Source organism: Lichenibacterium dinghuense (genome assembly GCF_021730615.1).
In the GTDB taxonomy this organism is placed as follows: Bacteria; Pseudomonadota; Alphaproteobacteria; order Rhizobiales; family Beijerinckiaceae; genus Lichenihabitans; species Lichenihabitans dinghuensis.
The window spans coordinates 2,367,501-2,423,504 of sequence record NZ_JAJLMN010000001.1 but is presented as its reverse complement, the minus strand read 5'-3'; the positions used below and the strand labels follow the sequence as shown (position 1 = coordinate 2,423,504).

Annotated in this window: 52 protein-coding genes (1 of these 52 cut by a window edge); 34 read left to right on the top strand and 18 right to left on the bottom strand. The window is 72.8% G+C overall.

The annotated features are described in order from the left end of the window. Both L7N97_RS11750 and L7N97_RS11745 read left to right on the top strand, forming a co-directional pair. A protein-coding gene (locus tag L7N97_RS11750) for a GMC family oxidoreductase (RefSeq protein ID WP_237478454.1) crosses the window boundary here: on the top strand, positions 1-912 show its 3' portion. Its footprint begins 663 nt before the window's first position; the window shows 912 of its 1,575 coding nt (coding positions 664-1,575); its start codon lies beyond the left edge, outside the window; its stop codon occupies positions 910-912. 11 nt (positions 913-923) lie between these two features. Continuing rightward, positions 924-1,289: a hypothetical protein gene (locus L7N97_RS11745; RefSeq protein WP_237478453.1), complete on the top strand. Its 366-nt coding sequence runs from the start codon at positions 924-926 to the stop codon at positions 1,287-1,289. Between the two features lie 61 nt (positions 1,290-1,350). On the opposite strand, the gene L7N97_RS11740 is transcribed toward L7N97_RS11745, so the two are convergent. From L7N97_RS11740 to L7N97_RS11690, 11 genes are all read right to left on the bottom strand, one after another. After that, a complete protein-coding gene (locus L7N97_RS11740; RefSeq protein ID WP_237478452.1) occupies positions 1,351-1,866 on the bottom strand; it encodes a transposase in 516 nt (171 codons plus the stop codon). A gap of 189 nt (positions 1,867-2,055) precedes the next feature. Next, positions 2,056-2,949 carry a ParB/RepB/Spo0J family partition protein gene (locus tag L7N97_RS11735; protein WP_237482200.1) on the bottom strand — a complete coding sequence of 298 codons (894 nt, stop codon included), beginning with the start codon at positions 2,947-2,949 and terminating at the stop codon, positions 2,056-2,058. A gap of 14 nt (positions 2,950-2,963) precedes the next feature. Next, positions 2,964-3,767 carry a ParA family protein gene (locus L7N97_RS11730; RefSeq protein WP_237478451.1) on the bottom strand — a complete coding sequence of 268 codons (804 nt, stop codon included), beginning with the start codon at positions 3,765-3,767 and terminating at the stop codon, positions 2,964-2,966. Beyond that, positions 3,760-4,419, bottom strand: coding sequence for a 16S rRNA (guanine(527)-N(7))-methyltransferase RsmG (gene rsmG / locus L7N97_RS11725; RefSeq protein ID WP_237478450.1), 660 nt, complete (start codon positions 4,417-4,419; stop codon positions 3,760-3,762). Before rsmG ends, L7N97_RS11730 begins: the two co-directional genes overlap by 8 nt. Positions 4,420-4,494: 75 nt before the next feature. Then, complete coding sequence (gene mnmG / locus L7N97_RS11720; protein WP_237478449.1) at positions 4,495-6,363, bottom strand: tRNA uridine-5-carboxymethylaminomethyl(34) synthesis enzyme MnmG; 1,869 nt, start codon at positions 6,361-6,363, stop codon at positions 4,495-4,497. Between the two features lie 300 nt (positions 6,364-6,663). Next, complete coding sequence (mnmE, locus tag L7N97_RS11715) at positions 6,664-7,962, bottom strand: tRNA uridine-5-carboxymethylaminomethyl(34) synthesis GTPase MnmE (protein WP_237478448.1); 1,299 nt, start codon at positions 7,960-7,962, stop codon at positions 6,664-6,666. 167 nt (positions 7,963-8,129) lie between these two features. Continuing rightward, positions 8,130-9,398: a transcription termination factor Rho gene (gene rho / locus L7N97_RS11710; protein ID WP_237478447.1), complete on the bottom strand. Its 1,269-nt coding sequence runs from the start codon at positions 9,396-9,398 to the stop codon at positions 8,130-8,132. Positions 9,399-9,545: 147 nt separating this feature from the next. After that, positions 9,546-10,790, bottom strand: coding sequence for a DUF4167 domain-containing protein (locus L7N97_RS11705; protein ID WP_237482197.1), 1,245 nt, complete (start codon positions 10,788-10,790; stop codon positions 9,546-9,548). A 445-nt stretch (positions 10,791-11,235) separates the two neighbouring features. Then, positions 11,236-12,465: a dual-specificity RNA methyltransferase RlmN gene (gene rlmN / locus L7N97_RS11700; protein ID WP_255721650.1), complete on the bottom strand. Its 1,230-nt coding sequence runs from the start codon at positions 12,463-12,465 to the stop codon at positions 11,236-11,238. A 131-nt stretch (positions 12,466-12,596) separates the two neighbouring features. Then, positions 12,597-13,112, bottom strand: a complete 516-nt coding sequence (locus L7N97_RS11695; protein WP_237478446.1) for a peroxiredoxin — start codon at positions 13,110-13,112, stop codon at positions 12,597-12,599. Positions 13,113-13,145: 33 nt separating this feature from the next. Then, positions 13,146-14,012 carry a protein-disulfide reductase DsbD domain-containing protein gene (locus L7N97_RS11690; protein WP_237478445.1) on the bottom strand — a complete coding sequence of 289 codons (867 nt, stop codon included), beginning with the start codon at positions 14,010-14,012 and terminating at the stop codon, positions 13,146-13,148. A 73-nt stretch (positions 14,013-14,085) separates the two neighbouring features. On the opposite strand from L7N97_RS11690, the gene L7N97_RS11685 reads away from it, so the two are divergent. Further along, a complete protein-coding gene (locus L7N97_RS11685; protein WP_237478444.1) occupies positions 14,086-14,697 on the top strand; it encodes a YqgE/AlgH family protein in 612 nt (203 codons plus the stop codon). 140 nt (positions 14,698-14,837) lie between these two features. Further along, positions 14,838-15,713, top strand: a complete 876-nt coding sequence (locus L7N97_RS11680; protein ID WP_237478443.1) for an SDR family oxidoreductase — start codon at positions 14,838-14,840, stop codon at positions 15,711-15,713. A gap of 3 nt (positions 15,714-15,716) precedes the next feature. Here L7N97_RS11680 and L7N97_RS11675 read toward each other — a convergent pair whose 3' ends face one another. Beyond that, entirely contained in the window at positions 15,717-16,460 is a 744-nt protein-coding gene (locus L7N97_RS11675) for a 16S rRNA (uracil(1498)-N(3))-methyltransferase (RefSeq protein WP_237478442.1), read from the bottom strand. A gap of 172 nt (positions 16,461-16,632) precedes the next feature. On the opposite strand from L7N97_RS11675, the gene L7N97_RS11670 reads away from it, so the two are divergent. The 5 genes from L7N97_RS11670 (at position 16,633) to pcaC (ending at position 20,906) form a co-directional block, all read left to right on the top strand. Beyond that, positions 16,633-17,106: a hypothetical protein gene (locus L7N97_RS11670; RefSeq protein ID WP_237478441.1), complete on the top strand. Its 474-nt coding sequence runs from the start codon at positions 16,633-16,635 to the stop codon at positions 17,104-17,106. Further along, complete coding sequence (gene ubiA, locus L7N97_RS11665; RefSeq protein ID WP_428980985.1) at positions 17,103-18,044, top strand: 4-hydroxybenzoate octaprenyltransferase; 942 nt, start codon at positions 17,103-17,105, stop codon at positions 18,042-18,044. Before L7N97_RS11670 ends, ubiA begins: the two co-directional genes overlap by 4 nt. 277 nt (positions 18,045-18,321) lie before the next feature. Further along, positions 18,322-19,515 carry a 4-hydroxybenzoate 3-monooxygenase gene (gene pobA, locus L7N97_RS11660; protein ID WP_237478440.1) on the top strand — a complete coding sequence of 398 codons (1,194 nt, stop codon included), beginning with the start codon at positions 18,322-18,324 and terminating at the stop codon, positions 19,513-19,515. Positions 19,516-19,705: 190 nt separating this feature from the next. After that, positions 19,706-20,506, top strand: a complete 801-nt coding sequence (gene pcaD, locus L7N97_RS11655) for a 3-oxoadipate enol-lactonase (protein ID WP_237478439.1) — start codon at positions 19,706-19,708, stop codon at positions 20,504-20,506. Further along, positions 20,499-20,906, top strand: coding sequence for a 4-carboxymuconolactone decarboxylase (gene pcaC / locus L7N97_RS11650; RefSeq protein WP_237478438.1), 408 nt, complete (start codon positions 20,499-20,501; stop codon positions 20,904-20,906). The genes pcaD and pcaC overlap by 8 nt, the downstream gene beginning before the upstream one ends. A gap of 193 nt (positions 20,907-21,099) precedes the next feature. Here pcaC and L7N97_RS11645 read toward each other — a convergent pair whose 3' ends face one another. After that, positions 21,100-22,983, bottom strand: a complete 1,884-nt coding sequence (locus tag L7N97_RS11645) for a bifunctional sugar phosphate isomerase/epimerase/4-hydroxyphenylpyruvate dioxygenase family protein (RefSeq protein ID WP_237478437.1) — start codon at positions 22,981-22,983, stop codon at positions 21,100-21,102. Positions 22,984-23,143: 160 nt separating this feature from the next. Between L7N97_RS11645 and L7N97_RS11640 the strand changes: the two genes are divergently transcribed. From L7N97_RS11640 to L7N97_RS11590, 11 genes are all read left to right on the top strand, one after another. Next, positions 23,144-24,067: a LysR substrate-binding domain-containing protein gene (locus tag L7N97_RS11640; protein WP_237478436.1), complete on the top strand. Its 924-nt coding sequence runs from the start codon at positions 23,144-23,146 to the stop codon at positions 24,065-24,067. Between the two features lie 88 nt (positions 24,068-24,155). Beyond that, complete coding sequence (locus L7N97_RS11635; protein ID WP_237478435.1) at positions 24,156-25,067, top strand: shikimate dehydrogenase; 912 nt, start codon at positions 24,156-24,158, stop codon at positions 25,065-25,067. Positions 25,068-25,159: 92 nt separating this feature from the next. Next, complete coding sequence (locus L7N97_RS11630) at positions 25,160-26,539, top strand: MFS transporter (RefSeq protein ID WP_237478434.1); 1,380 nt, start codon at positions 25,160-25,162, stop codon at positions 26,537-26,539. A 26-nt stretch (positions 26,540-26,565) separates the two neighbouring features. Continuing rightward, positions 26,566-27,294 (top strand): protocatechuate 3,4-dioxygenase subunit beta, encoded by a 729-nt coding sequence (pcaH, locus tag L7N97_RS11625; protein ID WP_237478433.1) that lies wholly within the window; start codon positions 26,566-26,568, stop codon positions 27,292-27,294. Beyond that, complete coding sequence (gene pcaG, locus L7N97_RS11620) at positions 27,294-27,926, top strand: protocatechuate 3,4-dioxygenase subunit alpha (protein WP_237478432.1); 633 nt, start codon at positions 27,294-27,296, stop codon at positions 27,924-27,926. Before pcaH ends, pcaG begins: the two co-directional genes overlap by 1 nt. A gap of 192 nt (positions 27,927-28,118) precedes the next feature. Beyond that, positions 28,119-29,159, top strand: a complete 1,041-nt coding sequence (locus L7N97_RS11615) for a 3-carboxy-cis,cis-muconate cycloisomerase (protein ID WP_237478431.1) — start codon at positions 28,119-28,121, stop codon at positions 29,157-29,159. A gap of 9 nt (positions 29,160-29,168) precedes the next feature. Further along, positions 29,169-29,999, top strand: a complete 831-nt coding sequence (locus L7N97_RS11610) for a 3-oxoadipate:acetyl-CoA acetyltransferase (protein WP_237478430.1) — start codon at positions 29,169-29,171, stop codon at positions 29,997-29,999. Between the two features lie 60 nt (positions 30,000-30,059). Beyond that, positions 30,060-31,130: a GSU2403 family nucleotidyltransferase fold protein gene (locus tag L7N97_RS11605; RefSeq protein ID WP_237478429.1), complete on the top strand. Its 1,071-nt coding sequence runs from the start codon at positions 30,060-30,062 to the stop codon at positions 31,128-31,130. 435 nt (positions 31,131-31,565) lie between these two features. After that, positions 31,566-31,901, top strand: a complete 336-nt coding sequence (locus L7N97_RS11600; protein WP_237482189.1) for an SWIB/MDM2 domain-containing protein — start codon at positions 31,566-31,568, stop codon at positions 31,899-31,901. Between the two features lie 175 nt (positions 31,902-32,076). After that, the gene (locus tag L7N97_RS11595; RefSeq protein ID WP_237478428.1) at positions 32,077-33,258 is read left to right on the top strand and encodes a CaiB/BaiF CoA transferase family protein; all 1,182 of its coding nucleotides are present in this window, start codon (positions 32,077-32,079) and stop codon (positions 33,256-33,258) included. Next, a complete protein-coding gene (locus L7N97_RS11590; RefSeq protein ID WP_237478427.1) occupies positions 33,255-34,949 on the top strand; it encodes a thiamine pyrophosphate-binding protein in 1,695 nt (564 codons plus the stop codon). The genes L7N97_RS11595 and L7N97_RS11590 overlap by 4 nt, the downstream gene beginning before the upstream one ends. Here the strand turns inward: L7N97_RS11590 and L7N97_RS11585 are convergent. Continuing rightward, positions 34,943-35,590 carry a L,D-transpeptidase gene (locus tag L7N97_RS11585; RefSeq protein ID WP_237478426.1) on the bottom strand — a complete coding sequence of 216 codons (648 nt, stop codon included), beginning with the start codon at positions 35,588-35,590 and terminating at the stop codon, positions 34,943-34,945. The two genes, L7N97_RS11590 and L7N97_RS11585, sit on opposite strands and share 7 nt — an antisense overlap. Before the next feature lie 881 nt (positions 35,591-36,471). On the opposite strand from L7N97_RS11585, the gene L7N97_RS11580 reads away from it, so the two are divergent. Together L7N97_RS11580 and L7N97_RS11575 are read left to right on the top strand one after the other, a co-directional pair. Further along, a complete protein-coding gene (locus L7N97_RS11580; protein ID WP_237478425.1) occupies positions 36,472-37,461 on the top strand; it encodes an aldo/keto reductase in 990 nt (329 codons plus the stop codon). A gap of 38 nt (positions 37,462-37,499) precedes the next feature. After that, a complete protein-coding gene (locus L7N97_RS11575) occupies positions 37,500-38,354 on the top strand; it encodes an oxidoreductase (RefSeq protein ID WP_237478424.1) in 855 nt (284 codons plus the stop codon). Here L7N97_RS11575 and L7N97_RS11570 read toward each other — a convergent pair. Beyond that, entirely contained in the window at positions 38,351-38,830 is a 480-nt protein-coding gene (locus L7N97_RS11570) for a class I SAM-dependent methyltransferase (protein WP_237478423.1), read from the bottom strand. The genes L7N97_RS11575 and L7N97_RS11570 overlap by 4 nt on opposite strands. 129 nt (positions 38,831-38,959) lie before the next feature. Here L7N97_RS11570 and L7N97_RS11565 point away from each other — a divergent pair, with 129 nt between their 5' ends. The 6 genes from L7N97_RS11565 (at position 38,960) to L7N97_RS11540 (ending at position 45,142) form a co-directional block, all read left to right on the top strand. Then, positions 38,960-40,114, top strand: a complete 1,155-nt coding sequence (locus L7N97_RS11565; RefSeq protein WP_237478422.1) for an amidohydrolase — start codon at positions 38,960-38,962, stop codon at positions 40,112-40,114. Between the two features lie 75 nt (positions 40,115-40,189). Further along, the gene (mdcG, locus tag L7N97_RS11560; protein ID WP_237478421.1) at positions 40,190-40,885 is read left to right on the top strand and encodes a malonate decarboxylase holo-[acyl-carrier-protein] synthase; all 696 of its coding nucleotides are present in this window, start codon (positions 40,190-40,192) and stop codon (positions 40,883-40,885) included. Further along, positions 40,876-41,754 carry a triphosphoribosyl-dephospho-CoA synthase MdcB gene (gene mdcB, locus L7N97_RS11555; protein WP_237478420.1) on the top strand — a complete coding sequence of 293 codons (879 nt, stop codon included), beginning with the start codon at positions 40,876-40,878 and terminating at the stop codon, positions 41,752-41,754. The genes mdcG and mdcB overlap by 10 nt, the downstream gene beginning before the upstream one ends. A 52-nt stretch (positions 41,755-41,806) precedes the next feature. After that, entirely contained in the window at positions 41,807-44,203 is a 2,397-nt protein-coding gene (locus L7N97_RS11550; RefSeq protein WP_237478419.1) for a type IA DNA topoisomerase, read from the top strand. 303 nt (positions 44,204-44,506) lie between these two features. Further along, positions 44,507-44,764, top strand: coding sequence for a TOBE domain-containing protein (locus L7N97_RS11545; RefSeq protein ID WP_237478418.1), 258 nt, complete (start codon positions 44,507-44,509; stop codon positions 44,762-44,764). A 39-nt stretch (positions 44,765-44,803) separates the two neighbouring features. Next, positions 44,804-45,142, top strand: coding sequence for a hypothetical protein (locus tag L7N97_RS11540; protein ID WP_237478417.1), 339 nt, complete (start codon positions 44,804-44,806; stop codon positions 45,140-45,142). A 33-nt stretch (positions 45,143-45,175) separates the two neighbouring features. Here L7N97_RS11540 and L7N97_RS11535 read toward each other — a convergent pair whose 3' ends face one another. Further along, on the bottom strand, positions 45,176-45,964 hold the full coding sequence (locus tag L7N97_RS11535; protein ID WP_237478416.1) for an alpha/beta hydrolase: 789 nt from the start codon (positions 45,962-45,964) through the stop codon (positions 45,176-45,178). 56 nt (positions 45,965-46,020) lie between these two features. Here L7N97_RS11535 and L7N97_RS11530 point away from each other — a divergent pair, with 56 nt between their 5' ends. Continuing rightward, entirely contained in the window at positions 46,021-47,271 is a 1,251-nt protein-coding gene (locus L7N97_RS11530; RefSeq protein ID WP_237478415.1) for a glycosyltransferase family 4 protein, read from the top strand. A 102-nt stretch (positions 47,272-47,373) separates the two neighbouring features. Here the strand turns inward: L7N97_RS11530 and rpmE are convergent, their stop codons facing one another. Next, the gene (gene rpmE, locus L7N97_RS11525) at positions 47,374-47,604 is read right to left on the bottom strand and encodes a 50S ribosomal protein L31 (RefSeq protein ID WP_237478414.1); all 231 of its coding nucleotides are present in this window, start codon (positions 47,602-47,604) and stop codon (positions 47,374-47,376) included. Positions 47,605-47,766: 162 nt separating this feature from the next. Between rpmE and L7N97_RS11520 the strand changes: the two genes are divergently transcribed. After that, positions 47,767-49,578 carry an ABC transporter transmembrane domain-containing protein gene (locus L7N97_RS11520; protein WP_237478413.1) on the top strand — a complete coding sequence of 604 codons (1,812 nt, stop codon included), beginning with the start codon at positions 47,767-47,769 and terminating at the stop codon, positions 49,576-49,578. A 92-nt stretch (positions 49,579-49,670) separates the two neighbouring features. Next, positions 49,671-50,909, top strand: a complete 1,239-nt coding sequence (gene glgA, locus L7N97_RS11515; protein WP_237478412.1) for a glycogen synthase — start codon at positions 49,671-49,673, stop codon at positions 50,907-50,909. A gap of 307 nt (positions 50,910-51,216) precedes the next feature. Here glgA and L7N97_RS11510 read toward each other — a convergent pair whose 3' ends face one another. After that, on the bottom strand, positions 51,217-52,122 hold the full coding sequence (locus L7N97_RS11510) for a helix-turn-helix domain-containing protein (RefSeq protein WP_237478411.1): 906 nt from the start codon (positions 52,120-52,122) through the stop codon (positions 51,217-51,219). Positions 52,123-52,446: 324 nt separating this feature from the next. Between L7N97_RS11510 and L7N97_RS11505 the strand changes: the two genes are divergently transcribed. From L7N97_RS11505 to L7N97_RS11495, 3 genes are all read left to right on the top strand, one after another. After that, positions 52,447-53,964 (top strand): aspartate ammonia-lyase, encoded by a 1,518-nt coding sequence (locus tag L7N97_RS11505; protein WP_428980984.1) that lies wholly within the window; start codon positions 52,447-52,449, stop codon positions 53,962-53,964. 125 nt (positions 53,965-54,089) lie between these two features. Next, positions 54,090-55,730 (top strand): ABC1 kinase family protein, encoded by a 1,641-nt coding sequence (locus tag L7N97_RS11500; RefSeq protein WP_237478410.1) that lies wholly within the window; start codon positions 54,090-54,092, stop codon positions 55,728-55,730. Between the two features lie 114 nt (positions 55,731-55,844). Continuing rightward, entirely contained in the window at positions 55,845-56,003 is a 159-nt protein-coding gene (locus tag L7N97_RS11495; RefSeq protein WP_237478409.1) for a hypothetical protein, read from the top strand. The last annotated feature ends 1 nt before the right edge of the window (position 56,004 follow it).

The window sequence follows — 56,004 nt, the reverse complement described above, 5'->3', positions numbered from 1 at the left end:
GAGTCGACCGGCAACCTCGAGGTGCGCCCGGACAGTCAGGTGCTCAAGATCGAGCACGACCAGAGCGGCAAGGTGAACGCCGTCGTCTACGTGGATGGCGAGGGCCAGACCCAGCGCCAGAAGGCGCGCGTCGTGGCGGTGGCGGGCAACTCGATCGAGAGCCCGCGCCTGCTGCTGAACAGCGCCTCCACCATGTTCCCGGACGGGCTCGCCAACTCGTCCGGCCAGGTCGGCCGCAACTACATGCGGCACATGACCGGCACGATGTACGGCATCTTCGAGCGGCCGGTGCACATGTACCGCGGCACCACCATGGCCGGCATCATCCGCGACGAGGCGGTCCACAACCCGAAGCGCGGCTTCAACGGCGGCTACGAGATGGAGACGCTGTCGCTCGGCCTGCCCTTCATGGCCGCCTTCCTCAACCCCGGAGCCTGGGGCCGCACCTTCACCTCGTCCATGGAGGCCTATCCCCGGATGGCCGGCATGTGGCTGATCGGCGAGGACATGCCGCAGGAGACCAACCGCATCACCCTCGATCCCGTCGCCAAGGACAAGCACGGCATGCCCGTGGCCTCCGTCCACTACGACGACCACGCCAACGACATCGCGATGCGCAACCACGCCTACCAGCAGAGCGCGGCGATCTACCAGGCGGTGGGCGCCACCGTGACGCTGCCGACCCCGCCCTATCCGTCGACCCACAACATGGGCACGAACCGCATGAGCGAGAAGCCGCGCGACGGCGTGATCAACAAGTTCGGCCAGGCCCACGACGTCAAGAACCTGTTCGTGTCGGACGGCTCGCAGTTCACCTCGGGCGCGGCCTGCAATCCCACGCTGACGATCGTGGCGCTCGCCATCCGGCAGGCCGACCACATCGCCGGCCGCATGCAGAGCCGCGACATCTGAGGGAGGCGGGAATGCGCGCGATCATCCTCGGGGCGGCGCTGCCGCTCCTCCTCGCCGGTGCGGCCGCGGCCTGCCCCGACGCCCGTCAGGCCTCGGCGCCGATGGTCCTGGCCGACAATGCCGCGACCTCGACGCCGGCGCCCGCGAACGGCGACTCCGCCAAGAAGCCCGACACGGTGGCGTTCCCCAACAGCCCCAACGGCTCGCCGGCCGCGGGCGACAAGGGCCAGCCCGTCGTGACCGACAAGGCCGCCTGCACCGGCACCGGGCCGACCGCCACCTGCGGCGACAGCCCGAAGCCATCCAACGCCGCCGACACCAGCGACGTCGCCAAGACCACGCCGACCACCGTGGACGGCACGGCTCCGAAGAAGTGACGGCGAGCGGCGCTCGCGGACCCCTCCCGCCGTCACGGGCGGGGGCGGTCCGCGGCGTCGCTCACCGGAGCGCGAAGGCGGGGGTCGGCAGGGCGCGCGCGGGCCGGGCGCGGCGGACCACGTCGGCGAAGCTCGCGCAGGGCGCCTCCGCGATCCTGTCGCGGGGCAGGACGACGCCGGCGACCGGCGCCAGCGATGGGAACCAGCGTGCCCGAAGGCTCGCCGGCTCCTCGCGCAGGACCACGGCCCTGCCCCCCTCCAGCGCGCGCGCGACCTCCTCGCCGAACAGGCGGGACGGCACGACGCCGGCCTTGACGACGAAGATCCAGGGCGACCGCGCGCCCGCCACGCCGCGCGCGAGGGCGGCCCGGAAGTCGCTGTCCTGAACGACGCTGCAGCCGGCCTCGTCCGCGATCGCGGCGAGCGGAGCCGCGTCGCCCACCTGCAGCAGGGTCACGTCGCGCACGACGCCCTCGACGGTCGCCGGCACGAGCGCCGCCAGCGTTCGCATGAGGGCGCCGGCCCGAGCGGAGGCGTCCGCGGCAGCGGGGGACAGGACGACGATGGTGGATAACATGGGCCAGGGCTTATCACGGGGCTTGCGCGCCGCGAAACGCATCATGAGCCCCGCGCTGCCTCAATTATCGGCATGGGATCGAAGGGTCTCCGGCCCTTCGCGGGGTGCGGGGCGGAGCCCCGCCGGGGTTCGATCAGGGCTCCGCCCTCGAACCCGCCGGAGGGCCGAAGGCCCTTCGAGATCCCGGATCTAGCGCGCCAGTTGCCGGCACAGGCTTTCCAGCTCGTCGTGCGTCTCGTAGCGGATGCGGATCTCGCCCCCCGCCCCCCGCACGTCGATCTCGACGCCGAGGCCCAGCGCCGCGGCGATGCGCTTCGCCAAGGCCTTGGTGTCGTCGCCCTGCGCGGCGCGCTTCGGCGCGGGCTTGGGCTCCTCGGCCGGCGCCGGTGCCGGGCGCTGGTGCGCCTGCGCCAGCTTCTCGACCTCGCGCACGTTGAGTCCGCGCGCCACGACCTTGCGCGCCACCGGCTCGGGGTCGTCGAAGACCAGGAGCGCCCGCGCGTGGCCGGCCGACAGCGAGCCGTCCACCACCATCGCCTCGACGCTGCCCGGCAGCTTGAGCAGGCGGATCATGTTGGCGACGTGGCTGCGGCTCTTGCCGATGATGCGGGCGAGGTCCGCCTGCGAATAGCCGAACTCGCGCGCCAGCCGCTCGTAGCCGCGCGCCTCCTCGATCGGGTTGAGGTCGGCGCGCTGGACGTTCTCGATGATGGCGAGTTCGAGCGCGCCCTTGTCGTCGACCTCGACGACGACGATCGGCACCTCCTCGAGGCCGGCCGCGCCGGCGGCGCGCCAGCGGCGCTCGCCCGCGATGATTTCGTAGGCGCCCGCCCGCCCCGGCGCCGGCCGCACCACGATGGGCTGGATGATGCCCTTCTCGCGGATGGAGTTGGTGAGGTCCGTCAGGTCCTCGTCCGCGAAGGTGCGGCGCGGGTTGTTGGGGTTCGGGCGGACGTCGGCGTGGCGCACCCGCCGCCGGTCGCGCGCCTCGGGGGCGGGCGCGTTCGGCATCTGCGCCGACGAGTCGGCGATCAGCGCGGCGAGGCCGCGCCCGAGGCGCGAGCGCCCACCCTCCTCCGCCATGGAAGCGATCCCTTTCACGCCGCCATCTTCCTTTCACGCTGGATGACCTCGGAGGCGAGCCGCAGGTAGGCCTGCGAGCCCGAGCATTTGAGGTCGTAGAGCAGCACCGGCTTGCCGTGCGACGGCGCCTCCGAGACGCGCACGTTGCGCGGGATGACCGTCTCGTAGACCTTGTCGCCCATGATGGCGCGCACGTCGGCCACGACCTGGGTCGCGAGGTTGTTGCGGGGGTCGAACATGGTCAGCAGGATGCCGTGGATCGACAGGCCGGGATTGAGGTTGGCGCGCACCTGCTCGACCGTGGCGAGGAGCTGCGACAGACCCTCCAGCGCGAAGAACTCGCATTGCAGTGGCACCAGCACGCTGGAGGCCGCCGCCATGGCGTTGACGGTGAGCAGGTTCAGCGAGGGCGGGCAGTCCACCAGCACGTAGGTGAAGCGGCGCCCGTCCTCCGTGTCGGCGAGGCGGCGCAACGCGTCGCGCAGCTTGAAGGCGCGGTCCTTGTGGTCGGCGATCTCGAGGTCGAGGCCGAGCAGGTCCATGGTCGAGGGCGCGATCCACAGGTTGGGCACGTTGGTGGACCGGCAGGCCTCGGCCAGGGAATGGTCGCCCGTCAGCGCGCCGTAGGTCGAGACCGCGCGGTCGCGGCGCTCGACGCCGAGGCCGGTCGAGGCGTTGCCCTGCGGGTCGAGGTCGATGAGGAGCACGCGCTCGCCGACGGCAGCCAGGGCCGTGCCGAGGTTGATGGCCGTCGTGGTCTTGCCGACGCCGCCCTTCTGGTTGGCCAGGACCAGGACGCGGGCGGGCAGATCACTCATGGCTCGGGCCTTTCGGGAGGACGGCGCGCCGCACCACGAGGATGCGGCCGTCGGGCGACGTGACGCTCGGCACCGTGCGGACCTCGTAATCGGGCCCGAGGCCGGGATCGTCGCCGACCTCCGCCCCGCTCTTGAGGAACACGGCCCCCGTGCCGCCGTCGATCAGGACCTTGCCCATTTCGAGGAGGTCGGGCAAGGGCGCGAGCGCCCGGGCGGACAGAACATCGATCGAGTGTAGCCGCGGCAGCACGTCCGCGATGCGGCCGTTGTGCACGGTCGCGGGGGCGCCGCAGGCGCGGGCCGCCTCGCGCAGGAAGGCACACTTGCGCGCGTTGGCCTCGACGAGGTCGACGTGTGCGCCCGGCCGGCCCGCGAGCAGGATGGCGACGACGAGGCCGGGGAAGCCGGCGCCCGAGCCGATGTCGGCCCAGCGTAGCGCGCTCGGCATCAGGGGCTGGATCTGCGCCGAGTCGGCGAGGTGGCGCGTCCACACCTCGGGCAGCGTCGTCGGCGAGACGAGGTTCTTGATGCGCTGCCAGCGCGCGAGCAGGTCGGCGTAGACGGCGAATCGCTCCTCGGTTTCACGTGAAACGGGGACCAGGGCGAGGGCGCGGCGGCGGTCGTCGGAGATGGGTGACAAGGGTTCGACCATGGGGCGTGGCGCCCTTCTCCCCGGCGGGGAGGGCGCGCGACGCCGGGGCGGAGAGGGTTGGCGGGAAAGGTAGCCTCAGGCGCTTGCCGCGGCCTTGCCCTTCGCCCTGCCCTTGGCGATGAGGATCGTCAGCGCGGCCGGCGTCATGCCCTCGATGCGCTGCGCCTGCCCCAGCGTCTCGGGGCGCACGAGGCCGAGCTTATCCGCGAGCTCGCGCGAGAGCCCTGGCAGGGCGCGGTAGTCGAGATCGGTCGCGAGCATCACGCCGTCCTCGTCCCGCGCGCGGGCGACGTCGGCCTCCTGCCGGTCGAGGTAGACGGCGTATTTCGCATCGGCCTCGATCTGCGCCATGACCGCGGGCGCGACTGCGCCGAGCTCCGGCCAGACCGCCTGCAGGGCTTCAGCGTCGATGTCGGGGTGCGACATCAGCGTGAAGGCGGACCGGCGCACGCCGTCCTGCGACACCTGGAGGCCGCGGAGCGCGAGCTGCTGCGGCGTCGCGACGAGCCCGTCGACCAGCGCCCGCGCGGCGTCGAGCGCGGCGAGCTTGGCCGCGAAGGCCGCGGCGCGCTCGGACCCGACGCAGCCCCAGGCGACGCCCTGTCGGGTCAGCCGCTGGTCGGCGTTGTCGGCGCGCAGCGTCAGTCGGTACTCGGCGCGCGAGGTGAACATGCGGTAGGGCTCGGTGACGCCGCGCGTCACGAGGTCGTCGACCATCACGCCGATGTAGCTGTCCGCCCGCGAGAAGGCGACGGCGTCGGAGCCGCCGGCCGCGCGCGCGGCGTTGAGCCCGGCGACCAGCCCCTGCGCGGCCGCCTCCTCGTAGCCCGTGGTGCCATTGATCTGGCCGGCGAGGTAGAGGCCGGGCAGGCGCTTCGCCTCCAGCGCGGGGGTGAGCTCGCGCGGGTCGACGTAGTCGTATTCGATGGCGTAGCCGTGCTGGCTGATGACGGCGTCCTCGCAGCCCGGGATGGAGCGCACGAGCCGCTCCTGCGTGTCGCGCGGCAGCGAGGTCGAGATGCCGTTGGGGTAGAAGGTCGGGTCGTCGAGGCCCTCAGGCTCGAGGAAGATCTGGTGGCTGTCGCGGTCGGTGAAGCGCGTGACCTTGTCCTCGATCGAGGGGCAGTAGCGCGGACCCCGCCCCGTGATGGCGCCGGAGAAGAGCGGCGCGCGGTGCAGGTCGGCGCGGATGATGGCGTGGGTCTCGGCCGTCGTGCGGGTGACGAAGCAGGGCACCTGCTCCGTCTCGATCCGCGACGTCAGGCTGGAGAAGGGTTCGGGCACGGCGTCGCCGGGCTGGCGCTCCAGGCGATCGAGGTGGAGCGTGCGGCCGTCGAGCCGCGGGGGCGTGCCGGTCTTGAGCCGGCCGAGCGCGAAGCCGCGCGATTCCAGCGCGGCCGACAGGCCGTGGCTCGGCGCCTCGCCGATGCGGCCGGCCGGGACCCGCTCGTCGCCGACGTGGATCAGGCCGCGCAGGAAGGTGCCCGTGGTCAGCACCGCCGCCGCGCAGGCGAGGCGGCGCCCGTCGGCCAGGGTCACGGCGGCGACGCGGCCGGCGGCGATGTCGAGCCCGAAGGCCTCTCCCTCGACGAGCGTCAGGTTGGGCTGCGCGGCCAGGGCCTCCTGCATGGCGGCGCGGTAGAGGCGCCGGTCGGCCTGGGCGCGGGGGCCGCGAACCGCGGGACCCTTGCGGCGGTTCAGCACGCGGAACTGGATGCCGGCCCGGTCGCCGACGCGGCCCATCAACCCGTCGAGCGCGTCGATCTCGCGGACGAGGTGGCCCTTGCCGAGGCCGCCGATGGCCGGGTTGCAGGACATGGTGCCGACGGTGGCGAGGCTCTGCGTGAGCAGCGCCGTGCGGGCGCCGGTGCGGGCCGCGGCGGCGGCGGCCTCGCAGCCTGCGTGTCCGCCGCCGATGACGACGACGTCGAAGGAGTGGGACATGGGAGGACCGGGTGGGCTGGAGCGGAAGCTATAAGCCGCGCCGCGCGCCGGGTCACCTGTTTCACGTGGAACGGGAGGCGGTCTGCGGAAGATCAGCCCCCGTCATCGCGAGCGCAGCGAAGCGATCCAGCCGTCAGGAGCTGCCACGTCAGCTTGACCCGGCGCGAAGCGATCCCTCCGGAGCGGGTCTGATGGATCGCTTCGCTACGCTCGCGATGACGATGGAGCGCGAACAGGATCGTGAGGTGGGTTCCGCGGGGCTCCGCGCCCCGCGAGAGATAGGGGGCCTCTCGACCCCGGCTATTTGCCGATGCAGAACCGGGCGAAGATGCTGCCGAGCACCTCCTCGGTGCCGATCCGGCCGACCAGGGCGGCCAGGGCCGCGCCGGCGCCGCGCAGGTCCTCGGCCACGAGTTCGAACGACCTCCCCTGCCCCGCGCGGATCCGGTCGAGGCAGCGGCTCGCGTCCTCCAGCGCGGTGCGGTGCCGAAGCCGCGTCACCACGGCTCCTTCCCCGTCGGTCAGCGCGTCGGCGGCGAAGCGCGCGAGCGCCGCCACCAGGGCGTCGAGCCCATCGCCGGTCAGCGCCGACACGCGGTGATCGCCCTGCCCCGGCCCGAGGTCCGCCTTGGTCGCGACGGTCCACAGCGCGCCGGCGGTCTCGACTTCGGGCGCCGCGGGCTGGTCCGCCGCATGGAGCCAGAGCACGAGGTCGGCCGAGGCGGCCCGCGCTCGCGCCCGCGCGATGCCCTCGCGCTCCAGCGGGTCGTCGGTGTCGCGAAGCCCGGCCGTGTCGATGAGCTGGACTGGATAACCGCCGAGCTCCAGATCGACCGTCAGGGCGTCGCGGGTGGTCCCGGCTAGGGACGACACGATCGCGACCTCGCGGCCCGCGATGGCGTTGAGCAGCGTCGACTTGCCGGCGTTGGGCGGCCCCGCGATGGCGACCGCCAATCCCTCGCGCAGCCGCAGTCCCCGCCCCTCGCGGGCGAGCTCGGCCGCGATCCGGCGCGACACCCCATCGACGAGGCGCCCGAGCTCGGCCTCGAAGAAGGCGACGAGGTCGTCCTCCTCGGCGAAGTCGATCGCGCCCTCGGCCAGGGCCAGCGCGGCGAGCAGGTCCTCCCGCAGCCCCTCGACCCAGCGGCCGAGGGCGCCGTCGAGCTGGCGCTGGGCCTGGCGGCGCTGGGCCTCGGTCTGCGCGTCGATGAGGTCGGCCAGGCCCTCGACGGCGCCGAGGTCGAGCTTGCCGTTGAGGAAGGCGCGCCGGGTGAACTCGCCGGGCTCGGCCGGGCGGCATCCCGGCACAGCGGCCAGGGCCTTCAGCACGGCGGCCACGACCGCCCTGCCCCCGTGGAGCTGGAACTCGGCGGAGTCCTCGCCGGTGAAGGAGGATGGCCCCGGAAACCAGAGCACGAGCGCGCGGTCGAGGAGGGCGCCGCCGTGGCGGAGGGGCGCCAGGGTGGCGCGGCGCGGCTCGGGCACGCGGCCGGCGAGAACCTCGACGGCGCCCTGCGTGGCAGGGCCGGACACGCGGATCACCGCGACGGCGGAGCGGCCGGGGGCGGTCGCGGGCGCGAAGATGGTGTGGTCAGGCACCGCGGCTGCCGCCTCTCTCGAGAAGGCGCCGCCGGTGACGTCCTGCCCTTCTCCCCTCCGGGGAGAAGGTGGCGCGAAGCGCCGGATGAGGGGTCGGGGCGCCCTTCGGGCGTCCCTCATCCGCCTGCCGGCACCTTCTCCCCGGAGGGGAGAAGGGCAGGGCTGGATCAGGTGTTCATCGAGTCGAAGAAGGCCTGGTTGCCCTTCGGCGTCTCGCGCAGCTTGCCCATCAGGAACTCGATGCCGTCGACCGTGCCCATCGGGTTGAGGATGCGGCGCAGCACGTACATCTTCTTGAGCGTGTCGTTCGGGACGAGCAGCTCCTCCTTGCGGGTGCCGGAGCGCGTGATGTCGAGCGCCGGGTAGACCCGCTTGTCCGCGACCTTGCGGTCGAGGATGATCTCGGAGTTGCCTGTGCCCTTGAACTCCTCGAAGATCACCTCGTCCATGCGCGAGCCGGTGTCGATCAGCGCGGTGGCGATGATGGTCAGCGAGCCGCCCCCCTCGATGTTGCGGGCCGCGCCGAAGAAGCGCTTGGGCCGCTGCAGGGCGTTGGCGTCGACGCCGCCGGTCAGAACCTTGCCGGAGGACGGCACGGTGGTGTTGTAGGCGCGGCCGAGGCGCGTGATCGAGTCGAGCAGGATGACGACGTCGCGGCCGTGCTCGACGAGGCGCTTGGCCTTCTCGATCACCATCTCGGCCACCTGCACGTGGCGGGTCGCCGGCTCGTCGAAGGTGGAGGACACGACCTCGCCCCGCACCGAGCGCTTCATGTCGGTCACCTCCTCGGGGCGCTCGTCGATGAGCAGCACGATGAGGTAGCACTCGGGGTGGTTGGCCGTGACCGACTGGGCGATGTTCTGCAGGAGGACCGTCTTGCCGGTGCGCGGCGGCGCCACGATGAGGGCGCGCTGGCCCTTGCCGATCGGCGCCACCACGTCGATGACGCGGCTCGACATGTCCTTCTTGGTGTTGTCCTCGATCTCGAGCTTCAGGCGCTGCTCGGGGTAGAGGGGCGTCAGGTTGTCGAAGTTGACCTTGTGGCGCACCTTCTCGGGGTCGTCGAAGTTGATCGTCGACACCTTCACGAGGCCGAAGTAGCGCTCGCCCTCCTTGGGGGCGCGGATCTGGCCCTCGACCGTGTCGCCGGTCCTGAGGCCGAAGCGGCGGATCTGCGAAGGCGAGATGTAGATGTCGTCCGGCCCGGCGAGGTAGTTCGCGTCGGGCGAGCGCAGGTAGCCGAAGCCGTCCTGCAGCACCTCGACCACGCCCTGGCCGATGATGTCGATCTCCTTGGCGGCGAGCTCCTTCAGGATGGCGAAGAGGAGCTCCTGCTTGCGCAGCAGGGAGGCGTTCTCGACCTCGTGTTCGTCGGCGAAGGCGAGGAGGTCGGGGGGCGACTTGGACTTGAGGTCCTGGAGTTTGATCTCCGGCATGGGGGAAGTGCGTCCTCGGAGGAAGGCCGCGCGTGCGGCCCGTCAGGGGCGGCGGTCGCGGTCGCTGTGAAGGGGGGGAAGAACGGGGGCTTGGGATCGGACGCCGCGCGGGCCGGTGGGCGGGTAGCCCGCCGGCCCTGCCGATGGTCAGTCGTCGGAGGCGGACGGCTCGGCAGCGGGGGCCGCAGCCTCGGCCTCGGCCGTCGCGCGGGTGGTCCGGCGGCGGCGGCGCGGGAATTTCGGCGCCTCGTCGGCGTCGTCGCCGGGGAAGGCGGTGGCGGTGGTCAGGCTCGGCTCGCCCCCCTCGGCGGCGGGCTGGGAGGGCGCGACGGCGCGCGGCGGCGCGGTGATGAACGACGGCAGGCCCGGCGCATCGTCGACTGGAGCCGGGGCGGACCGCTCGGCGCGCTCGCGGCGGCGCGGCGCCTCGGCGCGGCGCGACGCCACCTCGGGCTGCGCCTCGGAGACGGGCGCGGAGACGGACTGCTGCTCCCCCACCGGCGCGGGCTGGAGCGCGGTCTCGGAGGGCTGCTCCGGCTGGCGCTCGACCTGCCGCTCGGGCACTGCCTCGACGCGGGGCTGCTCGCCGCTGCCGAAGTCGGTCGTCGGCTCGGCGGGCTGCTCTTCGCGGTAACGGTCGCCGTCGCGGGGGCGGTCGTAGCCGCGGTCGTTGTAGGGCCGGTCCTGCCCGGCGACGTTGCCGTTGGCCTGCCGCTCCTGGCGCTCCAGGCGTTCCTGCGCGAAACGCTCGCGGCGGCTCTGGCGGTCGCCGTAGGGGCGATCCCCGCTCTGCTGCCCCTGCTGCCGGTCGTCGGCGCGGATCTCGTTGCCGTTGTTGTCGCGGTAGGGGCGACGGTTCTGGTTGTTGCGGTCCTGGCGATTGTAGTTGTTGCGGTCGTTGTAGGGCTGCCGGTCGCCCTGCCCGTTGTAGGGCTGGCGCTCGCCCCCCTGCCCGTTCTGGCGGTCGCCGTAGGGCTGGCGCTCGCCGGTGTAGGGCTGGCGCTGCTCGCCCTGGTACGGCTGCGCGGCGGCCTGGGGCACGAAGGGCGCCGGAGCGGCGGGCTGCGGTGACGCGAAACGGTCCGGGATGCCGCTGTCGTCGTCGTCGTCGACTTCGGTGTCGACCGCGTCGGGCTGGCGGGCGTAGCCGGCCTGGGCCGCCTGGGCGCTGGCGATGAGGCGGAAATAGTGCTCGGCGTGCTGGAGATAGCTTTCGGCCGCGACGGGGTCGCCGGAGGACTGCGCGTCCCGCGCCAGCTGCAGGTATTTCTCGGCGACGTGGTGGGCGTTGCCCCGGATCTTCACGTCGGGGCCGTTCGATTCGTAGGAACGGGTGAGAGGATTGGGGCCCTTGCGGTTTCCGCCGTTGTTGTTCGGGCGCCCACCGCGCATCCGCTTGTTCTGACCTGGTCTCATCGATCGTCCTTGGGGTGACATCAGGCCCGTGACCGCGCAGGATCGACCTGCGGGGCTCCCGCCAGCGGCGCCATCGTGTTGATGCTGTGCAGCTCGTTCATTCCGTCTGCGGCGTCCGGCCCGAGGCGGGCGGAAGTCGAGGGGGAAACAGGCGAGAGTCCGTCGCGGGTTCTGCCGAAGGCGAACCGTGCCACCGATGCACCAGGAACGCCCAGCCGATCACGAGGGGATCAAAGCTGAGGCGGAGTGGAGCGAGAGAGGACGGGAGGGGTGCTGAGCAGCATCCGCGCGGGTGTTCAATCCCGATTTGCTGATGCAGCTTAGATGAAGTCTCGCGGTCCGCCAAGTCCTTTCGTCGCGAGGGGCGCCAGAAAACGCCGCGGCGGCCCGTTTTTCCCCGGTTCGGCCGCAATCGTCCCGGTCACGCGCCCGCGGGCGAGGCTTCTGGCGCCGCTTCGGCCTCCAGCATCAGGCGGGCACGGGCGCGCAGCTTCTCGGTCTCGCTCTTGAGCTGGCCGCAGGCGGCCAGGATGTCCCGGCCGCGCGGGGTCCGCACCGGGCTGGCGTAGCCGGCCTTGAACACGATGTCCGAGAAGGCCTCGATCGTGGACCAGTCCGAGCAGCCGTAGCGGGTGCCCGGCCAGGGGTTGAAGGGGATCAGGTTGATCTTGGCCGGGATGCCCTTCAGCAGGCGCACCAGCTCGCGCGCGTCCTTCGGCGAGTCGTTCACGCCCTTCAGCATGACGTATTCGAAGGTGATGCGGCGCGCGTTGGAGACGCCGGGATAGGCCCGGCAGGCGTCGAGCAGCTCGCGGATCGGGTATTTCCGGTTCAGCGGCACCAGCTCGTCGCGCAGCTCGTCCCGCACGGCGTGGAGCGAGATCGCCAGCATCGTGCCGACGTCGCGCCCCAGCGCCTCGATCTGCGGCACGACGCCGGAGGTCGAGACGGTGATGCGGCGGCGCGACAGCGACAGGCCGTCGCCGTCCGACATCACGCCGATGGCGTCGCGCACGCCGTCGAGGTTGTAGAGCGGCTCGCCCATGCCCATGAACACGATGTTGGACACGGCGCGCACGCCCTCGCCGGACGGGATCAGGCCGTCGGTCGGGGGGACGAGGCCGGGGAAGTCGCCGAGCCGGTCGCGCGCCACCAGGAGCTGCTGGACGATCTCGCGCGAGGACAGGTTGCGGACGAGCTTCTGCGTGCCGGTGTAGCAGAAGGTGCAGGTCAGCGTGCAGCCCACCTGGCTCGACACGCAGAGCGTCCCGCGGTCGGATTCCGGGATGTACACGCATTCGATCTCGGCGCCGCGGTCGTGCGGTCCGGTCGAAGGCATGCGGATCAGCCACTTGCGGGTGCCGTCGACGGACACCTGCTCAGCCACCACGGCCGGGCGCTCCAGCGTGTAACGCTCCGCGAGCAGCGCCCGCAGCGCCTTGCCGACGTTGAGCATGGCGTCGAAGCGCGTAGCGCCCTGGAAGTAGATCCAGTGCCAGAGCTGCGACACGCGCATCTTGATCTCGCGCTCCGGCAGGCCGAGGCCGCGCAGGGCTTCGGCGAGTTCGGCGCGCGTCATGCCGGCGAGCGACGGCTTGACGGGGACCGGCGTCGGGGCCGTGACGGGCGGGGGCAGGGTGGCGGCGTCCAAGGGCTGAGGCTCTTCTCGGGGGCAGGCGCGGGTGCGGCTCGCGGCGGAGCGGGGCGCCCGGCGGGCGGGGCAGGGCGCGGGCGACCGTGCGGGTGCGTCGGTCTATAGTGTCGTGAGCGTCCGCGTACAACTCAAGGGGAAGCCACGTCGGGCGCCGGCGTCGCCAGTGCGGCCAGCATCGCTTCGGCGCCGGACACGCCGACTTGGCCGCGGACCTCTTCGAGCGACAGCGCCGCCACGACGCCGTCCTCGACCAGCATGGAATAGCGCTGCGAGCGCAGGCCGAAGCCGCGGGCGGTCGCGTCCGCCTCGAGGCCGATGGCGCGGGCGAAGGTGCCGTTGCCGTCGCCGAGGAAGGTGATGCGCCCCTCCGGGTCGGCTTTGGCGGCCCAGGCCTTCAGCACGAAGGCGTCGTTGACGGCCGTGACCGCGATGGCGTCGATGCCGCGGGCCAGGATGGCGTCGGCATGCTCCACGAAGCCGGGCAGGTGGTTGCGGTCGCAGGTCGGGGTGAAGGCGCCGGGCACCCCGACCAGCACCACGCGGCGGCCCTTGAACACGTCGTCGGTCGAGCGGGTGTCGAGGCCGTCCGGCGTGGTGACGAAGAAGTCGACGGCGGGCAGGCGGTCGCCGGGTTGGATCGCCATGGAGGGGCTCCGGTCAGGGTCGGGGCTCCCGGTCTAGGGCTTCGCCCCGGCGGCGTCGAGCGTCACCGGCACCTCGACGGCGCCGGCCGGGGACGTGAGCGTCAGGGTGAGGGGCGCCGGCGGGCGGGCCTCGCCCTTGGGCGCGTCGAGCTGTTTCACGGGAAACGTCGCCCGGCCGGGGCCGTCCGGCACCGCCGGGCCGGCCGCGTAGGCCCAGCCCTCGGGCGCCTCGACGAAGAGGCTCCCGTCCGCATCCGGCAGGGCGGCCCGCACCGTGAAGCCGCCCGCGGCGCCCGGCGCCGTGACGGCCAGGACCGCGGGCGCCGTCCCCCCCGCGCCGACCGTCGACGGCCGGGGCACGGCCGCGAGAGCCTTCAGCACGGGGCCGGCATCCGGCGTGGGCTGCCGGTCGAGCGTCAGGCGAAGGTCGGCGTGGGCCGGCAGGCAGATGTCGTGGCAGGCCGCGTAGTCGAGCGTCACCGCGAGGTCGACCGGCTTCGACGCGTCCGCGGGCACGACCAGGATCGGGAACACCACGTCGTCCGCGTAGCCGAAGGCTTCGGCGCCGGCCTCGTCGAAGCGCGACGGGGCAGGGTAGCGCACGGTCGCGCCCGCCAGGTTGGTCGAGCCCGAGAAGGCGAAGGTCGGGGGCACGCCCGCGTCGCCGGGGTCGCGCCAGTAGGTCACGAAGCGGGGCTGGAGCCGGATCTCGACCCCGGCCAGCAGCCCGCGGCCGTCGGGCGCGGGGCCGGCGCCGACCAGCCGCGCCTCCGATTGGGCGCTCCTGACCCACGCCGAAACGTCGGCCGCCGCGGCGCGGGGCAGGAGCAGGGCGGCGGCCAGGACGGCCCACGCGGTCAGGGGAAGGCCACGGCGGCGTGCGGTGCGGGAAGGGTCCATGCGGGGGCAGGTAGCGCGCCCCCGCGACTTCGGCCAGCTTGCGGCTGCGGCGACGGCTGGCCTAGGATCGCACATGCCGCCCGCGTCCCCCTTCGACACCCCCCAAGCGTCCTTCCTCGACGGGCAGCTGCTCGTCGCCATGCCGGGCATGGGCGACAAGCGGTTCGAGCGCGCGGTCATCTACCTCTGCGCGCACTCGTCGGACGGGGCGATGGGCATCATCATCAACCACCCGGCCAAGAAGGTCAGCTTTACGGACCTCCTGGTGCAGCTCGAGGTGATCGAGCCCGACGAGGCGATCCGCCTGCCGCCCGGCGTCGGCGGGGTTCCGGTGGTGAAGGGCGGCCCGGTCGACACGGGGCGCGGCTTCGTGCTCCATTCGACCGACTATCACGTCGACAGCTCCACCATGTCGATCGACGGCGGCGTGTCGCTCACCGCCACGGTCGACGTGCTGCGCGCCATCGCCAAGGGGCTCGGGCCCCACCGCGCCATGCTGGCGCTCGGCTACGCGGGCTGGAAGCCGGGCCAGCTGGAGGCCGAGATCCGCCAGATGGGCTGGCTGCACTGCCCGGCCGACGAGGCGCTGATCTTCGACCCCGCGCTCGACACGAAATACGACCGCGCCCTGCGCAAGATCGGGATCGACCCCGGCAGCCTGTCGAGCCAGGCCGGCCACGCGTAGCGTGCCGGCAAAACATCAAGGAGGACCGGCCACGCGCAGCGGGCCGGCGAAACATCGAGGAAGGCCGGCCACGCGCGGTGCGGGGGCGGCGGAACACCCATCGGTGGCGACGGTTGAAGCGGCGCACCAGGAGCCGCGCCGTGACCGACGATCCGCTGAAGAAATACCCGCGCCCGCCCTTCAAGGCGCAGCCCCAGAGCTTCCCGGGCCTGACGAGCAAGATGTCGCCCGAGCCCGACCACGGCGAGGGGAGCTACAAGGGCTCCGGCCGCCTGGAGGGCAAGGTCGCCATCGTGACGGGCGGCGACAGCGGCATCGGCCGCGCCGTGGCCATCGCCTTCGCGCGCGAGGGCGCCGACGTCGCCCTGTCCTACCTCGACCAGGAGGGCAAGGACGCGCAGGAGGTGAAGACCTGGATCGAGAAGGCCGGCCGCCGCTGCCTGCTGCTGCCGGGCGACATGTCCTCGGCCAGCCTGTGCCGCGACCACGCCGACCGCACCGCGAAAGAGCTCGGCCGCATCGACGTGCTGGTCAACAACGAGGCCTTCCAGCAGCCCAACAAGGGGCTCGACGACATCGACGACGACGTCTTCGAGAAGCACTTCCGGGTCAACGTCTTCGCGCCCTTCTACCTCACCAAGGCGGCGGTGCGGCACATGAAGCCGGGCGGCTCGATCGTCATCACCTCGTCGGTGAACTCGAAGCACCCCATGCCGTCGCTCTTCGCCTATTCGGCCACCAAGGGCGCGCTGAGCAACATGGTGATCAGCCTGTCGGGCATGCTGGCCGAGAAGGGGATCCGGGTGAACGGCGTGTTGCCCGGCCCGATCTGGACGCCGTTCATCCCGGCCGGCATGGACGACGAGTCGGTGCAGAGCTTCGGCTCGCAGACGCCCTACGGCCGTCCGGGCCAGCCGGCCGAGCTCGCGCCCTCCTACGTCATGCTGGCCTCCGACGAGAGCAGCTACACGTCGGGCGCGTTGATCACCGTCGCGGGCGCCATGCCGATCTTCTGACCGCTACTCCGCGCCGATGTCGCCCAGCACGGCGCCGACCAGCGCCAGGGCGGCCACGGCCGCCGTGTCGGCGCGCAGGATGCGGGGCCCGAGCGACAGGCGCAGGCGCCGGGGCAGGGCGAGCAGCGCCGCCCGCTCGCCCTCGTCGAAGCCGCCCTCCGGCCCGATGATCACGGCGGCGGGTCCGCGCGGCGCCCCGCGCAGGGCGGCGAGCGGGTCGGCCACGTCCGCGTCCTCGTCGCAGAACACCATGAGCCGCGCCGCGTCCCATCCCGCCAGCAGCGCGTCGAAGCGGGCGGGGGAGCGCACCTCCGGCACGTGGAGGATGCCGCACTGCTCGGCGGCCTCGACCGCGTTGGCGCGCATGCGCTCCTCGTTGACCCGTGCCGCCTGCGTGCGCCGGGTGATGACGGGCTGCAGGACGCCGGCCCCCATCTCGACGGCCTTCTGCACCATGTAGTCGAGCCGCGCGTGCTTCAGCGGGGCGAACAGCAGGTGCAGCGGCGGAGCAGCCGGCTGCGGCCGCGTCATCTCGCCGGGCACCAGGGCCGCGTGGGCCTTGCGGCCTTCGAGTGCGCAACGCCACTCGCCGTCCCGCCCGTTGAAGGCCATCACCGCGTCACCGTTGCCGAGGCGCAACACATTGGTTAAATAATGCGCCTGATCCTTCGTCAGGGGAACCGCGCTCCCCGCGGCGAGGTCGCCCTCGACGTGGAGGCGCGGGGCGGAAAAATCGTAGCGGGCCAAGGCGTTCGGCTTCCTCGCGGGCGGGGCGACGGGCTCCGCCCTGCGCCGGACGGGGGAGGCTGTCAAGGCGGGGTGCCATGAAGCTGCCTCTTTTGGTGGGCCTCCATCTCGGGCAGAGACGCTTGTTCCCGCGGCGGTGCGCGATGATGCCCGCCCCAGTCGAGAGCCCCGCATGATCCTTCGCCAGCCCTCCTCGCATCGCACCGCGGCCCTCCTGGCCGGCGCGGTCCAGGCCGGCGTGATTGCGGCGACGCTGCTGTCGTCGACCGCCGCGCGGGCCGACTGCAACGTCGACATGGCCGCGCTGTCGGCCAAGCGGGCCTCGGCCAGCGCCCTGCTCGACGCCAACAAGAAGGCGCACGGCGGCAAGCTCGACCCCATCTCGGCCTGCCCGCAGCTCAGGGCGCTGGCGGCCGCGCAGGGCGCCATGGTGTCCTACATGAAGCAGAACAAGGACTGGTGCTCCCTGCCCGACCAGGTGGTCGCCCAGAGTTCCGCCGCCCAGGCGCAGATCAGCGGCTTCGCCGTGAAGGCCTGCGGCATGATCGCCAAGATCAAGCAGATGCAGGCCCAGCAGGCCGCCGCGGCCGCCCAGCAGCAGGCCGCGCAGGTTCCGGCGCTGAAGCTCCCCACCGGCCCGTTGTGACGGACCGCGTCGGCCAGCACGGCGCGTCGCCGGACCTGCCTGACGCCACGCTGCGGCGTTGGCCGGCTGCGGTCCGCCCCTATGCCCAGCTCGCGCGGTGGGACCGGCCGATCGGCTGGCAGCTCCTGCTCGCCCCCTGTTGGTGGTCGACCGCGCTGGTGGCGGTCGCCACCCACGCCGCGCCGAACCTCGCCCATCTCGCGCTCTTCACGGTCGGATCGATCGCGATGCGCGGCGCGGGCTCGACCGGCAACGACATCGTCGACCGCGACATCGACCGCGCCGTGGAGCGCACCCGCGGTCGGCCGCTGGCGAGCCGGCGGGTGTCGACGAAGCAGGCCGCGGCCTTCCTGGTCGCCCAGTCGCTCGTCGGGCTCGCGGTGCTGCTGTGCTTCAACGGCTTCACGGTGGCGCTCGGCGTCGCGGCGCTGCTGCCCGTCGCCGTCTATCCCTTCATGAAGCGGATCACCAACTGGCCGCAGTTCGTGCTCGGCCTCGCCTTCGCCTGGGGGGCGTTGGTGGGCTGGTCCGCCACGGCGGGGTCGCTCGCCTGGCCGGCGCTGGCGCTCTACGCCGGCGCCATCCTGTGGACCATGGGCTACGACACGATCTACGCGCTTCAGGACATCGCCGACGATGTCGGGGCCGGCATCGGCTCGACCGCGATCCAGTTCGGCGACCGCGTCCGGGGCGGCGTGGGCGCGCTCTACGGGCTCGGGCTGATCGCGGTTGCCGCCGCCCTGGTCGGGACCGGCACGGGCGTGTGGGGCTGGATGGGCTTCGCCGGTTTCGCGGCCCATCTCGCCTGGCAGGTGTCGCGCATCCGTCGCGAGGACGCGTCCCACGCCCGCGCCCTGTTCCACTCGAACTTCGGCGCGAGCCTGCTGCTCTTCGCCGGACTCGCGGTCCAAGCCTGGGCGTCCGCGGCCCATCCATGACGGGCGAAGGGCTCCGACGGGCGTAGCTGCCCGAGGATTGTGGCAGGGCTGCGCGCGGGGAGACCGGCGCGACGGTGCTCACGCTCGCCGGAGGCGCTCCCCCCGTTCCGCGCGCCGGCCGCTCGGGCGCCGGCGGGTGTTTCACGGGAAACATGCCCGCCCCGGCCGCCTCGGGCGCCGCCCCGAAAGCTGTGTGGCGATCGCTCTCCGGCGGGTCTATCGTCCGGCGGACGCCGTGGCAGGGCCGCGCCGCGCGGGGCAGGGGGAGCGACGCCGCATGGTCGAGGGTCGGAGCAGGACGAGGCGTCAGGTCGGGATCGTCGGGGCGGGGCCGGCCGGCATGCTGCTCGGGCACCTGCTGCGCCAGCACGGCATCGACGTCGTCATCCTGGAGCGCCGCGACCGCGCCTATGTCGAGGGCCGCGTCCGCGCCGGCGTGCTGGAGCGGGGCACCGTCGATCTGCTCGCGCGGCTCGGCCTCGACCGGCGCCTGAGGCGCGAAGGCCTCGTCCATTCCGGCACGGTGCTGTCGGTCGACGGGGATGCCTTCCGCATCGATTTCGCGGCGCTCACCGGCGGCGCCACCGTGACGGTCTACGGCCAGCAGGAGGTGATGAAGGACCTGTTCGACGCCGCCGAGACGCGCGGCCTCGACGTCGTCTTCGGCGCCGAGGATCTCCGGATCGAGGATGTCGAGACCGACACGCCCCGCCTCCGCTACCGGCGCGGCGGCGTCGACCACGTCGTCGACTGCGACGTGGTGGCGGGCTGCGACGGCTTTCACGGCGTCAGCCGCGCCGCCATCCCGGCGGGCGTGCTCGAGACTTTCGAGCGCGTCTACGCCTTCGGCTGGCTCGGCATCCTGGCCGACGTGCCCCCGGCGGATGGCGAGCTGATCTACTGCTCGCACGCGCGCGGCTTCGCCCTCGCCTCCATGCGCTCGGCGACGCGCAGCCGCTACTACCTGCAATGCTCCGCCGGCGAGCGCGTCGAGGACTGGCCGGACGAGCGGTTCTGGGACGAGCTGTGCCTGCGCCTCGGCCCGGAGGTGGCGAGCCGCGTCACCCGCGGCCCCTCGTTCGAGAAGACGGTGGCGCCGCTCCGGAGCTTCGTGGGCGAGCCGATGCGCCACGGCCGGCTGTTCCTCGCCGGCGACGCCGCCCACATCGTGCCGCCGACCGGCGCCAAGGGCATGAACCTCGCCGTGTCGGACGTGACCATGCTGGGCGAGGCGCTGGTCGACTTCTTCGAGGAGGGCGCGACGGCGGGCATCGACGGCTACTCGGCCCGCGCCCTGGCCCGCGTGTGGAAGGCCGAGCGGTTCTCCTGGTGGTTCACCGGCCTGATGCACCGCTTCCCCGACACGGACCCGTTCGCGCGGCGGATGCAGGTGGCGGAGCTCGCCTACATCCGCGGCTCCCGCGCCGCGCAGACCACCCTGGCCGAGAACTACGTCGGCCTGCCGATGTGAGGCGCGAACCCGTGACGCCCGGACGCCGTTGCTCTACCTCCCTCATCCTTCGACACGGGGCCTTCGGCCCCGGCTCAGGACGAGGAGGGGGGTCCGTGAGCGGCCATCTGTCCTCACGACGGGGCTCCGCCCCGCAACTCCGCCGAAGGCCGACCGCCTTCGGAAACCGAACCAGAAGGACACGCCCGCCATGATCTTCGTCGAGAGCGGCGACGCCGTCATCCACGCCGAGCTGATCGGCGACCCCGAGGAACAGCCCGTCCTCTGCTTCGTGAACTCGCTCGGCACGGACTTCCGCATCTGGGACCAGGTCGCGTCCCACTTCGCCGAGGACTATTGCCTGCTGCTCTACGACAAGCGCGGCCACGGCCTGTCGGACCTCGGGCAGGGGCCCGTCACCATCGACCGCCACGTCGACGACCTCCTGGCCCTGGTGGACCACTTCGGGGTCGACCGCTTCGGCCTCGTCGGCCTGTCGATCGGCGGCCTGATCGCCCAGCGCCTCGCCGTGCGCGCGCCCGAGCGGCTCGCAGCGCTGATCCTGTGCGACACGGCGGTCAAGATGGGCGACGCCGCGAGCTGGAACGAGCGCATCGCCAGGATCGAGGCGGGCGGCATGGAGGCGATCGGCGACGCCACGATGGAGCGCTGGTTCACCGCCGACTACCGCGCCGAGGAGGACATGCCGCTGCGCATCTGGCGCAACATGCTCACCCGCCAGTCGGCGAAGGGCTATATCGCCTCCTGCGAGGCGATCCGCGACGCCGACCTGTCGAACGAAGCGCCCCGGATCGACGTGCCCACCCTCGTGCTCGTGGGCGACGCCGACGAGGCGTCCCCGCCCGACCTCGTCCGCGCCACGGCGGAGATGATCCCCGGCGCGCGCTTCGCCGTGATCGAGGGCGCCGGGCACCTGCCCTGCATCGAGCGGCCGGACGAGATGGCGGCGCTGATGACCGAGCTCCTGGACCAGGTCACCGACGATGACTGACGACGCGCGCTATCAACAGGGCCTCGCCGTGCGCCGCTCGGTGCTGGGCGAGGCCCACGTGGCGCGGGCCTCGGCCGCCGTCACGCCCTTCGACGCCGACTTCCAGCGCTTCATCACCGAGGGGGCCTGGGGCTCGGTCTGGTCGCGGCCGGGCTTCACCAAGCGCGAGCGCTCGATCGTGACGCTGGCGCTCCTGGCCGCGCTCGGCCATCACGAGGAGGTGGCGCTGCACGTGCGCGCCACCGCCAACACCGGGGCGACGCCGGACGACGTGGCGGAGGCCATGCTGCACGTCGCCGTCTACGCCGGCGTGCCGGCCGCCAACAGCGCCATCAAGGTCGTCAAGCAGACCTACGCGGCCATGGAGGCCGAGGCGGCGAAGGGGCAGGGGAGCGCCTGAGCGTCGGACGCCCGCACCCCCGCACCCGGTCGGCCCCCTCCACCGCCTCTCGGGCGGTCCCCCTCCTCCGTCGCACGGAGGGGGATCGCGGTGGCCCGCGTCATGCGCCGATCCTCCTCGGCCGAGCGGAGGAGGGGGACCATGCGAAGTTTGGTGGAGGCGGCGGACGGGGCGCGACCGAGCCGATCTCCCGCTACCGCCGCGGGATGGCCGGGGGGCGCGACAGGCGGTTCTGCGCCGCGAGGCGCACCGCCGCGTTGGTGGCCCCGAAGCCCCGGTAGCCGCCGCGCCGCTCGACGATCTCGAAGAAGAACAGCTCGGCGAAGGTCGTGGTGAAGAGCTGGAGGAACTCCCCCTCGCCGTCGCGCTCGACCATGATGCCGAGGCTTCGGAACTCCGCCAGCACCGCGTCGGGCAGGTCGAAGCGGGCTTCGAGGTCGTCGTAATAGTTCTCGGGGATGGGCAGCGTGGCGAGGCCGGCCTCCCTCAGGGCGCGCGCCGTGGCGACGATGTCCGCGGTCTCGAAGGCGATGTGCTGCACGCCCGAGCCGGAGAACTCGCTGACGAAGCGCGCCGCCGCGGTCCCCTGGCCCTGCGAGCCGTTGAGCACGAGGCTCAGCGACTGGTCGTCGTTCTCGACGACGAGGCTGTGGACGAGGCCGCGCGGGTCGGCGATGTCGAGGCCCGGCGTTTTCCCGAGGTCGAGGATCGACGTGTAGAAGAGCAGCCAGGACAGCATCTCGTCGTGGTCCATCGACTGCGCGACGTGGTCGATGCCCCGCAGGCCGACCGCGCCGGGCTCCGGCGCCGGGGTGACGGGCACGAAGTCGACGTCCCACAGGCGGGACAGGTCGCCGTGCGGGTCGACGAAGTAGAGCAGGCTGCCGCCGACGCCGCGGATGGCCGGGATCTCCAGCTCGCCCTCCAGCACCTTCTGGTGGAACGGCGTCGCGCCGAGCGCCTCGGCCCGCGCCATCACGGCCGCGGCGTCGGCGACCCTGAGGCCGATGGCGCAGACCGACGGGCCGTGCACCAGGTAGGACGAGTGCGCGAAGCCGTGCGGGTCGCCGTTGACCACGAGATTGACGCCGTTCTGCGACCAGAGCGCCACCCGCTTCGACCTGTGCGTGGCGGTGCGGCGAAAGCCGAGCGCGCCGATCAGGGATTCGAAGGCCGGCGCTTCCTCGCCGAGGGCGAACTCGATGAACTCGACGCCGGAGGAGCGCGACCGCGGGGGCAGGGCATCCGCGGCGCGCGGGTCGAGCCGCTTGCGCACCTCGTCGTCGAGGTAGACCAGCGAGCGGTGCCCATCCACCGCGACGGCGCCCGCCGACCCGGCCCGGAAGCTGTCGTTGAAGATCTCCAGGGACAGCACGCCGTCGTAGCCCGTCGCCCGCACGGCTTCCCAGAACTGGGCGAGCGGCAGGTCGCCCTGCCCCGGCATGGAGCGGAAGTGCCGGCTCCACGACAGGAGGTCCATCTGCAGGCGCGGCGCGTCCGCCATCTGCACGAGCGCGATCCTGTCCTGCGGGATGGCCCTGATGCTGGCCGTGTCGATGCCGCGCGACAGGGTGTGGAAGCTGTCGAGGATGAGGCCGACCGCCGGATGGTCGGCGCGCCGCACGATCTCCCACGCGTCGCGGTGGTCGCTGACGAAGCGGCCCCAGGCCAGGGCCTCGAAGCCGACCTTCAGCCCCCGCCGCGCCGCCCGCTCGCCGAGCTCGCGCAGGTCCGCGGCGGCGCGGTCGATGCCGCCCTGCGCGTGCGGCGACACGCTGGAGCAGACGAGGAGCAGCTTCGCGCCGATCTCCTCCATCACGTCGAACTTGCGCTCAGCGCGGTGGAAGGCGCGGGTGCGGAACGGCTCGGGCAGGCCCTCGAAGTCGCGGAACGGCTGGAACAGCGTGACCTCGAGGCCCGCGTCGCGCACCATGCGGCCGACCTCGCGCGGCGAATGGTCGAAGGCGATGAAGTCCTGCTCGAAGATCTCGACGCCGTCGAAGCCCGCCTGGGCGATGGCGGAGATCTTCTCCTCGAGGGTGCCGCTGATGGACACGGTGGCGATCGATGTCTTCATGGCGCGTCCGGGCTCCGGCGGCGGGGCCGTCCGCCGCGGCAGATCACGGGAAGCGCTTCCAACGGCCTCCCCGGCGGGGCATCCTCTCCGAAGCCGCCGCCCCCGTCCATCCTTCGGCCCGAGAAGGGACGGGGCGGCGAGCCGGGGAGGACGGCCGCCGATGATGACGCTGCGCCAGATCGAGGTCATCCGGGCCGTGATGGTGGCGGGCAGCGTCAACGGCGCGGCCAAGATCCTCAACGTGTCGGCGCCCGGCATCAGCCGGCTCGTCAAGCACGCCGAGCGCGCGCACGCCGTCCGGTTCTTCGACCGGCGCAACGGGCGCTTCGTCCCGACCGCGGAGGCGCGCAGCATCTTCGAGCAGATCGACGAGGTGTACCGCAAGATCGACGACCTCGGCGACACCATCACGGCCATCGGCCGCGGGACCTCGTCGGAGCTGCGGATCGGGGCCGTCCCCAGCATCGCGCAGGTGATGGTGCCCCGCGCGGTCGCGGCCGTGCGCCGGCGCTACCCGGACCTCAGGTTCAACATCAACGTGCTCAAGCTCGAGGAGGTGCTGAACCACCTGCTGCTCGACAAGGTGGAATGCGTGGCGATGAGCTACCGCCTCGACCATCCCGGCCTCGACGTGCATCCGCTCGCCGCGGGCGAGCTGTTCTGCATCGTCCCCGACCGTCACCCCCTGGCGGCGCGGCCCGTCGTCAGCGCGGCCGAGATCTGCCGCCACCCGCTGATCGGCATCGACGCCGCCGACCCCTACGGCGCCGTCATGGCGGGCCTGTTCGCCGGCCTGAAGCTCGCCTACGACGTCCCGATCCGGGCGCGGTTCGGCTCCACCGTCTGCGCGCTCGTCAAGGCGGGGCTCGGCATCGCCGTGATCGACCAGTTCACCCTGGCCGACGCCATGCCGGGCGTGACGATGCTCCCCATCGCCGAGCCCACGCGCTTCGAAACCTTCGTCGCGACGAAGCGCGGCTCGGAGATGTCCGTGCACGCCGCGCATTTCGTGGAGCGGCTGCGCGCGGAGATGACGGCCGCCGAGCCGGCGGTCGCGCGGCTGAAATTAACGCGAAGTTCATAGCAGGGCCGATCTTGATCATGGCGCGGAGCGCCGATCGGCGTCATCCTGCATCCCAGCGATCGGAATACAATCCGGCGAGGAGGCGAGGATGGCGGCGGGGGATGAAGTTGCGGGCGCTGCGGCGGCGTCCGTCCGAACCCGCGGGAGCCGTCGGCCCGCGCTCCTGCTCGGCCTGATCGGCCAGAACATCGGCGCCTCGCTCACGCCCGAGATGCAGATGCGCGAGGCCGAGGCGCAGGGGATGCGCTGCGTCTACCGCCTCATCGACCTCGCCGCGCTCGGCGTCGGCGTCGAGGCGCTGCCCGACCTGCTGGCCGGCGCTCAGCGCCTCGGCTTCGACGGGCTGAACATCACCCATCCCTGCAAGCAGGCCGTGATCCCGCTGCTCGACGAGCTGTCGCCCGACGCCCGCGCGCTCGGCGCCGTCAACACCGTGCTGTTCCGGGACGGCAGGCGCATCGGCCACAACACGGACTGGTCCGGCTTCGCGGAGCCGTTCAGGCGCCACATGGCCGGCGTGCCGCTCGGGCGCGTGGTGCAGCTCGGCGCGGGCGGGGCCGGCGCGGCGGTGGCCCATGCGGCGCTGACGCTCGGCGTCGAGCGGCTCACAATCTTCGACACGGACCGCGACCGCGCCGAGGCGCTCGTCGCCAACCTCGATACGACCTTCGCGGGGCGTGCCGCCGTCGGCGAGGACCGGAAGGCCTCCCTGGCCGAAGCGGACGGGCTGATCAACGCGACGCCGATCGGCATGGAGGCCCATCCCGGCCTGCCGCTGCCGGCCGAGCTGCTCCACCCCCGCCTCTGGGTCGCCGAGGTGATCTACTTCCCGCTGGAAACCGAGCTCTTGCGCCGCGCGCGGGCGATCGGCTGCCGCACGCTCGACGGCGGCGGCATGGCGGTGTTCCAGGCCGTGGAGGCGTTCCGGCTCTTCTCGGGCCGCGAGCCGGACAGCGAGCGCATGGTCGCGGCCTTCGGCGCCATCCGGGCCGGGAGCTGAGAGGTTTCGGCGGCCCGCGCGGGCCGCAGACGTTGCGAACGAGCGGCCCACCAGAAGGCCGCCGACCCCACCACCATCAGGAAGGACACGCCATGGACGGCTCACAGGTCAGCGCGCATTCCAGGAATCAGTCGAAGAAGGCCGCGGCGAGCGGCTGGATCGGTTCGGCGCTCGAATATTACGACTTCTTCATCTACGCCACCGCCTCGGCGCTGGTGTTCCCGCAGCTGTTCTTCCCGTCGACCGACCCGAACACCGCCATCGTGGCGTCCCTCGCCACCTACGGGGCCGGCTACGTGGCGCGGCCGATCGGCGCCTTCGCGCTGGGCCACTGGGGCGACACGCACGGACGCAAGAACGTGCTCCTGCTGTGCATGTTCCTGATGGGCTTCTCGACCATGGCGGTCGGCCTGCTGCCGACCTACGGCCAGGTCGGCGTCTGGGCGCCCGTCCTCCTCGTGATGATGCGCCTGATCCAGGGCTTCGCCGTGGCGGGCGAGATCTCGGGCGCCTCCTCGATGATCCTGGAGCACGCGCCCTTCGGCCGGCGCGGCTACTTCGCCAGCTTCACGCTCCAGGGCGTGCAGGCCGGGCAGATCCTGGCCGCCGCCGTGTTCCTGCCGCTGGCCCGCTTCATGCCGACGGACAGCTTCAACGCCTGGGGCTGGCGCGTGCCCTTCCTGCTCTCCGCGCTGGTGATCGTCGCCGGCTACGTCATCCGCCGCGAGGTGGAGGAGACCCCGGCCTTCGCCGAGGAGAGCGCGGAGCGCGCCGTGCCGCGCGCGCCCATCCCCGAGGCCTTCCGCCTGTCGTGGGACGACATGCTGCGCGTCGTCTGCATGGCGCTGATGAACGTCATCCCGACGGTCGCGACCATCTTCGGCGCCGCCTACGCGGTGCAGCCCGCCTACGGCATCGGCTTCGCCAAGGACGTCTACCTCTGGATCCCCGTGGTGGGGAACATCGTGGCCGTGCTGGTGATCCCCTACGTCGGCGCCCTGTCGGACCGCATCGGCCGGCGCCTGCCCGTCATGGTCGGGGCGGTCGGCTCGGGCCTGCTGTCCTACGCCTACCTCTGGGCCATCTCGATCGGCAGCGTGCCGCTGGCCTTCGTCCTGTCGATCCTGATGTGGGGCATCGTCTACCAGGGCTACAACGCCGTCTACCCGTCCTTCTATCCGGAGCTGTTCCAGACGCGGGTGCGCGTGACCGCCATGGCGATCGCCCAGAACGTCGGCACCGCCATCACGGCCGCCCTGCCGGCGCTCTTCGCCTATATCGCGCCCCCCGGCTCGACCGGCATCCCGGTCACGATCGGGACCTTCGCCCTGGTGGTCACGCTGATCTCGGCGGCGGCGGCCTTCACGACGCGGGAAACCTACCGCATCCGCCTCGCCGACCTCGGCCATCGTGACGCCACGCCGGAGGCGTTCGACGGCCCGGCCGGCGGCATGGCGCAGGCGCGGGTGTGAGGCCCGGAGACCAGGAGGAGGGGGCCATGTCGGACCACAAGGGCAGCTTCTACCAGCGCGACCGCGACTGGCACCCGCCCGCCTACACGCCCGACTACAAGACGAGCGTGCTGCGCTCGCCCAAGCAGGCGCTGCTGTCGATCGACAACACGATCTCGGAGATGACCGGCCCCGTCTTCGGCCACGCCATGCTGGGGCCGCGCGACGACGACCTCATCACCAACTGGTCCAAGACCGGCGACGCCATCGGCCAGCGCATCGTCGTCCACGGGCGCGTGATGGACGAGAACGGCCGCGGGCTGCCGGACACGCTGGTCGAGTTCTGGCAGGCCAACGCGGGCGGGCGCTACCGCCACCACAAGGAAACCTACCACGCCGCGCTCGACCCCAACTTCGGCGGCTGCGGGCGCTGCATCACCGCGGCGGACGGCTCCTACCGCTTCCGCACGGTCAAGCCCGGCGCCTATCCCTGGCCCAACCGCGTCAACGACTGGCGCCCGGCGCACATCCACTTCTCGCTGTTCGGCCACGCCTTCGCGCAGCGGCTGGTGACGCAGATGTATTTCGAGGGCGACCCGATGATCTGGCAGTGCCCGATCGTCGGCACGATCCCCGACAGGCTCGCCGTGGAGCAGCTCATCGCCGCGCTCGACCGGCAGAACACCACCCACATGGACTCGCTGGCCTACCGCTTCGACATCGTGCTGCGCGGCCGGCGCTCGACGCCGTTCGAGAACCGGATGGAGGGGAACTGATGAGCCTCGGCGTGCCCCGTCCCGTGTACAAGGAATCCCCGTCGCAGACGGCCGGACCCTACGTCCACATCGGCACCAACCCCAACTGGGTCGAGATCACCGGCGTGTGGGAGGGCGACCTCGGCCTCGTGCTGGTCGGGCCCGACACGAAGGGCGAGCGCATCCTGGTGCGCGGCCGCATCTTCGACGGGCTCGGCAAGCCGCTCAACGACGCCCTCGTCGAGATCTGGCAGGCCGACGCCGACGGGCTCTACAACAGCGCCGAGGAGCGGCGGGGCAGGGCGGACCCGAACTTCGCCGGCTGGGGGCGCCAGCCCACCCACCGCGAGACGGGCGAGTTCCGCTTCGAGACGATCAAGCCCGGCCGCGTGCCCTATACGGACGGGCGGCCGATGGCCCCGCACATCACGGTCTACATCGTGGCGCGCGGCATCAACATCGGCCTGCACACCCGGATGTATTTCGGCGACGAGGCCGCGGCCAACGCCGAGTGCCCGGTGCTGAAGCGCATCGAGCACCCGTCGCGGCGGGAAACCCTGATCGCGCCGCGGAGCGAGGAGGACGGCCTGCCGGTCTACACCTTCGACGTCCACCTCCAGGGTCACCACGAGACGGTGTTCTTCGATGTGTGAGCCCCTCACGACGTGGCCCCCTTCTCCCCTCGCGGGAGAAGGTGCCCTGACGCAGTCAGGGCGGATGAGGGGGCATGGCTCGACCTCGCAGGGTCGAAAGGATGATCGTCGAGCGTTGCGCCGGACCCCCTCATCCGACCCGACTTCGTCGGGCCACCTTCTCCCGCGAGGGGAGAAGGGGAGCGTCGCGCCATGACCCTGCTCTCCGCCCTCGCCGGCGATCCCGAGATCGAGGCCTTCTTCACCGACGAGGCCGACCTCGCCGCGATGCTGCGCTTCGAGGCGGCCCTCGCCGAGGCTCAGGCGGCCGCCGGCATGGTGCCGCTGGAAGCCGCCGCGCGCATCGCCGGGGCGCTCGCCTCCTTCGCGCCCGACTGGGCGGCGCTCCGCGCCGGCGTGGCCCGCGACGGCGTGCCCGTGCCGGAGCTGGTGCGCCAGCTCCGCGCCGCGATCGGTGAGCCGCACGGAAAACACCTCCACCGCGGCGCCACCAGCCAGGACGCCGTCGACACGAGCCTCATGCTCCGCCTCGGCCCCGCGCTCGACGTGCTCGACACCCGCCTCGACGCGCTCGACGCCGCCCTGGCCGCCCTGTCGACCCGCGACGGCGCGGTGCCCCTGATGGCGCAGACCCGCATGCAGCGCGCGCTGCCGTTCACGGCCGCCGACAAGGTCGAGACCTGGCGTGGGCCGCTGCCGCGCCACCGCGCCCGGCTCGCCGCGCTGCGCCCCCGCGTGCTGCGCCTGCAGCTCGGCGGCCCCGTCGGCACCCGCGCCGAGCTCGGCGCCTATGCCGAGGCCGTCGCCGCGCGCGTCGCCGGGCGCCTCGGCCTCGCCGACTCCCCCGCCTGGCATGCGCAGCGCGACGGCGTGGCCGAGCTCGGCGCCTGGCTAGCGCTGGTCTGCGGCAGCCTCGGCAAGATAGGCCAGGACGTCGCCCTCATGGTGCAGAACGAGGTCGGCGCGGCGCGCCTCGCCGGGGGCGGCACGTCCTCGGCCATGGCCCACAAGTCGAACCCCGTCCCGGCGGAGCTGCTGGTGAGCCTCGCGCGGCTCGCGGCCGGCCTGTCCGGCACGCTGACGGGGGCGCTCGTCCACGAGAACGAGCGCTCGGGCGCCGCCTGGACGCTCGAATGGCTCGTCCTGCCGCAGCTCGTCGTCGCGGCCGGTGCCTCGCTGCGCACGGCGCTGTCGCTGGTCGAGCGCCTGTCCTTTCCGATCCGCCCCGCCTGAGAGGCCGCCATGCCGTCCCCCGTCATCATCGCCATCGCCATCACGGGCTCGGTGCCGCGCAGACGCGACAACCCGGCCCTGCCGGTGACGCCGTCCGAGCAGGTCGAGTCGACCCACGCCGCCTTCGAGGCCGGCGCCACGCTGGTCCACATCCACGTGCGCGAGCCCGACGAGTCGCCCTCCTCCGACCCCGAGCTGTTCCGGCAGGTGCAGGAGGGCGTGCGCCGGCACTGCCCCGGCATGATCGTGCAGTTCTCGACCGGCGGCCGCGGCCGCACCCCGGCGCAGCGCTCGGCCGCGCTGGAGTTCCGGCCCGACATGGCGTCGCTGTCGACCGGCTCGGTCAACTTCCCGTCCATCGTCTACGAGAACCAGCCGCCGCTGGTCGACGAGCTGGCCGGCAAGATGAAGCATTTCGGCGTGAAGCCCGAGATCGAGGTCTTCGACCTGTCGCACATCCACGGCGCCAAGCGCCTCGTCGACGCCGGCCTGATGGACCGCCACGCCCACCTGCAGTTCGTTCTCGGCGTGAAGAACGCCATGCCGGCGATGGAGCGGCTGCTCAAGGTCCTGGTCGAGGAGGCCCGCGCGGCGCTGCCCGACATGACCTGGACGGCGGCCGGCATCGGCCGCCACCAGAGCGAGGTGGCCGACTGGGCGCTCGGCATGGGCGGGCACATCCGCACGGGGCTCGAGGACAACATCCGCATCACGAAGGACCGGCTCGCCTCCGGCAATGCCGAGCTGGTGCGCGTCGCTGCGGACCTCGTGGCCAAGCACGGCCGCGCGGTGGCCACGGCCGCCGAGGCCCGAAGCCTCCTGCGCCTGCCGGCCGCATAAGGCCTGGCCTGGCTGGGCAGGGCGGATTAGGCTTTTCAACAGTCGAGCGGAAAAACCGACATGACTGTTGAAAATCTTCCTTTTCAGAGCCCTGACGGCGACCAGCGCCGCGAGACGATCAACACGCGCCAGCGCTTCGACCTGTTCCGAGACGCCAAGGCGCGCGCGGACGGCTACCGCGGGTCCATGGTCTTCGCCACCGTGAACGGCGGAGACTACCTTCTGCGCAGCTTCTACGATCCGAAGACCGGACGCCGCCGTCAGACGTCGCTCGGCCCGCGCAGCCCCGACGCGGAGCGGACCAAGGCCGAGTTCGACGCCGGGCGGCGGCAGGCAGAAGAGCGGCTCGCGGCGGCGCGGGACGCGGTCGAGCGGCAGGCCGGCCTGAACCGCGCGCTCGGCCTCGGCCGCGTTCCGTCGCTCGCCGCGCGGATCGTCCGCGCGCTCGACGCGGCGGGCCTGATGGGGCGCGGCCTGCGGGTCGTCGGCACACACGCGCTCTACGCCTACGAGGCCGCGGCGGGAATCCACCTCGCCCCCGACGTGACGACGACGGAGGACATCGACCTCCTGTTCGATGCGCGGGCCTCCATCGTCCTGCAGGCCGGGGAGGATCTCCCCGAGCGATCGTTGATGGGGCTGCTGAGGCGGGTAGACCGGTCCTTCGAGCGCGGGCGCCAGACGTTTCGGGCGTCGAACCGCGACGGCTTCCTGGTCGACCTGGTCCACCCCATGCGGCATCCGCCTTGGCGCGCCGAGCAGACCGGCGTCGCCGACCCCGCGACAGACCTCGACGCCGTGCAGATCGAGGGGCTGATCTGGAGCGAGAATGCGCCGCCCTTCTCGGCGACGGCCATCGACGCGCGGGGCTTCCCGCTGCACATCGTGGTGCCCGACCCCCGCGCCTTCGCGGTCCACAAGCTATGGATGTCCCGCCGTCCGGACCGCGATCCGTTGAAGACGGGCCGGGATGCCGCCCAGGCGCGCGCCGTGGCGGCCCTCGTGGCCAGGCACATGCCGCATCTGCCGTTCCGCCCCGAGGAGCTGCGCAGCTTCCCGCGCGACGTCGTGGAAGCCGTGGCGCCGCTCTTCGCGGGCGCACGCGCCCCGGACGCACGATTCGACGGCTGATCGTGCAGCCCGCGGCCGAGTCCGCGCCGGCGGAGAGACGGCGTTAACGATGCCGTGTTTAGGCTCCTCATGACGGCGGGATGCCGCGGGGGCGGGCTTTCCCCTGCTTCAAGACAGGCCGGCGGGAACGCTGAAGCCCTGCGCGCATTCGGAAATCCGGAAGGGCCGCTCCACAGGCGATTGCCGCCGCGAGCCCGCCCGGACTACGCTCGACGATTAGGCCTGTTCCGGTTCCACGGCGCGGGTCCGAGGACGGCATCGGGACAGCAGGAGACGATCGAGATGGCGACGAAAGCGAAGGCGACCGCCGAGGCGGCCGAGAAGCCCGCCCCCAAGGCGGCCGAGAAGCACGAGCCCAAGGCCAAGGCGGCCAAGCACGCCAAGGCCGAGACCCACGAGGACGACAAGTCCGAGCCGGTCACCGAGGAGGAGCGCGTGCCGAAGGGCGCCGCCGCCAAGAAGAGCACCGGCAAGGCCCCCAAGGGCGAGAAGGTCGCCGAGGCCGACGCCAAGACCTCCACCAAGGGCCCGGCCAAGGCGCTCGGCAAGCCCGTCACCCCGTCCAAGGACCTCGCCGAGATCGTCGGCGACGAGCCGCTGCCCCGCACCGCCGTGGTCAGCAAGATGTGGGACTACATCCGCAAGCACGAGCTGCAGAACCCCGAGGACAAGCGCGAGATCCTCGCCGACGACAAGCTGAAGGTCATCTTCGGCAAGGACAAGGCGACGATGTTCGAGCTGAACAAGCTCCTCTCCTCGCACCTCGCCTGAGTATCGAGACCGGCGGGGCGCTCGACCGGCCCCGCCCCTCGGCCCGTGCCGATTGGGGGATGCAGGCCGCGCCCGTCCGCGTCGGGCCGGCGCCGCGGTGGCGTCCCGCATCGGTGAAGCGTTGGCTTGCCGGCGCAAACCTGCTTAGACCCGGGCATCGCCCCGGGTCATCCGCATGTCACCACCCCTCCACGGCATCCGCGTCCTCGAGCTGGCCCGCATCCTGGCCGGCCCCTGGTGCGGGCAGCTCCTCGCCGACCTCGGCGCGGACGTCGTCAAGGTCGAGCGGGCGGGGGCCGGCGACGACACGCGGCAGTGGGGGCCGCCCTTCGTCCCCGCGGCCGACGGCTCCGACCTCGGCGCCGCCTATTTCCACAGCTGCAACCGCGGCAAGCGCTGCGTCGCGGCCGACTTCGAGGCGGAGGAGGGCCGGGCCCTCGTGCGCCGCCTGGCGCTGCACGCCGACGTGGTGGTCGAGAACTTCAAGGTCGGCGGCCTCGAGCGCTACGGGCTCGACCCGGCCTCGCTGCGCGCGCTGAACCCGCGCCTCGTGGTCTGCTCCATCTCCGGCTTCGGCCAGGACGGCCCCTACGCGTCCCGCGCCGGCTACGACTTCCTGATCCAGGGCATGGGCGGCGCCATGTCGGTCACCGGCGAGGCTGACGGCCCGCCCACCAAGTCCGGCATGGCCGTCGCGGACCTGTTCACCGGCCTCTACGCCGCCAACGCCATCCAGGCGGCGCTGATCCGGCGGGCCGTCACGGGGGAGGGGGCCACGATCGACTGCGCCCTGCTCGACAGCCAGGTCGCCATGCTGAGCTCGCAGGGGCTGAACTACCTCGTCTCGGGCCGCGAGCCCCGCCGCCTCGGCAACGCCCACCCCTCCATCGTGCCCTACGACGTGTTCCCGGTCGCGGACGGCCACGTCGTCATCGCCACCGGCAACGACGGGCAGTTCCGGCGCCTGTGCGACGTGCTCGGCGACCCGGCGCTCGCCGCTCACCCTGATTACACGACCAACCGGGGCCGCGTCGCCCAGCGCGCGGCCCTGACCGCGGCGCTCCACGCGCTCACGTCGCGCCGAGCCGCGGCGGAGCTGCTGGCCAGACTCGACGCCGCCGGCGTGCCGGCCGGCCCCATCAACACCGTGGGGCAGGTCTTCGCCGACCCGCAGGTCGCGGCGCGGGGCATGGCGCTCCGGCTGCCCAACCCGGCCGCGGAGGGGGGCACGACGCCCGGCATCCGCTCGCCGATCCTGATCGACGGCGCGCCCCAGGCGAGCCCGCGCCCGGCGCCGGGCCTCGACCAGCATAGGGACGAGATCCTGGCCGACCCGGCCTGGGGAGGACATGCATGACGGACATCGCGCCCCGCACCGGCGGCCGCATCCTGGTCGAGGGCTTGGCCGCGCAGGGCGTCGGCCACGTCTTCTGCGTGCCGGGCGAGAGCTACCTCGCGGCGCTCGACGCGCTGCACGATTCGCCGATCCGACTCACGGTGTGCCGCCACGAGGCCGGCGCCGCCATGATGGCGGACGCGGTGGCGCGGCTCACCGGTCGCCCCGGCGTCTGCATGGTGACGCGCGGCCCCGGCGCCGCCAACGCCATGGCGGGCCTCCACGTGGCCGAGCACGATTCCGTGCCGCTGATCGTCTTCGTCGGGCAGGTCGGGCGCGCGATGCGGGGCAGGGGGGCGTTCCAGGAGCTGGACTACGCGGCTGTGTTCGGCACGGTCGCCAAATGGGCCGTCGAGGTCGACGACCCGGCCCGCCTGCCCGAGGTGATCTCGCGCGCCTTCCACGTGGCGCTGCAGGGCCGCCCCGGCCCCGTCGTCGTGGCCCTGCCCGAGGACGTTCTCACGAGCGTCGCCGCCGTCGCGGACGCGCCGCGCGTCGAGCCGGCGCTGCCCTGGCCGGGCCTGCCGCAGATGGCGGAGTTGCAGAAGATGCTCTGGGCCGCCGAGCGGCCCGCGATGGTGCTGGGCGGCTCGGGCTGGACCGCGCAGGCCTCGGCCGCCGTGGCGCGCTTCGCCGAGCGCTTCGACCTGCCGGTCGCCTGCTCGTTCCGCCGCGCCGGCCTGTTCGACGCCGCGCATCCGAACTACGCCGGCGAGATCGGCATCGGGCCGAACCCGAAGCTGCGCGACCGCCTCGCGGGGGCCGATCTGCTGCTGCTCGTCGGCGCCCGCATGGGCGAGATGCCGTCGCAGGGCTACACGCTGCTCGACGTGCCGGTGCCGCGCCAGCGCCTCGTGCACGTCCACCCGGACGCGGGCGAGATCGGTCGGGTCTACGCCCCGGCGCTCGGCATCCACGCGGCGGCCCGCACCTTCGCGGCCTCGCTCGAGGCCGTGCAGCCGCCGCAGGCGATCCGCTGGTCCGGCGCGGGGGCCGCAGCCCACGCCGACTACCTCGCCTGGACGGAGCGCCCCCCCGCCGTGCCGGGCCCCGTGAACATGGGCGAGGTCGTGTGCTGGCTGCGAGAGCATTTGCCGGCGGACGCGATCGTGGCCAACGGGGCCGGCAACTACGCGATCTGGCCCGGCCGGTTCCACCGCTTCCGCGCCTTCAACGCCCAGCTCGCGCCGACCTCCGGCTCGATGGGCTACGGCGTGCCCGCCGCGATCGGCGCCAAGCGGCTCGACCCGTCGCGCACGGTCGTGGCCTTCGCGGGCGACGGCTGCTTCCTGATGACGGGGCAGGACTTCGCCACGGCGGTGCAATACGGCCTGGCCGTGATCGTGGTCGTGGTCGACAACGGCATGTATGGCACGATCCGCATGCACCAGGAGCGCGAATACCCGGGCCGGGTCAGCGGCACGGCGCTGCGCAACCCCGACTTCGCCGCCTACGCGCGCGCCTTCGGCGGCCACGGCGAGACGGTGGAGCGGACGGAGGACTTTCCGGGCGCCTTCGCGCGGGCCGAGGCGTCCGGCCTGCCGGCCATCCTCCACGTCAAGGTCGACCCGGAGGCCATCACCCCCGCAACCACGCTGAGCGCGATCCGGGAGCGAGCGGGGCGCCGAGGCCCCTCTGGGTCCTGTCAGTAGCCGCTCAGGACCGCCCCGAAAGGGTCATCCAGCCAGTCGCCGTAGCTCGGCGCCCGCCGCACCGCGGCGTAGCCGAGGGCCGGCTCGCGGTAGCGGTCCTGGCGGGCGTAGTCGCGGTGGCGGGTGCGGCGCGTCACGAGGGGTTGGTCGTCGTCGGCATAGGCCACAGCCTCGGGTTCGGCATGACGGCGGCGGGCGACCTGCACCTCGCCGCGGCCGGGGCGGCTGCCGACGATGTTGATGCTGGCCCCCTCGGCCTTGACCATGTCGTAGAGCTGGGCGGCGTGGGCCGGCGACAGCCGCACGCAACCGTGCGACGCGGCGGCGCCGAGCGAGCCGGTCGCGTAGGTGCCGTGGATCGCGTAGCCGCCGTGGAAGAAGATCGAGTGCGGCATCGGCGAGTTGTGGTATTTCTTGGAATAGTGCATCGCCTGGAGGCTCTGCACGCCGTAGTGCCCGTTCGGGGTCACGTAGCCCATGCGCGCCGTCGAGACGGGCCAGTCGTAGGCGGCGCCATTCGCGGAGCGGACGTGCATCGTCTGCGTCGACAGGTCCACCTGGATGTCGACGGCGGCCTCGGCCGGAGCGGCCCACACGCCGAGGCTCACCAGAACGGCGGCGACCAAACCCATCACACGCATGGACGCACTCCGTCGTTGCAACGTCTGCCCGATTGAGGCCATATTCACGCTTCGATCTTGCCGTGTAAAGGCGCGATCAGGAACACGGTTGACGATCCGCCCCGCGTCGTGGCTGGGCGGCGCTCGATGAGCACCACCGGCGCCTGACGCCGTTCAGGCAAGCTGCGTAACCCCCGTGAGCAGTCATATACCCGGAAGAAGACGCGGTGCTCTCAGTTACGATTGCCGCAGATCTTGATCGTGCGCCATCATGATCATCGTCGTCAGTTGTTTAGCATTCACTTTATCGATAAATATCTGCAACATGCAGGGATACACTGAATGATATTTGGTCGGTAGTGCGGTCGCCTCGTTGTCGAAAATCAAAAATTGTTTATCCACATGGGTGGAAGACTGGAAAGGCTGGTCTGCATATGAGTTTGGAGTACGTCGCCGCGAAGGAACTGACGGACACGACGGGCCTGCGCAACAGCCATCCGAAGAAAGACTTGAGGCAATTTATGCGCCGCTTTGCATTCGTGAACGCGCAGTTCGAAGTTCCTGAGAGATGATCCGCGCAAGGGATCGAATTGTCACTTGAAGTAATTCGTGATGATTTATCTGTACGAATATCGAAAGTGATATTTATTCGTTCTGTGTTTGTATGCACCGTCTGTTGATAGCTGGCGTTCCACTCACAGTGCTCCAAAGCAGGATGCAGCTGCGCCCGACGTCGCCGAGATGTCGCGGAGGTCGTCCCTTCGACTCTCTGCGGCCGCGACTCGGCAAGCGCGACGATGGCTCTCCGTTCCGCGCCTTCTTCCGCAACCATCACCGTCGCCCCGCCGTTTGCATGCACCTCGGCGCCGGACCGCCGCGCCGGACCACGAGGAGACCGCCCCATGCTGCCCACCCGCGAACTCGGCTGCCAGGGCCTGGAGGTGTCGGCCATCGGCCTCGGCTGCATGGGGATGAGCCAGTCCTACGGCACGCCGGACGACGAGGAGTCGATCCGGACGATCCACCGCGCCCTCGACCTCGGCGTCACCTATTTCGACACGGCCGAGGTCTACGGCCCCTTCACCAACGAGAAGCTGCTCGGCCGCGCCCTGAAGGGGCGGCGCGACGGCGTCGTGGTGGCGACCAAGTTCGGCTTCCGCATCGGCGACGACGGCAAGCAGACCGGCACGGACAGCCGCCCCGAGCACATCCGCGAGGTCGTCGACGCCTCGCTCGGGCGCCTCGGCCTCGACCACATCGACCTCCTCTATCAGCACCGCATCGACCCGGCCGTGCCGGTCGAGGAGGTGGTCGGCGCCGTGTCGCGGCTGATCGAGGCCGGCAAGGTGCGCTTCGTCGGCCTGTCCGAGGCCGGCGCGTCGAACATCCGCCGCGCCCACGCGACCCACCCCGTGTCGGTGCTGCAGAGCGAATATTCGCTGTGGGAGCGCAACCTCGAAGAGGAGATCATCCCGCTGCTGCGCGAGCTCGGCATCGGGCTCACCCCCTTCAGCCCGCTCGGCCGCGGCTTCCTCACCGGCGCGGTGCGGCGGGCCGAGGACTATCCCGAGGGCGACTATCGCCGCAACGACCCGCGCTACAAGGGCGAGAACTTCGACCGCAACGTCGCCGCGGCCAGGCGCGTGAACGCGGTGGCGCAGTCCAAGGGCGCCAAACCCGGCCAGATCGCCCTGGCTTGGCTCCTCGCCAAGGGGGACGACATCGCACCCATCCCCGGCACCAAGCGCCGGACCTACCTGGACGAGAACGTCGCAGCGGCCGACATCCGCCTCGCGCCGGACGAGGTCGCGGCGCTCGACGCCGCCCTGCCGCCCGGCTCGATCGCGGGGCCCCGCTACACGGACGCCCAGATGGCCATGGTGGACCGCTGAGCCCCCAATAGTCACGAAATATTTCGAGGATTTCGCATATGTCTGATCAGTCGACGCCGGTGTGGTTCATCACCGGCTGCTCCACGGGCTTCGGCCGCGAACTCGCGAAGCTGGTGCTCGACCGCGGCTGGCGGGCCGTGGTGACGGCGCGCGACAGGGAACGCGTCGAGGATCTGGCGAAGCTCGGTGGCGACCGCGCCCTCGCCCTGTCGCTCGACGTGATCGACGACGACGAGATCGAGGCCGGCGTGAAGGCGGCGGTCGAGAGGTTCGGCCGCATCGACGTGCTGGTGAACAACGCCGGCTACGGCTACCTGTCCTCCATCGAGGAGGGCGTGCCCGAGGAGGTGCGCGCGCAGTTCGAGGCCAACGTCTTCGGCCTCTTCGCCATGACGCGCGCCGTGCTGCCCGTGATGCGCAGGCAGAAGAGCGGCCACGTCATCAACATCGCCTCCGTGGCGGGCTTCTGCGGCTTCCCGGGCTCGGGCTATTATGCGGCCTCGAAACACGCGGTCGAGGGCTTCTCGGACTCGCTGTCGAAGGAGATGGCGCCGCTCGGCGTCAAGGTCACGGTGGTGGAGCCCGGCCCCTTCCGCACCGACTGGGCCGGCCGCTCGATGGCGCAGACGAAGAGCACGATCCCGGACTACGCCGAGACCGTGGCGGCGCGCCTCGCCACGACCTCCAGGAACAGCGGCACCCAGGCGGGCGACCCCGTGCGGGCCGGGCAGGCGATGATCGACCTCGTCGGCGAGGCCAACCCGCCCCTCCACCTCGTGCTCGGCGAGTGGGGCCACGATGCGGTGGTGAAGAAGCTGCGCGACACGCTGGCCGAGGTCGAGGGCCGGCGCCAGACCGCGCTCGACACCGACTACCCGGCGGGCGAGCGTTAGACGCGCCGCAGCACGTGGTAGCGCCCCTCGGCCACGCCGGGGGGCAGCGGCTCGGGCGCGAGGTCCGGGTGGGGCAGCGCGCCGCCGCTCACGGCGTATCCCCCCGGCACGAGCAGCCGGGCCGCGAGCGCCGGCAGCCAAGTCAGGAGTTCGGCGTCGCCGGCCTCGTCGCCGGTCTCGATGTCGGCGTGCACCAGGGCCGCGCAGCCGTCCGGCCAAGCCGCGGCTGTGTCGCGGAGGTGCCCGACCACGAAGTCCTCGAGCGCGGGGCGGGGCCTCACGCCCTCCACCACCACGCTCTCGAAGACCACGATGCGGCGGTCCGGGAGCAGCCCGCGCAGGTGGTCGTAGGTGCGGGCGCTGCCGAGGCCGAACTCCAGGACGAGGCCCGGCACGCCGTCGAGCCGGCGCGGCAGGGCGTTGAGGATGTCGCGCTGGGCCTGCATGCGGCGGATGAAGGAATCGAGGCGGCTCATGGCGCTCCCGTGACGGGCGATGCACCTCTCGCCCACGGGCGCACAACGGGGCCGGGAGCGGGACCGTTCCCGACCCGCGCGTTGACACCGGCCGACGAGGGGCGCCATCGTCCGGGCGGAGGGTCCACCATGTCCGATGCCGCGTCGATCGAAGCCCTGGCCGGGGAGGTCGCCGAGTGGCGGCGCGAGATCCATCGGCATCCGGGGATCGCCTTCGACGTCGGGCCCACGGCGTCCCTCGTCGCCGACAAGCTGCGCGCCTTCGGCTTCGACGAGGTGATGGAGGGCGTGGGCCGCACCGGCGTGGTCGGCGTGCTGCGCGGCCGCCGCGGCGGGGACCGCGCGGTCGCGCTCCGCGCCGACATGGACGCGCTGCCGATCTTCGAGCAGACCAATCTCGGCCACGCGTCGCGCGAGGCGGGGAAGATGCACGCCTGCGGCCACGATGGCCACACCGCCATGCTGCTCGGCGCCGCCAAGCACCTCAGCGGGGCGCGCGACTTCGCCGGCACGGCGGTGTTCCTGTTCCAGCCCGCCGAGGAGACGAGCGAGGGCGCCCTCGCCATGATCGAGGACGGGCTGTTCGACCGCGTGCGCGTCGACAGCGTCTACGGGCTGCACAGCCTGCCGGGCCTCCCCGTGGGCCATTTCGCGACGCGGCCCGGCCCCGTTATGGCCTCGGTCGACCGCTTCGAGGTGCTGGTGGAGGCGCGCGGCGCCCACGCGGCCATGCCGCACCAGGGCGTCGACGCCGTGCTGGTGGCGAGCCAGATCGTGGTGGCGCTGCAGTCCATCGTGTCGCGCAACCTCGATCCGCTGGAGCCCGCCGTGGTGACGGTGGGCGCGATCCAGGCCGGCGACGCCTTCAACGTGCTGCCCGACACGGCGCGGCTGCTCGGCACCTGCCGGGCCCTCACCGCGGCCTCGCGCGACACGATCGAGCGGCGGCTGCGCGAGGTGGCCGAGGGCGTGGCGCGGCTCAACGGCGCGCAGGCGCGCGTCACCTACGACCGCATCTCGCCCGCCACCGTGAACCATGCCGCCGAGGCGGGCCTCGCGGCGCGCGTGGCCGAGGGCGTGGCCGGGCCGGGCAACGCCGACGCGGCCATGCCGCCGCTGATGATCGGCGAGGACTTCGCGCGCTTCCTCGAGGTGAAGCCGGGCGCCTTCTCGTTCATCGGCAACGGCGACACGGCCGGGCTGCACCACCCCGCCTACGACTTCGACGACCGGGCCATCTCGTCGGGCATCCGCTACTGGGTGGGGCTGGTCGAGGCCGCGTGAAGCGGTTCCGATGAGGTCGGGTCGGTTGCGCCCCGTCCGCGCGGATCGCATCGGAACTCGTTTCGCGGCCGGCGCGTGAGACCTCCCAAACCGGCGCGCCACGACCTCCTCCTCGTCGCGCCCGCCGACTGGCCCGCGGTCCTCGCCGCGCTTCCCGGCCGGCCCGAGCTGCCGTCCGGCGCCGCGGCGCTGGTCCGGGGCTGGGCCGAGGCGGGCCGGCCGGTCATCGCCCGGCGCCCCGCCCCCGGCGACGCGCCCGGCGCGGTGCCGGCGGGCCTGCCCCTGCCGCCGCGCCTCGGCAAGGGCCGCGTCGCGCTGCTGATCCCCGCCGGCGTGCCGTGGCGGCCCGTGCCGCCCGTGACGCTGGCGGAGGCCGCGGCCCTCGCGCCCGCGCCCTGGCGCGGCGCGATCGACGCGCTGCTCCGTCTCGCCGACGCGGTCGGCCTCGTGCCGCGGGTCTTCGGCGCGCTGCTGTGGCGCGCGAAGACGGGACTGGCCTACCTCGGGCCGGGGTCGGACCTCGACCTTCTGTGGCCCGCGGAGGACGGGCGCGCCATCGGGCCGCTGCTCGACGGGCTAGGCGCGATCGCCGCTGCGGCGCCGATGGCGGTCGACGGCGAGGTGCTGACGCCCTTCGGCGGCGTGCAGTGGCGCGAGCTGGCCGCGGCCCGGCGGGGCGGGGGCGCCGCCGTGCTGGCGAAATCGCTCGACCGCGCCGGCTTCGTGCGCGCCGAGACGATCCTCGGCGCCGGGGCGCCCGCGTGCCGCTGAGCGCCGAGCTAGAGGCTCCCCCGGCCGGCCGGCCCGAGCGCGTCGCGGCGCTGGCCCACGCGGCGCTGATCGCCGAGCTGGAGGCTTGGCCGAAACCCGGCCTCGTCAGTCTCGTCGACAGCGGCAGCCACGCCGACATGGACGCCGGCGCGCTCAAACGCAGCGCCGACGCCATCCGCCCCTTCTTCGCCGACCTCGTGCGGGCCGGGGAGGGGCGGGCCGGCATGGCCGAGCTCAGGCGCATCGGCCTCGCCGCCGAGGCCGCCATGATGGCGGCGACGGGCGGGGTCAACGCGCACCGCGGCGCCATCTTCTCGCTCGGCCTCCTCGCGGCCGCCGAGGGCGTGGTGGGTGGGGCGGGGGGCAGCGCCGAGGGCCGCGCCCGCGCGGTCGGCGCGCTGTGGGGCGGGGCGATCCGGGGCGGGCCGGCGCCGGCCTCCAGCAACGGCGCCGCCGCGGTGCTGCGCTTCGGCGTCGGCGGCGCGCGGGAGGAGGCCGCGGCGGGCTTCCCGACCCTGCGCCGCACCGGCCTGCCGGGGCTGCGCGAGGGCCGGCGGCTGCGGCCGGACGACCCCGTGGCGGCGCGGGTCCACTGCTTCTTCGCCCTGATGGCCGCCGTCGACGACACCAACCTGCTCCACCGCGGCGGCCGCGGCGGCCTCGCCTTCGCGACGGCATCGGCGGCGCGCTTCCTCGCGGCGGGCGGCGTCGGCGCGCCAGACTGGCGGGACGAGGCCGCGCGGCTCCACCACGCGTTCGTCGCGCGGCGCCTCAGCCCCGGCGGCTCGGCGGACCTCCTCGCCGCGACGCTGTTCCTCGACGCGCTCGAGGCCGCCCCTTGCGCGGGGAGCGCCGATCCCCTTCTATGAGAACGGGACGGGAACGGCAGCCCCTGCCGGGTCCCCTTCGGGAGCGCGCAGGATGTCGAGGCCGGCCGGCGAGCGCACGCTGTTCTTCTTCGAGAAGCCCTCGGCGATGCGCCAGCTGCAGCGCTTCTTCAAGTCGCCCACCACGACCTGCGTGGCGGCCGAGGGCCACCTGCTCAGCGCCGAGGAGCCGGGCGACCTGCGGCCCGAGTGGAAGCCGTGGCGCTTCGACGAGCTGCCCATCGTGCTCGACGCCATCCCGGTGCGGGCCGGCAAGAACCGCTCCGGCCAGTCGCACAAGCCCAAGCTCGACGCGATCCGGCAGGCGCTGCGCGACGCAGACCGCGTGGTGATCGCGACCGATCCGGGCCGGGAAGGGTCGATGATCGCCTGGGAGGTGCTGGAGCACCTCGGCTGGCGCGGCCGCGTCGACCGCCTGAAGCTCGGCGCCCTCGACGACCTGTCGATCCGGCGCGCCTTCGCGGTCATGGCGAAGGAGCCGGATTCGGGCCAGCGCGACTATGCCGCCTACCTCGAAGCGCTGTGCCGCCAATACGAGGACTACCACCTCGGGCTCAACGGCACCCGCGCGGTGTCGCTGCGCCTCCGGCCCGCGGCGTTCCGCGAGCCGTGGCGCTTCGGCGGCGTGCAGACGCCGACCCTCGCCATCCTGGCCGACCTCGAGACGCGCATCCGGGACTTCGTGCCGCGCGACTTCTTCAAGGTCGGCCTGCCCGTCGTCACCCGCGGCGGGGCGAAGCTCACGCTCTGGCACGCGCCGAAGGAGCGCATCTTCGAGCGCGAGGCCGCGGAGGCGATCCGCGACGCCGCGGCGCGCTGGTCGGGGCGGCTCGCCGTCGAGCAGAAGGACGTGCGGCGCCCGCCCCCGAAGCTGTTCTCCAAGGACACGCTGGCCCGGCGCTGCGCCAAGCGCTTCGGCTGGGACCCGCAGCACACCGCCAAGCTCGCCCAGGAGCTCTACGACAGGGGCTACCTGTCCTACCCCCGCACCGAATCCGAGCACCTGCCGGAAAGCCAGACCGGCGACGCCGCCGCGGTGGTGGCCGCGGTCGTGACCGTGCTCAGCGACTGTGCGCCGCTCCTGCCGGAGGCGCTGGTGTTCCGGCGCGGGCTCAAGGGCCACTACGTCAAGGACCCCGGCGAGCACCACGCGGTCGTGCCGCTGCGCAAGGTGCCGGCCGGTGCCGGCCTCGCGCCGGACCTGTCGCGCCTGTGGGAGCTCGTCGCCAAATCGTTCCTCGCGGCCCACATGCCGGACGGGGTCGACGCCCGCACGACCGTGTCGGTCGAGGTCGCCACGCCGCTCGGGGCGAAGCGCTTCACGGTCGGCGGCAGCGTGGTGCGCGTCCCCGGCTGGCGCGCGATCTACGGCGCCGAGGCGGAGCCCGACGCCGAGGCCGTGCCCGGCAAGGCCAAGCGCGACGACGAGGCGCTGGTGGCGCGCCTGCCCGCGGTCGGCGACGGCGAGGACGCGAAGGCCACCGGCGCCGACGTCGCCACGGCCGTCACCGAGCCGCCCCGCCGCGTCACCCGCGGCGAGCTGCCGGTGGTGATGGGTCGCCTGATCGACCAGGTGGACGACCCGGCCGTCAAGCGCGCGCTGGAGAACCCCGCCAACCCGAACGAGCCGAAGGGCCTCGGCACGGCCGCGACCCGCGACACGATGCTGCCGAAGCTCATGAAGAGCCACTACATCGCGCTCCAGAAGGGCAAGGACCCGGCCATCGAGGTGACGGAGGTGGGGCTCGCCTTCCTGGCCGCGGTGCGCCGCGTGTTCCCGGCCTACGGCGACCCCGTCGGCCGCGCCGCCTTCGAGGCCGAGCTGGCGGAGGTCGGGCAGGCGCCCACGCGGGCCGAGGCCCTGCGGCGCGCCGAAGCCTTTCGGCGGCGCACGCGGGCCCGCGTCGGCGAGCTGATCGCGGCGGTCAGCGGCTCGGCGGCGCTCGACGTGCGGCCGGGCGCGCGCGACGCGTCTGGGCCGGGCGGCCCGGCGCGGGCACCGACCGCCGCCATGGTGGCCTATGCGGTCGCGCTCGCGGAGCGGAAGGGGCTGAAGCTGCCCCGCGGCCTCAAGACCGACGCCAGGATATGCCGCACCTTCCTCGGCGAGCACGCGGAGCCGCGGCCGGAGCGGGCCGAAGCGCCGGCCAAAGGGGCAGGGGGCCGGCCGCCGAGCCCCGCCATGCTGCGCTACGCGCAGAGCCTCGCCCGGCAGCTCGGCACGGACTGCCCGGCCGAGGTGGCGGAGGACTTTTCGGCCTGCCGCCGCTTCCTCGACGCGCACGGCGGCGCGGCGAAGGGGGCACCGGAGGCGGGGGCGAAACCGTCGAGGTCTGCGCGGGAGCCGGGCGCCAAGGCCCGCGCGCCCCGCCGCCCGTCGCGGCGCAGGGCGGCCGCACCGTCGGACGGGGCGTCGGCCGCGCCGTTCTGACGGGGGCTCGACCGGGCGCCCCGGCCCGTCCGCCGACGGTATTCTCAGATCTCTGAGCATCGGGGTCGGCGCCCTTCTCCCGCGAGGGGAGAAGGGCAGAACCGGCCGGCCGCCAGATGGGTGGGTACGACCGCGGCGATGCGGGGGAGGATGGCGCCCGAGCCTCGCTCCCGCGCGCGATCCGGGGAGGGGGAACCTCCGGCGGGGTGCCGGGGCCGGTCGCGGGCGCTATGTCGTCACCGTGCCCGGAGCCTTCGCGCCCCGCGTCGACGGGCGGCCGCATCAGAAAGGGACGAACACCGCATGACGGACCACAACGCCCGCAACGACCTGCCGGCCCGCGTCGTCGCCATCAAGCGCGGCGACGTGATGGCCCAGGTCGACGTCCGCCTGGACGGGACGGACTACCGCATGACCTCCGTGATGACGGTGGATTTCCTCGACGCCATGGGCCTCGCCGGGGGCGACACGGTGCACGTCCTCGCCAAGGCCATCAATGTGCTGCTGACGCGGCCCCCATCCGGCGCGGCGGGGTCGACCGCGGGGCGCGTGTCGCGGTAGGGCTCCCACCACGCCGTCAGGGGCGGGGGAGAGTGCGACGTGGACCGACAGCACATGCGCGCCGTGTACCGCTGGATCGACGGCGAGGACACGGTGATGACCTTCGACCTCGTCCTGTCGGGCGACCGTGTCGTCGAGCGCACGGCCTTCTTCGGCTTCACGGGGCAGATGGCCTCGTCCTTCTACCCCTTCGTGCTCCTGGCCGACGGCCGCATCGACTTCGGCTCCGACTACGCCGACGAGGAGGTCCGCTTCATCCGCACCGATCTCCGCGAGCGGCCCGTCCGCCTCGGCGAGTCGATGACCACGCAGGAGCGGGGCGAGGACGGCCGCTTCGAGGGCTGGACCTACCGCTGCATCCGGCTCGACCCGGTGTGACGCGGCGCCGGCCGGGGAGGCCGGCGGGCGCGGTCACGCCAGGAGGTCGACCGCCGCGAGGAGCCGCGCCACGTCCTCGTCGCGCGACAGGCGGTGGTCGCCGTCCTTGACCAGCGTGATGCTGACGGGGTCGGCGGCGAGGTGCTCGACGAGCCGCATGGCGTGCTGCCACGGCACGTCCTCGTCGCGCATGCCCTGCAGGATGTGCACCGGCCCGTGGGCGCGGATGGGGCCGCCGAACAGCAGGTGGTCCCGCCCGTCCTCGATCAGCGCCCGCGTGACCGGGTAGGGCTCCGGCCCGTAGGGGGAGGGGCGCATCCAGCGGCCCGTCTCCGCGATCTCGCGGCGGATCTCGGGGCCGAACCGGTCCCACATCAGCGCTTCGGTGAAGTCCACCGCCGGCGCGATCAGCACGAGGCCGGCGATCCGGCCGGCCTCGCCGGCCTCGGCCAGGGCCCGCGCGGCGAGCAGCGCGATCCAGGCCCCCATGGACGAGCCGACCAGAATCTGCGGCCCCGCGCTCAGCGCCCGGATGGCCGCCAGGGCGTCGTCGAGCCACAGGCCGATCGTGCCGTCCTCGAAGCGGCCCTCCGAGGCGCCGTGGCCGGAATAATCGAAGCGCAGGCAGGCGCGCCCGTCCTCGCCCGCCCGCGCGTCGAGCGCCACCGCCTTGCCCGAGGTCAGGTCCGACTTGAAGCCGCCGAGCCACACGAGGCCGGGCCGCGCCCGGCCGGCCGCGGCGGGGCGCGCCACGGTGGCGAGGCGGCGGGCGCCGCGGGCCGTCCGCACGGGCAGCATTGTGGTCGGGGCGTCATGCGGCATAATCAGGGCACCGATCTCGGGATCCAATCCATGCGCACGAAACACCGTAGGCCCTGATGCCGCAAGCTTCCCCGAGGGGACCCGAGGACCTCGCCGGCGCCACCGTGCTGCAGATCATCCCGGCGCTCGACGCCGGGGGGGCGGAGCGCACCACCATCGACGTCGCGGGCGCGATCGTCGAGGCGGGCGGGCGGGCGCTGGTGGCGAGCCGCGGCGGCCGCCTCGTCAGCGAGCTGCAGGCGCGCGGCGGCATCTGGCTGCCGTTCCCGGCCAACAGCAAGAACCCCGCCGCCATGGCCTGGAACGTCGGGCGCCTAGCGCGCCTGATCCGGCAGGAGCGCCCCGCGGTCGTCCACGCCCGCTCGCGCGCGCCCGCCTGGGTGGCGCTGGGCGCCGCACGCCTCACCGGCGTGCCCTTCATGACGACCTTCCACGGCGCCTACGGGGGCACGAGCGCGCTGAAGCTGCGCTACAATTCCGTGATGGCGCGCGGCGACGTCGTGATCGCCAACTCCGACTACACCCGCTCGCTCATCGCCTCGCTCTACCCCTGGGCGGTGCCGCAGATCGAGGTGGTGCACCGCGGCACGGACCTGCGCCGCTTCACCCCCGCCGCGGTGGCACCGGCGCGGGTCGAGAAGCTGCGCTCGGACTGGGGCGTCGAGGTCGGCGACCGCGTGGTGCTGCTGGCCGCGCGCCTCACCGCCTGGAAGGGCCAGCGCGTGCTGATCGAGGCGGCGCGGCTGCTGCGGCAGGCGGGGCTCGACGGCACGAGCTTCGTGCTGGCCGGCGACCCGCAGGGCCGCGACCGCTACGCGGCGGAGCTCGACGCCGCCATCGCGGAAGCCGGGCTCAAGGGCGTGGTGAAGCGCGTCGGCCACGTCGAGGACATGCCGGCGGCCTTTCTGGCCGCGAGCGTCGTGGCGGTGCCCTCCACCAAGCCCGAGGCCTTCGGCCGCTCCGCCGTCGAGGCCCAGGCCATGGGCACGCCCGTGGTGGTGACGGACCACGGGGCCGTGCCCGAGACGGTGCTGTCCGTGCCGCGCGTCCCCGAAGAGGCCCGCACCGGCTGGGTGGTGCCGCCCGACGATCCCCGCACGCTCGCGCTGGCGGTCGGCGAAGCCCTGGCGCTCGGCGCCAGCGCGCGCGACGCCATGGCGCGGCGCGCGCAGGCGCACGTGGCCGAGCACTTCTCGCTGGACCGGATGGAGCGGGCGACGCTCGACCTTTACCGCGAGGTCATCGCCGGGCGGCGGCGCGTGGCGGACGTGCCGAAGGCGCAGGCCGAGGGTGAGGCGGCGGGGTGAAACGACTGGATCCTCCTCCCGCGAGGGGAGAAGGGAAATGCGTGACCGGCGACCTTTCGCCCCGCCGCTTCGCGGCGGGGCCGGGCCAAACTTAACTCCGCCTCACTTCTTGCCGAAGCTGATTCCGGCGAAGCGGGAGTTGAAGCGCGACAGGCGGCCGCCGCGGTCCATCAGCTGCTGGGAGCCGCCGGTCCAGGCCGGGTGGGTCTTGGGGTCGATGTCGAGGTTCAGGGTGTCGCCCTCGGCGCCGAGGGTCGAGCGGGTCATGAACTCGCTGCCGTCGGTCATCACGACCTTGATCATGTGGTAGTGGGGATGCGTCGCTTCTTTCATCTCAGTCCTCGGTCGGCGTCACGCAGGGCGGCGTGAGGACCGGATGGAGCCCTCGTGATATTCGCCATGCACGATAAAGATGGTGCGCGCCTATAAACCAGACGCGCATCGAAGGCCAGCCCGCAGCACGCGGCCGGCCGAACGAAAGGCCAGCGGGGACGCATGAAACGCAACAGGGGAACGGCGGATGCGGGGGCGCCGCGCGGCTCGCTCAAGGCCTTGAAGCCGCTGATGCCCTATGTGAGGCGCTACCGCGGCCGCATCGCCCTCGGCGTGCTGGCCCTCGCGGTGGCCTCCGCCGCCACGCTGGTGGTGCCGGAAGCCGTGCGGCGCCTCGTCGACTTCGGCTTCTCGGAGGACCGGGCGGGCCTCATCAACGCTTATTTCGCCGCTATGGCGGGCGTTGTGGCGGTGCTGGCCCTCGCGTCGGGCGCCCGCTACTACCTCGTCATGACGCTGGGCGAGCGCGTGGTGGCCGACCTGCGCTCCGACCTCTACGCCCACCTGACCCGGCTCGACGCCGGCTTCTTCGACCGCTCGCAGACGGGCGAGCTCGTGTCGCGCCTCACCGCCGACACGACGCAGCTCAAGTCCACCTTCGGCTCCTCCGCCTCCGTGGCGCTGCGCAACCTGTTCCTGTTCGTCGGCGCCGTGGTGATGATGGTCGCGTCGAGCCCGAAGCTGTCGGGCTTCGTGCTGCTGGCCATCCCGGTCATCGTGCTGCCGCTGGTGCTGTCCGGCCGCGGCGTGCGCCGCCGCTCGCGCGCCGCACAGGACCGGCTGGCCGAGGCCATGTCGTTCGCCACCGAGAACCTCGGCGCGATGCGGACCGTCCAGGCCTTCGGGGCCGAGCGGGTCTCGACGTCGCGCTTCGACCGCGCCGTGGAGGGGTCCTACCGCGCCGCCGCCCGCGCGGCGCGGGCGCGGGCGCTCCTCACCGTCGTGGCGATCTTCCTCGCCTTCGGCAGCGTGGTGGGCGTGCTGTGGTTCGGCGCCCACGAGGTGATCGCGGGCCGCATGTCGGGCGGGCTGCTGTCGCAGTTCGTGCTCTACGCGGTGTTCGGCGCGAGCGCCCTCGGCCAGCTCAGCGAGGTGATGAACGAGATCTCGGCGGCGGCCGGCGCCGCCGGCCGGCTCAGCGAGATCCTGAGCGTCGCCCCGGCCATCGCGGCCCCGGCGGCGCCCGCGGCCCTGCCGCAGCCCGCGCGGGGCTCGGTCAGCTTCGAGCGCGTCGGCTTCGCCTATCCGACGCGGGCCGGCGACGCCGTGGTGAGCGACCTCTCCTTCGCGGTGCGGCCGGGCGAGCGCGTCGCCATCGTGGGGCCGTCCGGCGCCGGCAAGTCGACCCTGTTCGGCCTGCTGACGCGCTTCTACGACCCCACGGCGGGCCGCGTGCTCGTGGACGGGATCGACCTGCGCGACGCCGACCCCGCCGCCGTGCGGGCCCGTATCGCGCTCGTGCCGCAGGACCCGGCGATCTTCTCGTCCTCCGTGGCCGACAACATCCGCTTCGGCCGCCCGGACGCGACCGACGCGGAGGTGCGCGCCGCGGCCGAGCGCGCCGCCGCCTGGGGCTTCATCTCCGCCATGCCGGACGGCGCGCAGACGCTCGTGGGCGAGCGCGGCGTGACGCTGTCGGGCGGCCAGCGCCAGCGCCTCGCCATCGCGCGCGCCATCCTCAAGGACGCGCCGGTGCTGCTGCTCGACGAGGCGACGAGCGCCCTCGACGCCGAAAGCGAGACGCTGGTGCAGCGGGCACTCGACGAGGTGATGCGCGGCCGCACCACGCTGGTGATCGCCCACCGCCTCGCCACCGTGGTGACGGCCGACCGCATCCTCGTGATGCAGGACGGCGCCATCGTGGAGGAGGGCACCCACGCGACCCTGATGGCGCGGGACGGCCTCTACGCGCGCCTCGCCCGCCTGCAGTTCGACGCCGAGGGGCCGCGCAGGGCGGCCGCGGCTGCGGAATAGCGCGGCGCCGCGCCGCTCCGCCGGGCGGCGTTGCACATCCTTCGACCGCACGGCTAGGATGGCCCCCGTCCGCTCCGACCCGAGGCGATCCCATGCCGGCCCCGAAGAAAGTCGCGTTTCTGTCGAAGGAATACCCGCCCTACGTCTACGGCGGCGCCGGCGTCCACGTCGAATATCTGGCGGCGGCCCTCGCGAAATCGATCGACGTCGAGATGCGCTGCTTCGGCGACCAGTCGAGCCAGGAGGGGCGGCTCACGGTCAAGGGCTACCCGCAGTGGGACGAGACCAAGCGCGGCACGGACCCGCGCTTCGTGGGCGCGGTGGACGCCTTCGCGCGCTCGCTCGCCATGGCCAAGGACACGCTCGACGCGGACCTCGTCCACTGCCACACCTGGTACACCGACATGGGCGGCGTGATCGCCGCCAAGCTGTGGGGCGTGCCCAACGTCCTCACCATCCACTCGCTGGAGCCGCTCCGGCCCTGGAAGGTCGAGCAGCTCGGCAACGGCTACCACCTGTCGGCCTGGATGGAGCGCACCGCCATCGAGTCGGCGGACGGCATCGTGGCTGTTTCCCGTGAAACCAAGGCCGACGTGCTGCGCCTGTTCGACGTGGACCCCGAGCGCGTCCACGTGATCCACAACGGCATCGACCTCGACGAATACCGGGCCGTCGAGGGCACGGACGTGCTGACGCGCCACGGCATCGACCCGTCGCGGCCGTTCCTGCTGTTCGTCGGCCGCATCACGCGGCAGAAGGGCATCATCCACCTCGTCAACGCGATCCCGCAGATCGACCCCGACCTGCAGATCGTGCTCTGCGCCGGCGCGCCCGACACGCCCGAGATCGGGCGCGAGATGACGGACGCGGTGGCGGCCGTCGAGCGCCCCGGCGTGATCTGGATCCGCGAGATGCTGCCGCGGGCCGACGTGATCCAGCTCTACACCCACGCGGCGGTGTTCTGCTGCCCGTCGGTCTACGAGCCCTTCGGCATCATCAACCTCGAAGCCATGGCCTGCGGCACCGCCGTGGTGGCGACGAGCGTCGGCGGCATCCCCGAGGTGGTGGTGCCGGAGGAGACCGGCCTCCTGGTCGATCCCGGCCTCGTGCCCGGCTCCTTCGACCCTGCCGACCCGGCCGCTTTCGCGCAGGGCCTCGCCGACGCGGTGAACCGCCTCGCGCGCGACCCGGCGCTGCGGGACCGCTTCGGCGCCGCCGGGCGCAAGCGCGTCGAGGCGCACTTCTCCTGGGACGCCATCGCCGAGCAGACGCTGGAGATGTACGGCAAGGTGCTGGAGCAGCACGCGGCGCGGGCCGACGGGGCACGCTGACCCGCCCCGGTCGCGGCGGTCCGCAGGGCCGGCGGAGGCCGCCGGCCGGGACGGCGCCGGCAGTCTGAGACGCCGGGGCAAGCCTCTGAGACGCCGAGGCATGGACGGTGGCTCGAACGTCGCGCAGATTGATCCGCGCAGGGCCTCGGGTCTTCCCGGAGGCTCCCGGCTCTGGCAGGACCACGGCCCCGCTTCTGCGCTGTGATGACCTCGGAAGCGGGGCCGTGGGACCGGGCTCGACCCGGCGCGGGCCACCCGGTCGACCGCGCCTTTCCCCCCGTGGCACGCCTCGGAGGGACCGCGGCGCTCAGGCCAGGTCGCGATACCAGTCGATCAGGTCGCCCGTCCGTGCCGCGCTGTCCTCGAACGGCCCGGCGTGGCGCGCCGCCGCGCGGAACTGGCCCGGGGTGACGCCGAAGGCGCTCTTGAAGGCGCGGCTGCAGTGGCTCTCGCTGGCGAAGCCCAGGTCGAAGCCGAGCGCGGCGACGCTCCGCAACTCGCCCGGCGCGGCCAGGGCCGCCTGCAGCCGCTTCAGCCGCCGGCGCAGGATCTGCCGCGCCACCCCGTCGACGGGCGCGAAGGCGCGGTAGAGCGTGGCCCGGGACAGGCCGAGCGCGGCCGCCACGCGGTTCACGTCGAGGTCGCGGTCGTGGAGATGAGCGTCGATGTAGGCTTCGCCCCGGGCGCGCTGCAGCGCGAGGGTATGCTCGTCGTCGGATCGGCGCGGCGCCGCATCGCCCGCGACGCCGGCGAGGAGTTCCGCCACCATCGCGCCCCCGCGGGCGGCCGAAGCCGGGCCCATGGTGGAGGCGTTCCGGACCAGCGACCCGATGAAGTCGCCGAGCAGGCCGGCGGCGGCGCGGGGCAGGATCGTCCCGTGAAGGTCACGGGCGGTCGGCAGCACGGACTCGACCACGTCCCGCGGCAGCGTGAGGGCGATGTAGTGCGCCCGCTCCACCACGGTGCGCTGCGGGCGCGTGGTGCCGTAGACCGCGACGTCCCCGGGCCGCATGGCCCGCTCCTCGCCGGCCCGGCCGGCCAGCATCCGCCCGCTGCGCAGCACCTGGAGCGTGAAGTGGTCGAGCCCGTCCCGGCGCACGTGTGCCGCGTCGCGGTGGTGCATGGCGCCGGCGACCTTGCGGTCGAAGAGCAGCATGTGCGGGAAGCGGTAGGCCACGACGGCCGCGCTGAAGCCGGCCCCCAGGCGCGACACCGTCGAGCCGCCCGCGTAAAGGTCGTGGTAGGCGCCGAAGGCGTCGGGATCCGCGGCCGTGAAGTCCAGGCGTCTCCGCGCGGGGTTCGGGGAAGGCGACGAAGGCAGGTGGGGGCGTCCTTTGGCTCTCTCGGTTCGGCCCCATCTAGGCCTCGGCCGGGGCGGTGACAGAGCGGAACATCGTCCCGATCGTCGCACCGCGGCGGGTCTCCCCCCACCCTTCGCCGCGCCGGGGCCGGCCGTCCCGGCCCTGTCGCCGATCCGGTCCGCGCCCTGTAGGCTGGCGCCGCCGGGGTGCGCCCCGCCCAGCAGGGAGTCCCCGCTTTGACCGACGCCTCCGTCCCCGTCCCGCCCCCGGCCGACGACCCGGCCGCGACGCTGCAGGTCGCCACCACCCAGTCGATCCCGCTGCGCGAGGTGGCGACGCGGCGCGAGCACGACCTGCTCGGCGAGTCCGACGTGCCGGCCGAGGCCTACTGGGGCGTCCACACCAAGCGGGCGGTGGAGAACTTCCCGATCACCGGCGTGCCGGTGGGGCACTTCCCGGACTTCGTGCGCGCCCTGGCGCTGGTCAAGCAGGCTGCGGCCCGCGCCAACCGGCGCCTCCACCTGCTCGACGACGACAAGGCGAGGCACATCGACGAGGCCTGCCGGCTCATCGCGGAGGAGGGCCGCTTCCACGACCAGTTCGTGGTCGACGCCGTGCAGGGCGGCGCCGGCACCTCCACCAACATGAACGCCAACGAAGTCATCGCCAACGTGGCGCTCGGCCTGATGGGGAAGGGGCGCGGCGACTACGCGGCGCTCCACCCCAACGACGATGTCAACATGGCGCAGTCGACCAACGACGCCTATCCGACCGCGCTCCGGCTCGGCATCATCCTCGCGACGGCGCCGCTCGTGCGGGCGCTCGGCGACCTCAGCTTCGCGTTCCGCACCAAGGCGGTCGACTTCGCCGACATCGTCAAGATGGGCCGCACCCAGCTCCAGGACGCCGTGCCGATGACGCTCGGCCAGGAGTTCGACGCCTTCGCGGTGACGATCAAGGAGGACGTGGCGCGGCTCGGCGACCTGTCGGCCCTGTTCCGCGAGGTGAACCTCGGCGCCACCGCCATCGGCACCGGCATCAACGCCGACCCGCGCTACGCGGCCCTCGCCGTCGAGGAGCTGGCGCGCCTCTCCGGCCAGCCCATGGTGCTGGCCACCAACCTCATCGAGGCGACCTCCGACATGGGCGCCTTCGTGCTCTATTCGGGGCTGTTGAAGCGCATCGCGGTCAAGCTCAGCAAGATCTGCAACGACCTCCGCCTGCTGTCGTCGGGCCCGCGCACGGGCTTCGCCGAGATCCGGCTGCCGCCCGTGCAGGCGGGCTCCTCCATCATGCCCGGCAAGGTCAACCCGGTGATCCCCGAGGTGGTCAACCAGGTGGCCTTCCTGGTGATCGGCCACGACCTCACCGTGACCATGTGCGCCGAGGGCGGCCAGCTCCAGCTCAACGCCTTCGAGCCCACCATCGGCTACTGCGTGCTGAACTCCATTAAGATGCTGACCGCCGCGGTCGACACGCTCGCGTCGCGCTGCGTCGCCGGCATCGAGGCCGACCGCGCCCGGTGCGAGGCGCTGGTCGGGGGCTCGATCGGCATCGTGACGGCGCTCGGCCCCGCGCTCGGCTACGAGGCCTCCTCGCGCATCGCCCAGCGCGCGCTCGCGGAGAACCGCGGCGTCGCCGAGCTCGTGCTGGAGGAGGGCCTGCTGACCCCGGCCGAGCTCGACGCGCTGCTGCGCGTCGAAGCCATGACGCTGCCCTCGCGGCCGAAGCGGGTGCGGCCGCCGGAGGGCTAGGGGCGTCATCTTCGGACGACGGAACGTCGTCCCCGCCCGCGACTTCGCCCGCGTTCGGCGTTAAGGGTGTTGCACCGCACCCCGACCGTCACATCCGCACCGCAGTCGAGAGCTAATCCGAGCGCATGTTCAAGACCGCATTCGTGTCCGCGCGCGATCACCGCCGGCTGTTCGTCATCGCCGGCGTGCTCATCGGCTTCGGCTTCAACAAGGTCGTGGACCGGCTGGGGCTCCAGGCCATCGCCCGCGCGGCGGCGCGCAACGCCTCCTTCCCCAACGTGTCGCGGCTCACCCCGCCCCAGCGGGCGCGGCGCGCCATCGAGGCGCTCGGCCCCACCTTCATCAAGCTCGGCCAGATCCTGGCGTCCCGCTCCGACCTCCTCGGCCCCGAATGGACCGACGAGCTCGCCCGCCTGCACAGCCAGGTGTCGCCCGTGCCGTGGGAGAAGGTGCGCCCGCAGCTCGAGGAGGACCTCGGCGGCCCGCCCGACCTCATCTTCGGCGAGTTCGACCACAACCCGATCGCCTCCGCTTCCATCGCCCAGGTCTACAAGGCCCGCCTGAAGACGGGCGAGGAGGTCATCGTCAAGGTGCTGCGGCCCGGCATCCGCAAGATCATCGAGGCCGACCTGCGCCTGATGAGCAACGGCGCCCGCATCGTCGAGCGGGAATGGGCCGAGATCGCCCGCTACAAGCCGCAGGAGCAGATGCGCCACCTCGCGGCGGGCATCAACGGCGAGCTCGACCTCATCAACGAGGCCCGCAACTGCGAGATGCTGGCCGCCATCTTCGCCGACCGCGAGGACATCGTCTTCCCCAAGATCCACTGGGAGCACACGACCGAGCGCGTGCTCGTGCAGGAGTTCCTGCACGGCATCCCGCTCACCGACCACGCGCGGCTCGACGCCGGCCACTACGACAAGCCGCTGCTCGCCCAGAAGGGCACGGACGCCTTCCTGCAGATGGCCCTCATCGAGGGCATGTTCCACGCCGATCCGCACCCCGGCAACCTGCTGGCGCTGTCGGGCAACCGCATCGGCTTCATCGACTTCGGCATGATCGGCCGCCTGTCGCAGAAGCGGCGCGACCAGCTTCTGATGATGATCGGCGCCATGCTGGGCCAGAACGCCGACGGGCTGATGGCGGTGCTGATCGACTGGAGCGGCAGCAGCGCGCCCGACCTCGCCCGCCTCGACGGCGCCGCCCACGCCTTCGTGCAGCGCCATTCAGGGGTGAGCCTCAACCTCGCCGAGGTGCTGACCGACTTCATGACCATGGCGCGCGAGAACGACCTCGCCATGCCGACCGATCTCGCCATCCTGTTCAAGAGCCTCGTGTCGGCCGACGGCGTGATGCGCCAGCTCGACCCCGAGTTCGACCTGTTCACCGCCGCCGGCCCCACCGTGCAGCAGAACATGAAGGCGCGCTTCTCGCTGGAGGGTCTGAAGAAGAAGGTCGCCGGCATGGGCGCCGGGCTGTTCTCCACCCTGTCCGACCTGCCCGCCCTCGTGCACCTGATGCTGGTGCGCCTGAAGCAGGGCAAGATGACGGTGGAGATCGAGATCAAGGGGATGGACCAGCTGATCCACGGCATCGAGGTCGCGGCGACGCGCCTCGCCATCGCGCTGGTGGTGGCCGCCTTCACCCTGACGATCGCGCCGCGGCTCCTCGCCGACCAGGGCGTCTTCATCACCGCGACGGTGATCCTGGCGCTGGTGGGGCTCGGCTGGATGCTCGTGCTGCGCCGCCGCAAGCGGCCCACCTGAGGGCGATCCTGAGTTTAAATTAAGTTTTATGGCACAAAAGCGCCGCGGCGGTGCTTTGATGGTCGCGCCCGCGTCGCGCGGGCCTTCCCAACTCTCGCCAGCCGAGGCGACCCGATGCGCGCTCCTCCCGACACCGGCCCGTCGTTCCCCGTCCCCTCGCCCCTGAAGGTGGCCGCGCGCGACCTCACCCTCGCCGGCAACCGGATCGGCATCGCGGCGACGGCCGTGGTGCTGGCCGCCACGGTGATGATCGCCATCGTGGCCCCGATCTGAT

Bases quoted from the DNA above. Each gene is read 5' to 3' on its own strand.
- L7N97_RS11745 (WP_237478453.1), top strand. From the start codon at position 924: ATGCGCGCGATCATCCTCGGGGCGGCGCTGCCGCTCCTCCTCGCCGGT.
- L7N97_RS11740 (WP_237478452.1), bottom strand. From the start codon at position 1,866: ATGTTATCCACCATCGTCGTCCTGTCCCCCGCTGCCGCGGACGCCTCC.
- L7N97_RS11735 (WP_237482200.1), bottom strand. From the start codon at position 2,949: ATGGCGGAGGAGGGTGGGCGCTCGCGCCTCGGGCGCGGCCTCGCCGCG.
- L7N97_RS11730 (WP_237478451.1), bottom strand. From the start codon at position 3,767: ATGAGTGATCTGCCCGCCCGCGTCCTGGTCCTGGCCAACCAGAAGGGC.
- rsmG (WP_237478450.1), bottom strand. From the start codon at position 4,419: ATGGTCGAACCCTTGTCACCCATCTCCGACGACCGCCGCCGCGCCCTC.
- mnmG (WP_237478449.1), bottom strand. From the start codon at position 6,363: ATGTCCCACTCCTTCGACGTCGTCGTCATCGGCGGCGGACACGCAGGC.
- rho (WP_237478447.1), bottom strand. From the start codon at position 9,398: ATGCCGGAGATCAAACTCCAGGACCTCAAGTCCAAGTCGCCCCCCGAC.
- L7N97_RS11705 (WP_237482197.1), bottom strand. From the start codon at position 10,790: ATGCGCGGTGGGCGCCCGAACAACAACGGCGGAAACCGCAAGGGCCCC.
- L7N97_RS11695 (WP_237478446.1), bottom strand. From the start codon at position 13,112: ATGGCGATCCAACCCGGCGACCGCCTGCCCGCCGTCGACTTCTTCGTC.
- L7N97_RS11690 (WP_237478445.1), bottom strand. From the start codon at position 14,012: ATGGACCCTTCCCGCACCGCACGCCGCCGTGGCCTTCCCCTGACCGCG.
- L7N97_RS11685 (WP_237478444.1), top strand. From the start codon at position 14,086: ATGCCGCCCGCGTCCCCCTTCGACACCCCCCAAGCGTCCTTCCTCGAC.
- L7N97_RS11670 (WP_237478441.1), top strand. From the start codon at position 16,633: ATGATCCTTCGCCAGCCCTCCTCGCATCGCACCGCGGCCCTCCTGGCC.
- pobA (WP_237478440.1), top strand. From the start codon at position 18,322: ATGGTCGAGGGTCGGAGCAGGACGAGGCGTCAGGTCGGGATCGTCGGG.
- pcaD (WP_237478439.1), top strand. From the start codon at position 19,706: ATGATCTTCGTCGAGAGCGGCGACGCCGTCATCCACGCCGAGCTGATC.
- pcaC (WP_237478438.1), top strand. From the start codon at position 20,499: ATGACTGACGACGCGCGCTATCAACAGGGCCTCGCCGTGCGCCGCTCG.
- L7N97_RS11645 (WP_237478437.1), bottom strand. From the start codon at position 22,983: ATGAAGACATCGATCGCCACCGTGTCCATCAGCGGCACCCTCGAGGAG.
- L7N97_RS11640 (WP_237478436.1), top strand. From the start codon at position 23,144: ATGATGACGCTGCGCCAGATCGAGGTCATCCGGGCCGTGATGGTGGCG.
- L7N97_RS11635 (WP_237478435.1), top strand. From the start codon at position 24,156: ATGGCGGCGGGGGATGAAGTTGCGGGCGCTGCGGCGGCGTCCGTCCGA.
- L7N97_RS11630 (WP_237478434.1), top strand. From the start codon at position 25,160: ATGGACGGCTCACAGGTCAGCGCGCATTCCAGGAATCAGTCGAAGAAG.
- pcaH (WP_237478433.1), top strand. From the start codon at position 26,566: ATGTCGGACCACAAGGGCAGCTTCTACCAGCGCGACCGCGACTGGCAC.
- pcaG (WP_237478432.1), top strand. From the start codon at position 27,294: ATGAGCCTCGGCGTGCCCCGTCCCGTGTACAAGGAATCCCCGTCGCAG.
- L7N97_RS11615 (WP_237478431.1), top strand. From the start codon at position 28,119: ATGACCCTGCTCTCCGCCCTCGCCGGCGATCCCGAGATCGAGGCCTTC.
- L7N97_RS11610 (WP_237478430.1), top strand. From the start codon at position 29,169: ATGCCGTCCCCCGTCATCATCGCCATCGCCATCACGGGCTCGGTGCCG.
- L7N97_RS11605 (WP_237478429.1), top strand. From the start codon at position 30,060: ATGACTGTTGAAAATCTTCCTTTTCAGAGCCCTGACGGCGACCAGCGC.
- L7N97_RS11595 (WP_237478428.1), top strand. From the start codon at position 32,077: ATGTCACCACCCCTCCACGGCATCCGCGTCCTCGAGCTGGCCCGCATC.
- L7N97_RS11590 (WP_237478427.1), top strand. From the start codon at position 33,255: ATGACGGACATCGCGCCCCGCACCGGCGGCCGCATCCTGGTCGAGGGC.
- L7N97_RS11585 (WP_237478426.1), bottom strand. From the start codon at position 35,590: ATGCGTGTGATGGGTTTGGTCGCCGCCGTTCTGGTGAGCCTCGGCGTG.
- L7N97_RS11580 (WP_237478425.1), top strand. From the start codon at position 36,472: ATGCTGCCCACCCGCGAACTCGGCTGCCAGGGCCTGGAGGTGTCGGCC.
- L7N97_RS11575 (WP_237478424.1), top strand. From the start codon at position 37,500: ATGTCTGATCAGTCGACGCCGGTGTGGTTCATCACCGGCTGCTCCACG.
- L7N97_RS11570 (WP_237478423.1), bottom strand. From the start codon at position 38,830: ATGAGCCGCCTCGATTCCTTCATCCGCCGCATGCAGGCCCAGCGCGAC.
- L7N97_RS11565 (WP_237478422.1), top strand. From the start codon at position 38,960: ATGTCCGATGCCGCGTCGATCGAAGCCCTGGCCGGGGAGGTCGCCGAG.
- L7N97_RS11550 (WP_237478419.1), top strand. From the start codon at position 41,807: ATGTCGAGGCCGGCCGGCGAGCGCACGCTGTTCTTCTTCGAGAAGCCC.
- L7N97_RS11545 (WP_237478418.1), top strand. From the start codon at position 44,507: ATGACGGACCACAACGCCCGCAACGACCTGCCGGCCCGCGTCGTCGCC.
- L7N97_RS11535 (WP_237478416.1), bottom strand. From the start codon at position 45,964: ATGCCGCATGACGCCCCGACCACAATGCTGCCCGTGCGGACGGCCCGC.
- L7N97_RS11530 (WP_237478415.1), top strand. From the start codon at position 46,021: ATGCCGCAAGCTTCCCCGAGGGGACCCGAGGACCTCGCCGGCGCCACC.
- rpmE (WP_237478414.1), bottom strand. From the start codon at position 47,604: ATGAAAGAAGCGACGCATCCCCACTACCACATGATCAAGGTCGTGATG.
- L7N97_RS11520 (WP_237478413.1), top strand. From the start codon at position 47,767: ATGAAACGCAACAGGGGAACGGCGGATGCGGGGGCGCCGCGCGGCTCG.
- glgA (WP_237478412.1), top strand. From the start codon at position 49,671: ATGCCGGCCCCGAAGAAAGTCGCGTTTCTGTCGAAGGAATACCCGCCC.
- L7N97_RS11500 (WP_237478410.1), top strand. From the start codon at position 54,090: ATGTTCAAGACCGCATTCGTGTCCGCGCGCGATCACCGCCGGCTGTTC.
- L7N97_RS11495 (WP_237478409.1), top strand. From the start codon at position 55,845: ATGCGCGCTCCTCCCGACACCGGCCCGTCGTTCCCCGTCCCCTCGCCC.